The sequence below is a fragment of the Vibrio sp. D417a genome, assembly GCF_030248595.1.
GTDB lineage: Bacteria > Pseudomonadota > Gammaproteobacteria > Enterobacterales > Vibrionaceae > Vibrio > Vibrio alginolyticus.
Window position 1 is genome coordinate 115,343 of the sequence record NZ_JAHGAM010000010.1, and the last position, 57,671, is coordinate 173,013.

Here is a 57,671-nt window from a genome sequence, read left to right on the forward strand (position 1 = left end):
CCAGTCTAAAACGGGCCATTTTAAACACTCAGGAGCTCGCAATGGCTCGAAGACTCGTACTCAACAAGACCGCCGCCCTAATCGTCCAACAAAAAGCCAAAAGCCAAAAGTGGCCCCTAAAGATCGTAAAGTCATTATTTTCAATAAGCCTTACGATACGCTCAGTCAATTTACCGATGGCGATGGTCGCAAAACGTTAGCGGACTATATCCCAATCAAAAATGTCTATGCGGCTGGCCGATTGGACCGAGACAGCGAAGGTTTAATGGTACTCACTAACGATGGCATCTTGCAGGCGAAGCTAACGCAGCCAAAGTCAAAATCACCGAAGACTTATTGGGTTCAAGTCGATGGCGCTCCTCAAGAGCAAGATCTTGAAAAATTGAGAAAGGGAGTAGAGCTAAAAGATGGTATGACTCTACCAGCCGAAGTTGAAGTTATTCCAGAACCACAAGTCTGGGACAGAACTCCTCCGGTTCGTTTTCGCGCAAATATCCCTACCACTTGGTTAGCCATTACCATTATCGAAGGAAGAAATCGTCAGGTGCGTCGCATGACTGCGCACATTGGCTTCCCTACTTTGCGCCTCATTCGTCATTCGATGGGTGATATCGTCCTTAACGACCTAATGCCTGGTGAATGGAGAGAAATCTCTCTCTAATAAGCAGAAAAGATAAAAGCAGGCTTAAAGCCTGCTTTTTAGATTCGTACTTTTTCAGTTAAGCCCTATCTAATGAACTAAGGGATTACTGCTCAGCAAGCCAGTTTTTAAATGCCTCTTTTTCCGCCGGAGACGCTTTCTGGTACATCGTCTTTAATACATCAACCATTGGGCTGTCGTTCGATGCGGCTGTTGAACGGGTATCACTAGTCTCAACTCGAGGCTCGATATCACTTACTGATTGTTGATGCTGATTCACAGTTACATAACTAACGGCAACACTCGCGATACCGCCAGCAATATTGTAGTTGCGAGATTCTTGAGGGTAATTACGACCAATTTGAACACCATCTGACTCTAATACATCTTCGACCAAAGCAATAGGTTGGCCTTTGGTATCCAGTAATTGCCAATCTAGAGGCGAGATGTTGTTTTGCGCTTGACGAAGAGTTTTAAACTCTGGCAGTTCAAACGTTAGCTTTTCGTTTTCAGCATCAAATTTAGCAACGATTACATCACTGTAAACCGTCTTAAGGTTTTCGTTAATTTCGAATGTAGGTTGATATTTGAAGACAATTTGATTCGTTCCGTCAGGTAGTTCGATTGTCTTCTCACTAGAAAAAAGACCACCTTCTAGATCTGGCTTCTCCATGTTGACGGCCAATAACTTCACGTCTTCTGGAACCACTAAAGTCGTTGCAGCGTAGAGGTTTGTACTGGCAAAAATAGACAGTGCCATTGCCACTTTTAATGATAACTGCATAGAATTTTTCATCCTTATCTTCATAGTAAAAGACCCAGCATATAGCTGGGTCTTACAATATCAAACTGGGTATTGATTACCAGTAGAAACGAGCACCAACACCGAAGTTAGTTGCGTCGTCTGTGTCTTTGTTATCGAAGTCAGTACCTTCGAAAGTGTAACCCGCTTCTGCGAATACACGTGCCCATTTAGAGAACTTGTATTCAACACCAGCGTAGAACCAAGAAGAGTCTGCGTCTACTTTACCTGCTTCGTCAGTAGACTGAGCTAGGTACTCGTAACCAGAGTATAGAGTTGTTTTAGGAGCAACAGCGAACATACCAGCTACAACGATGTAGTGTGAATCAACTGTTGATTTACCTAGCTTATCTTCGTTTTCGTTGTAGTAGTACGTAGCACCTAGAGTGTGCTCGTTTAGTGCGTACTCAGCAGTTACTTCAAAAGATAGGTTTTCGTTATCAGTACGCTCTATGTGAGAAACTGTTTGCTCTACACCATTAAGAACTAGTTTTTTCTCTTTAGTTACGTTGATGTCGTTGTTCGCAGTAAGTACACCAGCGTGTAGAGATAGGTCGTTGAAAGATTTACCAACGAATACTTCTAGTACTTCTTCGTTAGAATCTTTTTCGCCTAGCGCGTAACCAGCTTTTAGCCAGAACGCGTCATTTTCGTAAGCGTATTTGATTTGAGAATCGTTGTTCCAAGCGTGACCGTATGCAGTTTCCGCTGCGTTACCACCGAAGAAGTAAGAGTAATCTGCGAAGTATACGTCATCAGCCCAAGTACCTTCTTTACCGAAGCGAAGAGTACCCATATCACCCATATCAAAACCGATGATGTGGCGACGTACGTATACAGAGTCATCTGTACGCTCGCTTGAATCAGCACCTGCGTCGTAGTTGTCACCTAGAGCAACACCGATTTCAACTTCACCCAGAACTTTTAGGCTTTCGTCAACAACGTAAACCGCGTTCACACCAGTACGAGAAGAGCTAGTGTTTAGCTCTGCTGTGTGATCAGTTTTTTCTGTGAATAGAAGAGTTGGACGTAGCTGACCGTAGAAATCTACAGAACCTTCTTCAGATTTGAATACTTCAGCTGCGTTCACTGAAGTTGCAGACGCAACTACAGCTAGTGCTAATAGAGTTTTTTTCATAATTAATCCACTGCCTTTTCTTAGTTCGGGATATCCTTGTCCGGTTCCCTTTTTTTATATGTTTGAGGTAGAGCGTTAACAAAACGTTATACAGCACCTCCTCAAAATCTGGAGCTAAGAGTGCAAAAGATTATTCTGGCTGTCAAATTTTCTAAATACCAATGTAAAAAAAACAAAATAGCATTATAAAACAATAACTTGACAAGTTTACCTTTATTTATTCGACGAACATCTAACCAATCTCCATTATTATATGTAATTTACAAAATTATTAACAAATGGTTTTTTAATCCAATAAGTAAATTTTAAAAAAACAAAAAAAGAATAAAAACCTACAAATCAGACTAAGTTGGAGTTTTATATTTTTCATATAATGAAATTAATTTCATTAAGATAAGGTTCAATATTTTTTTGTGAAGGAGATCTACATTCCTTATAAAAGCATTCCGTTTTGTGAACTACTGTACAACTAGTGATGTGTGCTACTATTCGCCTCCAACGCATTTGAGGCCCGTATGCTGACCAGTAACATTCAAAAATCGATTCGTAATAGCTATCAAAACCTTCAAGATCAACTTGATAACTTTGTGCCTAGAAGAGCACAAAACTACCTTGTTGCAGAGATTGCAAAAACGCTGTGCGGTCAGTATCACAAATCTAACCGAATACTCGTTGCAGAAGCAGGGACTGGAATTGGTAAATCGCTCTCCTATCTAATGGCGACCATTCCCGTGGCTGTACATAACAATAGAAAAGTGGTTATCTCAACGGCGACCGTCGCTCTGCAAGAGCAGCTAATCAATAAAGACCTTCCTCTTTTTCGTCGGATTACCGACCGAGAGTTTTCTTTTATTTTGGCAAAAGGCCGTCAACGCTATTGTTGTGCAGAAAAGCTCGCGACTGCTAGCGGTGCTGATGGTGGCCAGTTAGCCATGTTTGAAACCAAACCTAAGCAAAAAGATATAGAGCTGTTAGAAACAATGCATCGCTCTCTTGCGCAAGGTAAATGGGACGGTGACCGTGATTCTTGGCCTAAACCCATCGACGATAAGCTTTGGCAACTGATTGTCAGTGATAAACACAGTTGCAATAACAGTTTACCAGGCCACCGCGGCTGCCCATTCCAAAAAGCGCGCTCAGAGTTGGATAAAAACGATGTCATCATTGCTAACCACTCTCTCGTCATGGCAGACGTAGATTTAGGTGGCGGCGTGATTTTACCTGAGCCAGAAAATACAATATACGTCTTCGACGAGGCACATCACTTACCTCACGTCGCTCGTGACCATGCTTCAGCATCTGCGAGTTTAAAAGGCGCGGCAGCATGGCTTGAGAAGTTAAATCAGTCGATTAGTAAGTTTTCATCACTCGCAGACGAGAAACGCGTAGCTCGATTTCGCAACGACCTTCAAGACGCGGTTCAGAACTTGATACCGGCACTGACTCAATTGCCCAAACAGTTCGACCCTGCCCAATTTGAAGAGGGTATCTACCGCTTCGAACACGGTGAACTACCTGAGTGGCTAGAGAACCAATCCAAAGAACTAAAACAGTCCAGTAAAAAAGCAAATCAGAGTGTGGCAAAAATTGCCGACCTTATTGCGGAAAGAGTAAAAGACGGGGAGCTTGCGACAAGGTTGGCTGAACCAGCGCTTGCAGAGCTCGGTTTCTACATTCAAAGGTTAGAAAACCTAGCGCAAGTATGGCATTTAATGGCTGAACCAACTCGTGAAAAAGGTGCGCCTTTAGCTCGCTGGTTAGAAACCCACCCCGATCGCGAGGGTGATTTCATTGTGAGTGTTTCGCCACTTGAAATTGGATGGCAACTCGACCAACAGATTTGGAGCAGATGTATTGGCGCCATTTTGGTTTCCGCAACGATGCGTGCATTAAACTCTTTCCATTACTTTTGCCATCAGGTTGGTATTGATGGAAAACCAGAATCAGGCACTCAGTTTTTAGCGCTTGCGTCACCATTCGATTACCAAAACCAGGCAGAATTGCTCATCCCTGCGATGAAATATGAACCACCAGCGCCTCAATTTACTGAATATCTTATCGAGATATTGCCTAAGTACTTGGAAGACAAGAAAGCCAACTTAGTATTATTCTCATCCTATTGGCAGATGAACCAAGTCGCGAAGGCACTCTCTTCGGAGTTCATAAAAAAAGGCTGGGCGTTGCAAGTTCAAGGTGAAAGCTCACGTCAAGAAATTCTAAAAAAACATAAAAAGCTAATAGAATCAAATAAAACCAGCGTCTTATTTGGTACTGGCAGTTTCTCTGAGGGGCTAGACTTACCTGGCGAATTACTTGAAAACTTGGTGATTACAAAAATTCCATTTGGCGTTCCAACCTCCCCTGTTGAGCAGGCTCATTCCGAATACATTGAGAAAAAAGGAGGAAACCCGTTTATGCAAATAACTGTACCAGACGCAAGCAAAAAGCTGATCCAGAGCGTAGGTCGCTTACTGCGTAAAGAGAGAGATTCTGGTAGAGTAACGATTCTTGATCGACGCCTAGTCACTAAGCGATACGGACAAGCCTTAATCGACTCACTACCTCCATTTAAACGTAAAATAGAATATTAGAAGAATCACCATTTATGGAAATGATTGAGCCAACCATGCTGTTGGTGTTGGCGCTTGTCGCTTTTGTCGCTGGATTTATTGATGCAGTTGCCGGTGGTGGTGGCATGCTTACCGTACCTGCTTTACTGTCGCTAGGCTTGCCGCCTCATATTGCACTAGGCACCAATAAACTTGCCGCTACCTTTGCTTCTTCTACTGCGGCATTTACGTACTACAAAAAACGTCTATTCAAGCCTCAATGCTGGAGGCGTGCATTCGTGGCGACACTCGTCGGAGCGACATTAGGTACGCTATTTGTAGATGCGATTAGTACGGATTGGCTGGAAAAAGGATTGCCGCTTGTTATTTTGGCGGCAGCGTTGTATACCGTTTTTCATAAAACGCCCCACTCTGCTCATCAAAGTCCAATACCCGAGCCTTGCCCAAAACTTCATAAAAAACAGTACATACAAGGCTTATCAATCGGATTCTACGACGGACTCGCTGGGCCTGGAACTGGGGCTTTTTGGACAGTAAGTTCAATGGCGCTGTACCGGCTGAATATCTTGCTCGCCTCTGGCTTAGCAAAAGCAATGAACTTTACCAGTAACTTTACCTCTTTGATCACTTTTGCATTCCTCGGACACATCAACTGGGTGCTAGGCTTAACAATGGGAGTATGTTTAATGGCTGGTGCTTTTGTTGGCGCGCACTCCGCTATTAGATTTGGTTCTAAATTCATTCGTCCTGTATTTGTTACTGTCGTCAGCATACTAGCAATTAAATTGGCTTATGACGCATGGTTTGTAGGTTTGTCATGAACATTTCTCAACTCCAGGAAAACCTAGAACAAATGGCGAAGCAAGCCGCTGTTCTTGACCGTCAAAGAGGCGAACATCATGTTCCGCTTTTTGATGAGCGTTTATTTGGTTGCCGCTCTCGCTTACTTACTCCTTGCGTAAAAGAAGCAAAAGCCACGCTGGATGCGATTGTGCGTGAGCAAAATGAAGGTAAGCTCACCGCTTTGCGTGCTGAGTACCTCACTGAACGGTTAGTGGCGCAAATCGGTGCGATTCAACGCGAGATTTCTACCACTAAAATTCGTAAGAATGAAATCAAACATAGCAGCCATTTCCGTAAGCCTATCAACGTGCTTTATCAGGAGCTCGCTCAACACCAAGAGTGGGCAAGACGCTTGCGCGAGATGGTGTTAGAAAAAGAACGTGCTGTCGAAAGCGCTCCTAGTTTTATGCGTGCCGACGCTCAAAAAGTATTACTAGCAACCGAGCAACGTTTAGCGCGTTGTGAAGCAGCACTTCTTAAGCTAGAGAACCAAATTACACATAGGGAAAAACATCAATAATGGCTGATCAACCAACCTCGCCTTTAGATGACGCACCTGAAGAGATCAAACTGGCTGTCGATTTAATCTATTTGCTTGAGAGCAATGAGATAGATCCAGAAGTTGCGCTTAACGCTTTAAAGATCGTGCAAAACGACTTAGAAAACAAATTAAAAGCAAAGTAGCTCAGAGCGTTTCACTCCTTTCACCGAGACTCGTTTTCAGTGCTCTTACACAATGATACTATTCATACAAAAGTACGCCCCAAAAAGGATAAATAATGAAAGTAATCAGCTTTAACATCAATGGACTACGTGCGCGACTGCACCAACTCCAAGCGCTAATCGACAAACACCAACCTGATGTGATTGGTCTTCAGGAAATTAAAGTTCACGATGAAGCATTCCCGATTGAAGCTGTCGAAGCCATGGGCTACAAAGTGTATTTTCATGGTCAAAAAGCACATTACGGCGTAGCAATGCTTTGTAAGCAAGAGCCTCTACACGTACAAAAAGGGTTCCCGACGGATAACGAGGAACATCAAAAGCGCATGATCATGGCAACGTTTTTAAATGAAAACGGCGAAAAGGTCACTGTGCTAAACGGCTATTTCCCTCAAGGGGATAACATCAGCCACGAAACCAAATTCCCATACAAGCGCCAATTCTATAAAGATCTGATGACCTACCTAAACGATCATCACAATAACGACGAGCAATTGATTGTTATGGGTGACATCAACATCAGCCCTATTGATGCAGATATCGGTATCGGCGAGCCAAACCGTAAACGTTGGCTAAAAACAGGTAAATGTTCATTCCAACCTGAAGAGCGCGAATGGTTGAAAACCTTACTAGACTGGGGCTTTGTGGACACCTTCCGTAAGCTATACCCAGAGGTGAACGATCAATTTTCGTGGTTTGACTACCGTTCTCGCGGTTTTGATGATAACCGTGGCCTACGAATTGATGTCATTTTGGCAACCCCTTCTCTAGCGGAAAAGTGTATTGAATCTGGTATCGACTATGAGCTTCGTGGTATCGAGAAGCCTTCAGATCACGCACCAATCTGGTCAACATTTAAGTAATATATTGCAAAGCTATAAGCGAGACTCAACGCTAAGCTTAGTCCAATAAAAAGGGAGACTCAGTCTCCCTTTTCATACAAATTACCAGTTAATCACTGATTCAGCGGCCAAACCGTTTGACCATCAATAGTTATCGGTGTTTGAGCAAATTCGTTCAGACAGTAGCCTGTATTACTACTTGCAAAGTAAGTGAGCGGCATCGGCGGTAGATTCAGCGCCACAACCTGCTGTTTCGCTTTTTCTGTGAACGAGAACCCCCACATATCGAGATAGTTAGTCATATCTCGCTGAGAGATGTAGCTCAGAGCAATAAGCAACCAGTCGTTGTTCGAGATGCTATTTGCTTCTTCCCGAGAGTAGTTGGCAAAACCAATACTCAATCGTCTCTCATCCCAAAGCGCGTCGTCCGATTTTAAGCGGTTAAACTCACGTTCAATCAGGTGCAAGCGCGCCAATAAATGCCAACCATTTTTAAGCACACCTTCATGCTGCGCCGCCATCATCATTTGAATGTAAACACGAGCGCCCCAACTCCAACTGGTTTGATTTTGCGCAGCCATGTATGCGTTTGGATCCGCTTGAGTTCGGCTAGCTTGCAATAATTCAAACTGGCCTTTGAAATCCAAGCTTTGGCAGGTTGAAACTTTTCCCGTATTCTGGAAGAAACGAGACTTACTGTAATACGAGTAGTAATTGGTCGTTGAATGCCCTTCCCAGCCTGAAAATCGGAATCGACCTTTTTCTAAACCATGGCCAAGCTCATGTAAATCACCGTGACCGAGTGGGCTGAATGACCAATAAGCATCGTAAGGGTTACCCGAACAACCATAACCACACGTCGCTTGGTCAGCGTTCATGTGCTTCACTATATCAATATTGGCGATTTCCCAACCTTGGTTTTGGGCGTATTGAATAATTTCAGGCACTTCATCTATGCCCGGCCCTTGGAAACCTGCCAGCACATGCGGGTAGTTGTGAACATATTCTTCTGTTGCAAGCGCCATTTCCGAAGGGGTAGACCACATTTCATCGTTGACCGACTCCAACATTTTGTCGCGCTTTGAGTGTACTTCAAACCCAGGAGTGATCAGCTCAGCCCAATCGAATAAATTGGCTTCTAACTGTTGAATAAAAGCGTCGTTGTCCTTCTCACTTCTCCAAACTGGATGCTGTGCCACATGATTAAATTTCAGTTCAACCGGAACATCATTTTTGTCAAAGTGAACCTGTACTGGACCACCATAAGGAGAAGTCAGCGTGATGGTTTCACCCGGCTTCACTTCATAGCCGAATGAAGTCAGCAGTTTTGGTCGTGTGTATCCATCTTTGCTGAACTCATGAGTTGCACCACTTCTTAAAGTGTTGATGACAATCTTAGTCGCCACATCATTGCTGTCATTACGTTTAACCGTAAAGGTTTCCCCAGGAAGCGCATACACACCAGCCGAACGGAAGTTATGCTTTGATTCCATATTAATCGTTGCACTGATTCTCTTTATTTCAGGGCTAAACTCACTACGGCTGAAGTTCCCCATATTTGGTTGTTTTGGGTTTACGCTTCGGCTGTTGTATTGCACATAATCGGCAAAGTACGACTTTAGGAATTCGGTCGTTTGGGTTGACTGTTTGTCCATCGGGAAGACAACCGTTTGACGATAATGATCAGCCAGCAATACCATGAGTTTTTCGTATTGGTAGCCGTTTTGATTAAACAAATCTACTTTTTGTTCATCAAGCTTTTGCAACCAATGGCGAATGCTGTTTGCCCCTGCATAAAATTGACTGTCCATATTCGCAGTGTCAGGGCAGGATTTGTCATCACACTTTGACAAGTCTACGTTGAAATTTTGAGATTCAAAACGAGACAACAGCGCTTGTTGTGTAATGACAGAGTCCGGCACAACGTTCATCAACGATGAAGGATCCCAGTCGACCAAGCCTAACTTACGCCAATAGTTATCTCCCACATAATCAACATGGAATCTTCCCAAAATGTCTTGGCCAAGATCAGTTAGTCCTCCATCCCAATGCAGGTATAGAACAGGAATTTGGGCTTGTTCAGCGTATTCCAGAGCCTCGAGTACTTGTTTATTGGTATCTCCAGATTGCAGATGCTGTGACAAGATCAATAAGTTTGGAGTATTGGTTTGCAAGCAACTAAGTAGCTTCGAACCATCGCATAGGTTGGCCTCGTTAAACGCCAACTCTTGTGAAACATTGTCTTTCAGCCAATTCCGAGTCGCTTGCTCATCCGGAAAGTAATAAGACTGGTCCATTTGCGCGATGACGACGTTTGAAGTAACTCCGCCCGACAACCAAGTGACCAGATTACTTAACCATTGCGTCATCGCTGCGTTGGAAGAGTCGGGAAAACGTTGTGCCGTTCTAAATGGGTTACTACCTAATAGTGCGTAACGTTGACCATTAGACTTTTCCCCGGCAACGCCAATTGACAGAGCTTGATCTTTGTAACCGCTTGCCATGGCCTTATTGGTCATCAAGATGGTATCGTTGAAGCCATACTGAGGTGCCAAGATCGCAGCATCATGGGTTGGATCCCAATAAAGACCTGAAAGGTTTTTCGCAATTGCAGATTTGATCGTATTCGACTGCATCTTGTGGTCTTCTACAACCTGACGACTTTCTCGAATGAAATCGCTCGGGTCAGAAACGAGCAGTGCATTACCAGTTTCAAGAGCTTGTTGAACTGGAGCTGGCGTTGGTTTTACTTGAGCATTAGGTTGTGATTCTCCCTCTCCCCCACCACATCCTGTGGCTAAGGCGGCAATGCCCAACGATAGAATTGTTTTTTTCATTTTTACTTACTAAACAATGAGTTTATCGAATGTTAATGTAAGTTAATGAATAATAAGAAAGAGTCTTTTACATCGGCTGGAAAAATAGGAATGAAGATAACAAAATTATCAAAAGCAATAGCACCCACTCCGGTGCTATTGCCTCTATTGATAATTAGCTTAAAGGACGTAGATAAGCTAAGAAACGCTTCTCTGCCACTTTGAAACACCACAAAATCATAAACGTCAGTGCCATGTAGAACAGCCCCGCCGTCAGGAAAGACTCAAATGGTGCATAGTAGCGCGAGTTAACTAGACGCGCAGCACCAGTTAAATCCATGATGGTAACGATGCCCGCGACTGCACTTCCGTGCAGCATAAATATGACCTCGTTGGAATAAGCTGGTAATGCTCGACGCAATGCACTCGGCAAGATAATACGTCTGTATGTCATAAACTTACTCATGCCATAGGCTTTAGCAGCTTCCACCTCACCTTTCGGCAAACCATTAATCGCACCACGAATAATTTCTGCGGTGTAAGCCGATGTATTAAGAATAAAAGCGACCAAAGCACAGAACCAAGCGTTCTCCCACAAGGTATCTTTAACAGGGAAAAACTGATCCATACCGTAGTAAATCAAATACAGCTGAACCAATAGCGGCGTTCCACGGAAAAAGTAAATGAATCCCCAAGAAGGTAAGCTTAGAGCGTAATTGGTACTATTGCGTGCCACGGCTAATGGGATAGAGACACACAAGCCAATAACCAACGCTAATCCCACTAACCAAACTGTTGTCCAAAGTCCCTGAAGATAAGTTGGAAAGCTTTCAATAATCAAAGAAAAGTCCATAACTTACCTCGCATGAATACTGAACTTACGCTCAACAAGCTTGAGTAGCCCGGTCGAAACGCTGGTAAAAAATAGAAAGATGAGCGCGACAGCCATGTAAAAGGTGAACGGCATTTTGGTCGTACCTGCTGCCAATGAGCTCATTCTCACCATGTCATCCAGACCAATAATGGAAACTAACGCTGTGGTCTTAAGTAACACTAACCAGTTATTACCAAATCCAGGTAATGCATGACGAATCATCTGAGGAAGTAAGATTCTTCTAAACGATAAAGCAGAGCTCATCCCATAAGCTTTCGCCGCTTCTAATTCACCCTTGTCCACCGCCATGATCGCTCCACGAAAAGTCTCCGCCATGTAGGCGCCAAAGATAAAACCAATCGTGAGTACACCAGCTATAAATGGGCTGACATCAATATAATCAGGTAAGTAAGACGTCCATTCATGGTTTGGATCACTCGAGGCAAACCACTCGTTGAGCGTTTCGTTGATGGAGTAAAGGCTGTTATTTAAAAGTATTTGTCCACCAAAGAAAATTAGCATCATCAGAACCAAATCTGGAATGCCGCGAATGACGGTGGTGTAAAGAGTGGCAATCGCCCTTGCCCATTTGTAAGGTGCTAACTTAGCTAATGCGCCAAGCATGCCTAAGACCATGGCGAGAATGAGTGAAAGCACTGCAACTTCTATTGTTACTAAAGCTCCTTTCAAAATCGAAGCTTCGTATCCTTGTAAATCTAGCATAGGTGAGTTCCTAATCCCTAAACTCAAAAAATCGACCGTTGACTACTTCTAGGAACAAGCCAACGGTCGCTTAATTACGGTTTATTCACCGTACACATCGTAGTTAAAGTATTTACCAGCAATTTCTTGGTAAACACCTTTCTCACGTAGTGAAATAATTGCTGCGTCTAGTTTCTTCGTCAGATCTTTGTCTTGTTTACGAACAGCGATACCCATACCTTCGCCAAACCATTTTGGATCGGTTAACGATGGTCCAACAAACTCATAAGCTTCGCCACCGGCTTTGTTGATCACACCCTCTTCTAGAGCAGACGCATCACCTAAAACGGCAGCAATTCGACCATTTTCTAGATCAAGATACGCTTCATCAAAAGAGCCATAACGCACAATTTCAACATCATCGCCGTAGTTGTCAGTTAAGTACTTGTCATGTGTCGTCGCACGTTGCACGCCAATTTTGACATCTTTAAGATTATCAAAATCTAGACCCGCACCTTTCTTAGCGATAAATTTATTTGGGATTTGTGCGTACTTGCCAGTGAAATCGACTTTTTTCTTGCGCTCTTCAGTGATAGACATTGCTGCGATGATGGCATCGTACTTACGTGCAAGCAGAGAAGGAATAATACCATCCCAATCTTGAGCGACGATTTTGCACTTCACTTGCATCTCTTCACAGAGTGCATTTGCCATGTCTACGTCAAAGCCTTTTATTGAGCCATCAGTTTCCGTCCAGCTAAACGGAGGGTAAGCACCTTCGATACCAAAGCGAACTGTTTTCCATTCTTTCGCTTGGGCAACACCTGATACTGCCGTTGCAGCAATCGTTGCTGCTAATAGCCACTTTTTCATTTCCATACTCCTGTGATTGCTATTTTATTTCGTTTTGTTTGTTGTGTTGGCTTAGGAGGCAATAGTCTGCCGCCTAACAAATATTAGTAAATGGATGAGATAAACTGCTGTAATCGTTCTGAATCCGGGTTTGTAAATAGCTTAGCTGGATTTCCCTGTTCTTCCACTAAGCCTTGATGTAAAAACATCACATGGTTTGATACGTCACGCGCAAACGCCATTTCGTGCGTGACCACCAGCATAGTTCGCCCTTCATCTGCCAAATCTCTCATTACCCCCAGAACTTCTCCTACAAGTTCTGGGTCAAGCGCAGAAGTTGGCTCGTCAAACAACATCACCTCTGGGTCAACTGCTAGCGCACGGGCAATAGCTGCACGTTGCTGCTGGCCGCCAGATAAGTGCCCAGGGTAATAATCCTTACGCTCATACAAGCCTACCTTCTTAAGCAAGACTTCTGCGTTTTCAATCGCTTGAGCTTTTGGCACGCCTAAGACATGAACAGGCGCCTCAATCACGTTTTCTAGTACGGTTAGGTGAGACCAGAGGTTGAAACCTTGGAAAACCATTGCCAGGCGTGAGCGAATACGTTGGACTTGCTTTTCATTAGCAGGAACAGATTCACCTGCTCTGTTGTTCTTCATTTGGATTAATTCACCATTTACCCAAATTTCGCCCGCGGTAGGCGTTTCTAGCAAGTTGATACATCTGAGAAAGGTACTCTTACCTGAGCCGGAAGAGCCAATGATGGAGATAACATCTCCTTTGTGCGCGGCAAGTGAAATGCCTTTTAAAACTTCATTTTGTCCAAATGTTTTGTGCAGGTCTTTTATATCTAGCGCTGGTACATCATTCATGCGCCCTACTCCCTGTGTTTTTGTCACTGCAATTAAGGGACTCCGCCCTCTCTAATTCGGAACAAATTAGCACCGCCCCTTGAAACTTGCAACAAATTATTAACCTAAATAATTCGAATAGAAAGATACGATAGACAAATTAATATGCAATATATAGCAACATATTCTTCAAAAGTTGAATATTAAATATAAAAAAGCCCCTTTCAAAGGGGCTTAATAAATTTACAAAAGTGTTAATTGAAACCTATTCGAGGTCGCAATGAATTAATTAAAACGACTGACTACCAACGAGTTTGAAGTACGTAATGTCACTTCATTTTCTAAGCCTTCTTTTTCAGAAGTAATGATGCCATCTAGGTCTTCATCTAGTTCAGGCTCTGACGCTTCACCATTGGAAAAGAAGCTCATGAAAACTTTAGAATCAATATTACTATCTTCATTCACTACCAAAGCAGTGCGATTAAAATCGTCCGAAGCTGAAACTTTCAAACCGTTAACGGCCGATGTTGGGAAGTTGTAGTAATGCAATTCTGGAACAACAACAGAATCACTATCACTTGTTGTGAAAATGCGATGTGTGACTCTGTAGTCGCCTGAAGTTGCAAAGTAAGCGACACGAGTAAAGCCTTCAGTAGACGATGTTAAGCCCATGTCCAGATCAATCACGGACTCTGCACTTCCTTGCGTTGATACACTTGGTTTTGTGTTCGGCAGGTTATCAATATTTAAGTAAGCACTCGGATCAACGTCAATATCCCATCCGTCAGAGATCGTTTCGTTAAGTAGAGACTCCCAACCATTAACTTGATTCTCTGAGAACGCCATGTAGACCCAAGTTTCTTTATTCGTTGCACTAGGGCGATTATATTCAACGGCCGTTTTATCTAGCTTCAGCGCATCATACGCAAAGCCGTTAGTAATAAAACCAATGTGGAGAGTGTCGTAAGTATAATCAGAAGACGAATAAATGTTTGACGTATTATCCGCTCTGACTAAGGCGATCTCACCAGTCCCCCACGAACCAATACCATACTGGTAAAGCGCTTTGTCGCTTGAACCAGATTCATACTGGAACAACGCCGTAGGCTCACCTTTAAGCCCCATAAGCTCATCGGTAGGCAACATATCAGGGTTAGGTGACGTGAAAACATCGGTTTGCGAGACAAAGTTGTAGTCTCCACCACCTGATTCAGCATTTCGGTAATCTAGGTTAGTAAACTTATTGCTTGCTAAGTTACCGCCAGTAAAGCACTTGTTCAAAGAGTCTCGGTTAAGGGCAAACGTGGCATTACGTAGTTTCTTATCTTGTAAGAATTCTTTTGAAAACGTATTTACGCGAGCTTCTCTACCGTTAAATTCTATTGCTTGAAACGTTACAAAGCCGCCGTCAGGAATATCTTCAAGATAAAACTTAAAGTTATCAGTGGTTGGTTTGATGATGTCTCCGGCTCTTTTGCCATCTGCATCAGAGTAGTAACCGATAACATAGTTAGTCACTTGCTCTTTTGACGCTGCGCTATAGGTTAAAACCGTTTTATCACCGTTTAGCTCAGTTTTGTGGTCATACACCGTACAACCTTTCGCAGTAGCTTCACTTTCAGTCATTGTTGCTGGTATAGCAAAATCAAAAGTAAACGCTGTTTTCGGCGCAGCACCACCGCCGCCACCGCCACCGCCGCCACAACCGACCATTAACCCTGAGATGATTGCCACTAGTGGCAGTACTTTAAGCTGTTTCATGTCTTTTTCCTAAACTGAGCGGCAATGATTAGCCAAAAAATCGTCTTTGCCCTGTAGAAAGCAAGAATAAAGCCAGCTTTATATAATCATCATGAATATTGATATTTACCCTGCATCCCAGAACGATAAGAGCAACAAATTCTAATTTTATGCAACTTGTGTAATGAAATTACACAAGATTTCACCATCTCATTCGCATGCCAGAAACTTTCTGTAGTTTTATTTCACAACCATTCTTAAAGTGATCTAAATCAATCACCCTAAATGGCTATCTTGCTAGACTCCTGCCAAAAGATGAGGATTTTTTTGTGCCTCAACACAATAAGTTATTAGCTATGCTTAGGCACAATGTCGACGTGTAACAAATCTAATAATAGCTAGCATAAGCGTGCCGCAGGATGCGGATTAACACAATTGAATGAAGAATTCATAACTTTTAAATATATGAGGAATCTATGTCAGACGCAGTTAACAAAACGCACTCTGATTCAGATATCGAGACCAAGAGCTACCGTGAGCTTCATCGTCCAGCATCTGAGTTCGCAAGCCGTTCAGACTACCTAGACCACGAACTACAAATTATGAAGCCGCGTCGTTTCGGCTTAAACTTGCCAGGTCGTGACTTCCGTTTTGAACTTGAAGATCTTGTTCCAGCACTTGCCGGTACGATTGGTATTATCGCGATGTACTCTGCGGTAATGATGTCTTGGGCTGAAGGCCTAACTGCCGCATGGGACCATGTTAATCTGGGCAAAGATTTCGCCATCGAAGTTGCCCGTGTAGAAATGCTCATTCCTGCACTTCTTTTCTGTGTACTTGCTTCTGGCTTTATTAACCCTAAAGCCAACCTAGCAGGTAACCACGGCCCAATGATCCCTCTTATTGGTACCATCGCGCTTGCTGGTGCTCACCCTCTTGCATTGGCAATTCTCATTGGTGTGTTTGGTTTAATTCTGAGCCTGTTAAAAGGTGGTTCAAAACTGGTTAACCTCACCTCTGAAGGTACGGCTGGTGGCCTTCTCATCTTCTTGGGTTTAACCGGAACGATGAGCCAAATTAATTCCATTCAAGCTTGGGCTGTTGGTTTGCAATCCGACACAGTTGCCGCAGGTAGTATGGGTTACATCGGTCTAATCGTTCTTGCGGTTACCATTGGCCTGTACGCGTTTCTTGCTAAAGTGAACAAACGCTGGCTAGCAATCCCTGTTTGTGCCTTCACTGGCCTTGCAATCGCACTTGTTCTTGGCGCAGGCTTCGATATTAAATTCGTAACCGAGACGGGTCTTCCAAACCTAAACCCAATCTACTGGTGGGGTTCAACAGAAGAAGGTTGGATGCTTGGTCTTCCTAATATGGAACACTTCATCGCTTCTCTACCATTCGCAATTCTTGCTGTAGCAATGTGGTCTCCTGACTTCTTGGGTCACCGCATCTTCCAAGAAATGAACTACCCACGTAAGAGTGAAAAAGTACTGATGGACGTTGATGACACAATGACAATGTGTTCTGTGCGCCAAATGGTCGGTACCGCTGTCGGTGGTGGTAACATCACATCATCTTGGGGGACTTACATGATCCCTGCAGCAATCGCGAAGCGCCCTATTCCTGGCGGTGCAATCTTACTAGGTTCTCTATGTATTATTGTTGCAATCCTTGGTTTCCCTATGGATGTTGCTGTATGGCCACCAGTTATGCGCGTTGCTCTTCTCGTTGGTGTCTCTCTACCATTGCTTGAAGCAGGCATGCAGATGGTGAAAGACTCAAAAGATTCACAAGCAGCAGGCATCTGTATCTTTGGTTCAGCAGTCGTTAACCCTGTTCTAGCTTGGGCACTAACTATGCTTTTAGATAACAACGGCTTAATTGGTGATAAAGAGCGCGCGTCTCGCTTGTCATTTGTAGACAAGATTGTGATCCCAGTAAGCGTACTTATTATCTGTTTAGTTGCTATGCTTGCAGTTGGTATGCTTGAAGGCCAATATGGCATCCAAGCTTGGCTGTAAAGCTGACAGTTCAGAAAATGTGTGGGTAGCGCTAGTCGCTACCCCATTTTTATCGAGATTTTTGAGGATTTATTGATTTAGTTTAAGGTTTGCAAAAAAATTTTAGTTTAACCTCTAACTGTTGCTTAAAAAGAGAAACGTTAAAACTAGTGACAATATTTATAGTTTTGTAACTCGAACATTTAAATTTAAGACTATAAATATTGTTATTCATAAGAGTGTACTGTTCCCCTCTTTAACTTGGGGATAGCTGGCTCAACGGCGAAGCAGTACGTATTTTTTTCTACTAAAAAGGTAGGTATGTCATGGCAGAGCAATTTGCTAAAGCTTGGGAAGGTTTTGCTGCAGGCGACTGGCAAAACGAAGTAAACGTTCGTGATTTCATTCAGAAGAACTACACTCCGTACGAAGGCGACGAATCTTTCCTAGTTTCTGAAGGTACTGAAGCGACTAACAAGCTTTGGGCTAAGGTAATGGAAGGCATCAAACAAGAGAACGCGACTCACGCTCCTGTTGATTTTGATACTTCAGTTATCTCTACCATCACTGCTCACGATGCAGGCTACATCGAAAAAGACCTAGAAACTATCGTAGGTCTTCAAACTGACGCTCCTCTAAAACGTGCGATCATCCCTAACGGTGGTATCCGTATGGTTGAAGGTTCATGCAAAGCCTACAACCGCGAGCTTGACCCACAAGTTAAGAAAATCTACACAGAATACCGTAAAACTCACAACCAAGGCGTTTTCGACATCTACACTCCACAAATCATGGCGTGTCGTAAGTCTGGCGTATTGACTGGTCTTCCTGATGCATACGGTCGTGGTCGTATCATCGGTGACTACCGTCGTGTTGCTCTATACGGTATTGATTTCCTAATGAAGGATAAATTCGCACAGTTCTCTTCTCTACAAGAGCGTTTCGAGAACGGCGAAGACCTACAAATGACAATGCAGCTTCGTGAAGAGATCGCAGAGCAACACCGTGCTCTAGGTCAAATCAAAGAAATGGCTGCAAAATACGGTTGTGACATTTCTCGTCCTGCTGAAACTGCACAAGAAGCTATCCAGTGGACTTACTTCGGTTACCTAGCTGCTGTTAAATCTCAAAACGGCGCGGCAATGTCTCTAGGCCGTACTTCTACATTCCTAGACATCTTCATCGAGCGCGATATCGCTGCTGGCCGCATCACAGAAGAACAAGCGCAGGAAATGATCGACCACTTCGTAATGAAACTACGTATGGTTCGCTTCCTACGTACTCCTGAGTACGATGATCTATTCTCTGGCGACCCTATCTGGGCAACTGAGTCTATGGGTGGTATGGGTCTTGACGGTCGTACGCTAGTTACTCGTACAAACTTCCGTTTCCTAAACTCACTATACACAATGGGTCCTTCTCCAGAGCCAAACATCACTGTTCTTTGGTCTGAGCAACTACCTGAAGGCTTCAAGAAGTTCTGTGCGAAAGTATCTATCGATACTTCTTCAATCCAGTACGAAAACGACGACCTAATGCGTCCAGACATGAACTCTGACGACTACGCAATCGCATGTTGTGTATCTCCAATGGTTGTTGGTAAGCAAATGCAGTTCTTTGGTGCTCGTGCTAACCTTGCGAAAACTATGCTTTACACCATCAACGGTGGTGTGGATGAGAAGCTAAAAATCCAAGTTGGTCCACAAATGCCGAAGATCGAAGGCGATGTACTGAACTACGATGAGTTGTGGGAGAAAATGGACCACTTCATGGATTGGCTAGCGAAGCAGTACGTGACTGCACTAAACGCTATCCACTTCATGCACGACAAGTACAGCTACGAAGCGGCACTAATGGCTCTACATGACCGTGACGTTAAACGTACTATGGCTTGTGGTATTGCTGGTCTATCTGTTGCGGCTGACTCTCTTTCTGCAATCAAATACGCAAAAGTTAAGCCAATCCGTGACGAAGACGGTCTAGCAATCGACTTCGAAATCGAAGGTGATTACCCTAAATTTGGTAACAACGACCCACGCGTTGATGATATCGCATGTGAACTTGTTTCTGTATTTATGGGCAAAATCCGTAAGCTTAAGACTTACCGTGATGCAATCCCTACTCAGTCAATTCTTACTATCACTTCAAACGTGGTTTACGGTAAGAAAACTGGTAACACACCTGACGGTCGCCGTGCTGGCGCTCCATTTGCTCCAGGTGCTAACCCAATGCACGGTCGCGATGAAAAAGGTGCTGTAGCATCACTAACTTCAGTTGCAAAACTGCCGTTTGCTGACGCACAAGATGGTATCTCTTACACATTCTCTATCGTACCTAATGCACTAGGTAAAGATGAGGGTTCACAACGCGCTAACCTAGCTGGCCTGATGGATGGTTACTTCCACCACGAAGCGGGTATCGAAGGTGGTCAACACCTAAACGTGAACGTTCTTAACCGTGAAACTCTAGAAGACGCAGTTAAGCACCCAGAGAAATACCCTCAGCTAACAATCCGTGTATCTGGTTACGCTGTTCGCTTCAACTCTCTAACTGCAGAGCAACAAGCTGACGTAATCGCGCGTACATTCACTGAGTCTCTATAAGACTATAGCGAAATAACGTTCTAGTAATACAACAAAGGCTGATGCTAAGTAGCATCAGCCTTTTTTTATTTCTTGAATGAAAGTTGTGATATCGCGAAAGACTTTTGCCCGCATTCTTACGTATGATGCGAAAAAAGTTAGCAAATAAAGTCTATGAGATTTAGTAAATTAATTATTCTTACCCTTCTTTCTCCAGTTGCAATAGCATCCACTAAGTCTACGGTTTCTTTTACCATCGACAACGATGGTATTTTTGGCGTCGATCAAGACTATACGAATGGTGTTTTCCTTTCTTACGCGACAGACCAACTGACACAAGAAAGCCAATGGAAATGGCTGAGTCTAGCTAACTCAGAGCACGCCAATATCGATAAAATAGAGTTGGTTCTTGGCCACAAAATGTGGACTCCAAGCGACATTGAAGCCGATTATCCACTAATCAATGATCGCCCATATGCCGGTTACCTACACACCGAAATCAACTACCTTTCCCTAACGAGTGACAAAGCTGTACGGTACAATTTCACCATAGGAGCTACGGGTGAAAGTTCGCTATCAGAAAAGGCGCAAGAAATCGTTCACGGCATAACAGGATCGACGGACCCTCAAGGTTGGGATTACCAGATTGAAGATAAAGTTGCGTTCAGCCTTGGTTACCGCGTATTTAACAAATTGATGCGCAGCGAAGAACAAAAAACACAATGGGAGATTACCAACATTAACGACATCAATGCGGGTAACTTCCGTAGTGATGTCTCTCAAGGCGTCATGTTTCGTTGGGGTACAAACCTAGCGAATAGCATCGGAGCCGCCAATATCAGTGTCGAAAGCCCTTTCTCAGCAAGTATGATCGCTCAGAACACGTCGAGTTGGTTCTTGTTCACCGGGTTTGAAGGTCGTTACCGCTTTAATGACATGACTATCGAAGGAGATCGTCCTGGCATTCCTGAACCGTCAGCGCCATACGACGTCACACTGCAAAATTGGCAAGCAAGTGCCGTCGCGGGGGTATCTTGGTACAACCAAAATTACGGTGCAAGCATCACCTTTACAATTAAAACACCGGATTATGAAGAAGCCCAAACCGATGTTTATGGGACAGGCTCGTTCTCCGTGTTCGCCTTTTTCTAAAAACTGGATTATCCCAGCATCGAAGCCAATCTAGATACTCGGCAAGTTCTCGGGGGAGGTATTAACCACCTCGTGTTCAAGCGTTTATGTAGATTGGCTCCATCTATTTTCTTTCTTCAAATAACCTTGCCTTTAGTACCGACAAAGCTGTTTTAACCCTGCTTTTTGTAATAAAATAACAGCTAGAATTTACTAGTAATGAGAGCAAAAGATGTCAACAGCTGGTCGTATTCACTCATTTGAGTCATGTGGTACCGTAGACGGACCTGGTATTCGATTTATCGTCTTCTTGCAAGGTTGTTTAATGCGCTGTAAGTATTGCCATAACCGCGATACTTGGGACACTCATGATGGCAAAGAAGTCACGGTTGAAGAAATCATTTCCGAAGCGAAAAGTTACCGCCACTTCATGAATGCATCAGGTGGTGGCGTTACTTGTTCTGGCGGCGAAGCGATGCTTCAACCGGAATTCGTACGTGATTTTTTCCGCGCAGCTAAAACCGAAGGCATTCATACATGTCTAGATACTAACGGTTATGTTCGTAAGCACACTGATGTTATCGATGAAGTACTGGATGCAACAGACTTAGTCATGCTTGACATCAAACACATGAAAGACGAAGTGCACCAAGATCTCATCGGTGTATCCAACCGACGCACATTGGACTTTGCTCGTTACTTGCAAAAAATCGGAAAGAAAACATGGATTCGCTATGTCGTCGTGCCTGGTTACACAGATGACCCAGAAGCAGCACACATGCTTGGTGAATTTATTAAAGACATGGATAACATCGAAAAGGTCGAGTTACTTCCTTACCACAAATTAGGGGCTCATAAGTGGGAAGCGTTAGGCTTAGAATACCCACTCGAAGGCGTAAACCCGCCACCGAAAGAAACCATGGATGAAATTCAATCCATTCTTGCTCAATACAACGATAACGTAAAATACTAAGTGAACCGCAAGACTAACCTCTTTAAAATACCAGCTTATTGCTGGTATTTTTTTGATTATATCTAAGCCTTATCAGTGAGTTTCTCTGCGGTCATTTAGGTATAAAAAGAACGATAGAAATGATTGCGTCATGTTCGCATAGGAAGGAAGTAACATGGATTTGTTTAACTTAGGCTCTCTTGTTGTCTCAATTTGGATAGTAGTAGTCTACTGCCTACCAGATTGGAAAAAAGTCGTTTGGCCCAAACTGGAAAAAGAAAAAGGATTTCAGCACCTCGTTTTTGCAACGCTCTTCTTTTTCAGTATTTTATGGACAGCTCAAGCAGGTGTAAAAGAAGGATTACAGATTCATTTTCTTGCACTAACAACGCTGACGATGATGTATGGTTGGCGTATGGCATTTCTAATCAGTATCCCTGCAATGCTGGTCAACCACCTACTACATGATGTGTCATTGTTACTCTTACCCACATCGTTAGTTCTATCTGCCCTAATTCCGATTTTCATTAGTTACTTAGTGTTTCTTCTGAGTTACCACTACTTGCCAAGAAACATTTTTGTTTTCATCTTCGTTGCTGGATTTTTCAATGGCGCGATAACAGGAAGTCTGCACCTCATCATTAACTCTTTTTATCACCTATCAGTTGGTCACTACGATTGGGAAACCATTCAACATAACTACTTTGTTTTTGTGCCGTTGCTCGCCTTTCCAGAAGGTCTATTAAATGGTATGGCACTGGCGGTTTTAACCGTATTCAAGCCAGAGTGGCTGAGAGTATTTTCAGACCGAGACTACATATACAATCATTACCATAAATAAGTGTTTTCAAACTGGTCAAAAGTGACAGTTCTTGCCATTTTTTAGTATTAAATATGTGTTGAGATCATGTTTCACTCATGTCTTAAGCGTTAACCTAAGCACATTAAAAATGTATTAGATATCTAGTGAGGTCACCATGGAAATGTCAAACGCTCAACGTTTGATTCTATCAAACCAATACAACCTTATGTCTCAACTTGATCCAAGTAATGCGGCCAAATACAAACGCTTACAAACGATCGTTGAACGTGGTTATGAACTACAAATGCGAGAGTTGAACAAAGATTTCGGCTGCCTCTCAGAAGCAGAGTGTCGTGAGATCATCGACGTTATGGAGATGTATCATGCGATGCAAGAGTCTTACAACATGCTAGACGATGAAGATCGTAGCAACGTGGATCAACGTCGCTTGAAGTTCTTGGGATTTGATATCGCTTCAGAAGCGCAACAAGTACATTACGTACGTTTTCTCATCGATTCTGAAGGTTTGTACCCTCAGTTTGACAAGGCAGATCATCACTTTAACAGCCAAATGCCGATGCTAGATAAATACCGCCGTATGCTGCAAACTTGGCGTAACTGCCCTCGTCAGTATCATTTATGTGAAAACGAACTAGCGCAAATCTTCAGCGCATAAAATGGTCGTCTAAGAATGAGGAGAGCGCCCGCTCTCCTTGTTATTTACCCTGTCACAAACTTATCTAAGACTTTGCTCTCTTCCTACCTCTTTCACTTACCTTGCTCAATGTAGAACAACGAATCACTGAGACTCTTCTGTCTTTGCCAAATATTTGATTTCTATTGCACCTATTCACGACATAAATTCGTCCTTAATAAAAGAGTGATTCAAATGTCACTTTTACAATAAATTCATAATTGTTAAGCAAAATTGCAAATCCCCGACTAGGCTTAAGTAGAGAAAGGCTGTGATTGAAAAATTCATATCCACCGCTCACCGTTGTAACGAAAAAACCGTCCATAAAGCAAAGTCTTTGGTGTCGCCAATCTTACATTCTGTACGAACCAAATGTGATAACAGGACGTATATTCAAACAACAACGAGCATAACTGTTGGTGGAAAGCCTGAATCAACGTTCGTCGGTAGACTGACTATTAAAGGGGAAAGCGACATGAGTATTTTCGACCACTATCAATCAAGATATGAAGCTGCAAAAGATGAAGAGATGTCGTTACAGGAGTTTTTAGCCCTGTGTAAAGATGACAAAAGCGCTTATGCTAATGCAGCAGAACGCCTACTGATGGCGATTGGTGAACCAGAGATAATCGATACGGCAAAGGATCCGAGACTAAGCCGAATCTTCTCGAATCGTGTTATCTCTCGTTATGAAACCTTTAAAGACTTTTATGGCATGGAAGATGCCATAGAACAAATTGTGTCTTACCTAAAACATGCGGCGCAAGGCCTAGAAGAGCGTAAGCAGATTCTTTACTTACTCGGCCCTGTAGGTGGCGGTAAGTCTTCGCTTGCAGAAAAGCTTAAGGCTCTGATGGAACAGATGCCTATTTATGTTCTTACTGCTAACGGCGAACGCAGCCCAGTGAATGACCATCCGTTCTGCCTATTCAAAGCCACAGAAGATGGCGATATTTTGAAAAAAGAATATGGCATCGAGCACCGTTATCTTCGCTCGATCATGTCTCCTTGGGCCGCTAAACGTCTTCACGAGTTTGGTGGTGATATCACCAAATTTAAAGTAGTGAAAGTACGCCCTTCTATCCTTGACCAAATCGGTATTGCCAAAACTGAACCAGGCGATGAAAACAACCAAGATATCTCATCATTGGTTGGTAAAGTCGATATTCGTAAGCTTGAACACTATTCGCAAGACGATCCAGACGCTTACAGCTACTCCGGTGCGCTGTGTAAAGCAAACCAAGGTTTAATGGAATTCGTTGAGATGTTCAAAGCACCAATCAAAGTGCTTCACCCGCTGTTAACAGCAACGCAAGAAGGCAACTTCAACGGTACAGAAGGCCTTTCTGCGATTCCATTCGACGGTATGATTCTGGCTCACTCAAACGAATCTGAGTGGCAGACCTTCCGTAACAACAAGAACAATGAAGCGTTCTTGGACCGTGTTTATATTGTGAAAGTACCTTACTGTCTACGTGTTTCAGAAGAAGTCAAAATCTACCAAAAACTTCTTGAAAACAGTGAGTTGTCTCAAGCCCCTTGTTCACCAAGCACGCTCGAGACTCTGGCACAATTCAGTATTCTTTCTCGACTTAAAGAGCCTGAAAACTCGTCCATCTTCTCTAAGATGCGCGTATACGACGGTGAAACGCTGAAAGATACGGATCCAAAGGCAAAAAGCTATCAAGAGTATCGTGATTATGCTGGTGTCGATGAAGGCATGAACGGTCTCTCAACACGTTTTGCCTTTAAGATTTTGTCACGCGTATTTAACTTCGACCAAACCGAAGTGGCAGCCAACCCTGTACATCTATTCTATGTGATTGAACAACAGGTTGAGCGCGAACAGTTCCCTGCTGAAACAGCAGAGAAATATCTCGAGTTCTTGAAAGGCTACCTAGTACCTCGATACGTTGAATTTATCGGTAAAGAGATTCAGACCGCTTATCTTGAGTCTTACTCTGAGTACGGCCAAAACATCTTCGACCGATATGTCACCTATGCAGACTTCTGGATTCAAGACCAAGAGTACCGAGATCCAGAAACTGGTCAGCTATTTGATCGCTCTTCACTGAATGCTGAGCTAGAGAAGATCGAAAAAACAGCTGGTATTTCTAACCCGAAAGATTTCCGAAACGAAATCGTTAACTTTGTGCTTCGTGCGAAAGCGAATAACAATGGTCAAAACCCGGTTTGGACCAGCTACGAAAAACTGCGCACAGTAATCGAGAAGAAAATGTTCTCCAATACCGAAGAGCTACTTCCGGTTATCTCATTTAATGCGAAAACCTCTTCTGAAGATCAGAAGAAGCACGACGACTTTGTCGCTCGCATGATGGAAAAAGGCTATACCGAGAAACAGGTTCGCCTACTTTCTGAGTGGTACCTACGAGTACGTAAGTCATCCTAACCCAGTATTGAGTTAGGTCGCTTGTGAAACATGAAGAGGGCTATTTCATGGCGCAATTTATAGACCGAAGGCTCAATGGCAAGAACAAGAGCGCTGTTAATCGACAGCGCTTCTTGAAGCGCCACAAAGAGCAAATAAAAGAGTCGGTAGCAGACGCAGTGAATCGACGCTCGATTACGAATACGGAAACGGGCGAAGACGTCTCTATCCCTCACAAAGACATCAATGAGCCTATATTTCATCAGGGCAAAGGTGGTGTTCGCGAACGAGTTCATCCCGGTAACGACCAATTCATTACTGGTGATAAAATTGAGCGTCCCAAAGGTGGCGGTCAGGGTAGCGGCTCAGGAGAAGGGAACGCCAGTCCAGATGGAGAAGGCCAAGACGAATTTGTATTCCAAATATCAAAAGATGAGTACCTCGATATTTTGTTCGAAGATCTCGAGCTGCCTAATCTAGAAAAAAACCAAATTGCCAAAATCACTGAATGGAAAACACACCGTGCAGGCTTTCAAACTGCCGGTATCCCTTCCAATATCGCCGTAGTACGTTCTCTGCAACAATCTCTTGCGCGCCGTACTGCAATGACTGCTGGTAAGAAACGACTTCTTAAAGAGTTAGAAGACGAACTTGCTCGCATCAAAAATATTGAACCTGCTCAGCAGTTTGAAGAGAACCGCTTGAAGGCTGAAATTGAAGAACTGCGCAAGAAAATCGAAAGCGTGCCGTTCATCGATACCTTCGACTTACGCTTCAAGAACTATGAGAAACGCCCGGTACCATCGAGCCAAGCGGTCATGTTCTGTCTAATGGACGTATCCGGTTCGATGGACCAGGCAACGAAAGACATCGCAAAACGCTTCTATGTTCTTTTGTACTTGTTCTTAACTCGTACCTACGAGAATGTCGAAGTCGTCTTTATCCGCCACCATACCCAAGCGAAGGAAGTGGACGAGCACGAATTTTTCTACTCACAAGAAACCGGGGGTACCATTGTATCTAGCGCACTCAAGTTAATGGATGAAATAGTAAAAGAGCGATACCCGATTGGTCAGTGGAACATATATGCAGCTCAAGCATCCGACGGTGACAACTGGGCAGATGATTCGCCAAGGTGCCGGGATCTATTAGTGAACAAATTACTTCCAAACTGTCAGTACTACTCTTACATAGAGATCACACGGCGCTCGCACCAAACTCTATGGCATGAGTACGAAAAACTCACTGAAGAGTTTCCTAATTTCGCAATGAAAAACATTCGCTCTGTGGAGGATATTTTCCCAGTCTTTCGTGAACTATTCCAAAAAGAAACGGCGTAAGGAGGCTAGCGATGAATACCGCAACGAGAAACCTCTCAGGAGAGGCGCCTAAGAAGCGTAACAGTAAAGTGTTGCCAGATGGACCAGATTGGACATTTGAGCTGTTAGAGCGATACCACAAAGAAATTAAGCGTGTCGCGGAGCATTATCGCCTAGACACTTACCCTAACCAAATAGAAGTGATTACTTCAGAACAGATGATGGATGCCTACTCAAGTATCGGCATGCCAATCAATTACAACCACTGGTCATTTGGTAAAAAATTCATTCAAACAGAGCAGAACTATAAACATGGTCAAATGGGGTTAGCCTACGAGATTGTGATTAACTCCGACCCTTGTATTGCTTATTTGATGGAAGAAAATACGGTAACAATGCAAGCACTCGTTATAGCGCACGCGTGTTACGGCCATAACTCTTTTTTCAAAGGTAATTACCTATTCCAAACGTGGACTGACGCCAGCTCTATTATCGACTATCTGCTGTTCGCCAAAAAGTATTTAGCCGAGTGTGAAGAACGATATGGCGTAAAAGAAGTGGAAAAACTGCTCGACTCTTGTCACGCGTTAATGAACTTTGGTGTAGACCGCTACAAGCGTCCAGAGAAAATCTCAATTACAGAGGAAAAAGCAAGACAAGAAGAACGCGAAGCATACCTACAATCTCAAGTTAATGAGCTTTGGCGCACGGTACCGACAGCCAAGACGAAAGAGGAAGACATTAAAGAGCGATTCCCAAGCGAGCCTCAGGAAAACTTGCTCTACTTCTTCGAAAAACATGCGCCGTTGCTAGAGCCGTGGCAACGTGAAGTTGTTCGGATCGTCCGTAAGATCAGTCAGTATTTTTATCCGCAAAAACAAACGCAAGTTATGAATGAGGGCTGGGCAACGTTCTGGCACTACACCATACTCAACCATCTTTATGATGAGGGCTTGGTGTCTGAAAAATTCATTCTAGAGTTCTTACATAGCCACACCAGTGTCGTGGCTCAGCCGCCTTATAACAGTCCTTACTTTAATGGCATTAACCCCTACGCGTTAGGCTTTGCCATGTTCCGAGATATTAAGCGTATCTGTGAAGAACCAACTGATGAGGACAAAGAGTGGTTTCCAGACCTAGCAGGAACCGACTGGTTAGATGCAGTGCATTTCGCGATGCATAATTTCAAAGATGAAAGCTTTATTAGCCAATACCTTTCTCCGAAATTAATGCGTGATTTCAAGCTGTTTGCGATCAACGATGATGATCATAAGAACTTTATTGAAGTCGCTGCGATACACGATGAGATGGGTTATAAACGCATTAGAGAAACCTTAGCTGCTCAGTATAACTTATCTAATCTTGAGCCAAACATTCAGGTGTTTAATGTCGATGTCCGTGGTGATAGATCGCTTACGTTGCAGTACGTTCCTCACAACCGCATCCCACTTGATGATAGTTACGAAGAAGTTCTAAAGCACGTGTACCGATTATGGGGCTTTGATGTCATTCTCCAAGAAGTGAAAGACACCGGTCACCGAGAAGTGTTAGCAACCTGCCCTAAACGGAACCAATACGACACTAACATTTAACTAATACCGCGATACAAGTAAAACAAAAAGGCTCCTAATTCAGGAGCCTTGTTTATTCTTAAATCTATATGAGCATTTGTTACGCTTGCTTTGCAACAATCGCGCGCACGGCTTCTAGGTCTTCGGGCGTATCAACCCCTGCCGCTGGTGCTTCTTTCGCTACCGCCACATGAATTTTTTCACCGTACCAAAGCACTCGCAGTTGCTCAAGACACTCAATCTGCTCTAATGCACTTGGTGCCCAGTTGACATACGTATTAATGAAACCAGCTCGATAAGCATAAATACCAATATGACGCATTAATGGGTTGGCAATAATTTTGTCTTGTTTAGCAAAGTTATCGCGATCCCAAGGGATGGTTGCTCGACTAAAGTACAACGCATAGCCTTGCTCATCTGCGACAACTTTAACAGCGTTCGGGTTGAACACTTCCTCTTCCGAGTCTATTTCTACAGCTAACGTCGCCATCGGGGCTTCACACCCAGATAAGTTATCAGCAACCTGACGAATGATGGACGGCGGAATCAAAGGCTCATCCCCTTGCACATTAACAATAATGTGGTCTGACGGAATAGCCATCTTTTCAACAACTTCGGCAAGACGCTCCGTACCTGATTCGTGGTGGGGAGAGGTCATACAAACTTTACCACCAAATGACGAAACCGCTTTCGCAACACGCTCGTCATCAGTTGCAACGATGACATCTTCCGCACCCGCTTGTAGCGCTTGTTCATAAACCCACTGAACCATAGGCTTACCACCAATATCCGCTAGCGGTTTACCAGGCAAACGGCTCGATGCGTAGCGCGAAGGGATGACAACCGTAAAAGACATTAGCGTCCCTCATCCATGCTCATAGTGCGAGCTTCAGGCTCTAGCAGAACTGGAATACCCTCTTTGATCGGGTAAGCAAGGCGATCCAATTTGCAGATCAACTCTTGATTATCTTTATCGTACGTCAGCTTACCTTTGCAAACAGGGCAAGCTACAATCTCAAGTAGACGGTGATCCATAAGCCGCTTTAACCTCTTTTATTCTATTTAAAATTTGCTCTGCATCGTTTGATTCAAACTGGGCAGATACAGGCAGATACCACCAATTATCTTGCGCATAATGGCTGCACTTGACGGCATCTTTCTCGGTCATAATCACATTGGTCCCTTGTTGAGCCAATGCTTCTAATTCTTGTTGATCAAAGTCTTGATGGTCAGCAAAACCTTTTGTGACTTTAACATCTGCGTTCATCGAGTTTAGTGTATGAAAAAAACGCGGAGGATGCCCAATGCCCGCAAATGCGACGAGATCTTTCAACTCCGAGACATCCACATGTTGCTTAGTCTTAAGATTAATAGCTTTAGAGGGTGCTAAAGCCATTGCGATTTCGCCCGTATGCGCTTGACCGCCATTGGTGATGATAAAGTCGACTTCTTTAAGTCGCTCAATACCTTCACGTAAAGGACCTAATGGAATCAGGCTTTCATTCCCAAACCGGCGATTCCCATCCACAATCACTAACTCTATATCACGGCCTAACGCATAATGTTGTAATCCATCATCCGTAATTATGATATCCACATCCAAATCTAGCAGTGCTTTCACTGCATTTGAACGCACAGGATCTACCGCAACAGGTGCTCCTGTACGGCGATGAATCAACTTAGGTTCATCGCCACAATGCTTCGCTGGCGTATCTTCTTTTAGCACTAACGGATAGGCAGGAGCCTTTGCCCCATAACCACGAGAAACAACCCCCGGCTTAAAGCCCATTTGCTGTAGTTGCTCAACAAGCCACACAACAACTGGTGTTTTACCATTGCCACCAGCAGTGATATTGCCAACCACAACAACAGGTATAGGCGCATTATAAGCTTGCTTGCGGCCAGTTTGGTATTGCTTTCGCTTTGACTTGCTTATCGCTCCAAATAATAAACTCAGTGGCCACAAAAGCGGCCACAAGAGGTATTTTATTGGATGGTTTTCAAACCAGATTTTTTCAATCACCGCGCTTATTCACCAAACTGAATACGGTGCAATTGTGCATACGCACCATTTTTCTCAATAAGCTCAGCGTGGTTGCCACGTTCAATGATGGCACCATCATCAACCACAAGAATTTCATCGGCTTTCTCGATTGTGGATAAGCGGTGCGCTATTACAAGTACCGTTTTGTCTTTTTGCAGCTCATCAAGTGCAGCTTGAATAGCTCGCTCGGATTCGGTATCCAAAGCCGAAGTTGCCTCATCAAGAATCAGCACTGGAGCATCACGCAATAGAGCTCGCGCAATCGCAACACGTTGGCGTTGACCACCAGACAAGCTAGCACCATTTTCACCAATCATTGTATCAAGTCCATCATCCATTTTGCCGATGAACTCCATCGCATGCGCGAGTGTTGCCGCTTTCTCGATATCACTGCGCTCATATTGGCCATCCGTTGCGTACGCAATATTGTTTGCTATCGTGTCATTAAACAAATGAACATTTTGCGATACTAGTGCAAATTGCTGACGTAAATTCTTTAGCTCGTAATCACGAATATCATGCCCATCTAATGTGATAGAACCACTGTCAACATCATAGAAGCGGTTGAACAAGTTCGCGATGGTACTTTTACCTGAGCCAGAACGGCCAACTAGCGCCACCGTTTTTCCTCTTGGAATATCGAAGCTGACATTTTCCAATGCTGGTTTTTCTGCACCAGTGTAAGTAAAGCTTACGTTTTTAACTGAAACATCGCCATTTGCGCGTTCAACTGTCAACTTACCTTCGTTTTTCTCAGGCTCGAGGTCAATTAACGCGAAGAGCGTTTGGCTCGCGGCCATACCACGTTGGAACTGAGAAGTAACGTTAGTCAGCGCTTTAAGTGGGCGCATCAGACCAAACATTGCAGAGAACACAACAGTAAATGTACCTGGAGTCAGTTGCTCTTTAATCGAATCAATACTTGCTAAATAAAGAACGGCAACAATTGCAAGTGATGCAATCATTTGGATGATAGGGTTAGCCGCCGCTTGAGCCGTCACCAACTTCATGCTTTGTTGACGCATTTGGTTGCTGACTTTTTCAAATCGTTTACGTTCGATGTCTTGGCCGCCATAGCTCAACACAACTTTATGGCCTTTCAGCATCTGCTCTGCTGATGCAGTTACGTTACCCATCATGGTCTGCATATTTTTGGATATTTTTCTAAAACGTTTAGAAACAACACCAATACCCCATGCCACAACGGGAGCAACAGCAAACAGCACTAGCGACAATTGCCAGCTGTTGTAAAACATCAAGACTAACAGACCAATGATACTTGCGCCTTCACGGACAATGCTCACCAACGCTTGGCTAGTTGCCGCTGACACTTGCTCTGAGTCGTAGGTTATACGCGACAATAAATTGCCCGTCTTTTCCTTATCAAAGTAAGACACTGGCATATGCATAAAGTGATTGAACACCATGCGACGGACTTGCATAACTACGTTGCCAGATACCCAGCTCAAACAGTAGGTGGAGACAAATCCACTTATGCCACGGATGAACATCATGGCAAAAATAATCAATGGAAGCGTGCGTAAAAAATCAGATTCAGCGTTCCCAAAACCTTCATCGAGTAGTGGTTTTAGCAGGGAAATCATATAGGTATCTGATATGGCATTAATAACTAATGCAATGACTGCAACGACAAGACCTGACTTATAAAGGCGAATAAATTGCCATAGACGCTTAAACGTCTGCCAAGTCGTTTCATCAGTATTTATCGACATAGAAGTGCTTTATTTTCTTACATTAAGACTCTCATTCTACTCCCTTACGCAGCATCTGCCTATACCAAGGCTCAAATGTATCGCTACGTTTGGTTTCTGAGCGCCAATTATCACGGTGAATAAAGAAGCTTACCTGACCACCCTCACCAGTATCAAGCCAAGTGACGCCAAGTTTTCGGTATGAAGCAACGACACTTTCCGCTGGCATTCCCCATCGATTGTTTTTTGCTAAAGAAGCAACCGCCACACTCGGGCTCACCGCCTCGATAAATCGAGGATTCGATGAACTTTTACTCCCGTGGTGAGGGACTAGCATCACATCGCTTTGTAACTTTCCGGGTTCTCTAAGCAAAATCCACTCGCTAATGGCCTCAATATCACCAGTAAAAAGCATACTAAAGTTAGAAATAGGGTCAGTAAGTCGTAATACACAGGAGTGCGGATTATACGCACGTTGAACAAGTGCAGGAGGCCAGAGCACTTCCATGTTTAATCCTTGCCATTTCCATTGGTCGCCTCTAGTGCAAGGCTCATATTCGATAAAGAATTGACTACTAAGTTTACGCTGTGGAGAAAAGGCATCTTCAATGAAAAAGCGGCCGCCTGCGTGATCATTATCGGAATGGCTTAGAATCAGTGTATCTATGCTTTCATAACCTCGTTGATGCAAAACCGGAGTGACGACCTGCTCTGCGATACTGCCGCTTTGCCATGCTTTACCAGTGTCATACAGCAACACCTTGTCGTCTTTTTCTACAACCACTGCAAGGCCATGACCTACATCTAATACATCGATACGCCAATGCGGTTCATACTCCGCTGCAAACTTGATACTAATAACGATGCCGAGTAACAAATACCACGCGTACTGAGACATGAACCGTTGAAATATTAAGCAAACCACTATCACCATAACCAGCATTGTCATTTCCATGCTAATGGGTTGCCAAGAACCTACTGCGTACTGTATTGACGTGCTCAATGGCTGTAATGACCAGTCCACCAAATGCCACAGAGGCTTCGCTATCATTTCAAGAAACAAAGATGAGAACAGGGCTAGAAACATCAAAGGTACAACGATAAATCCGAACCAAGGAATAAATACCAAGTTGTAGGCTATTGAGGACAAACTAAAACCGGAGAAGAAATGGCCACTAACAGGTACAATTAAAGCGCTCAACATCAATTGAGTAAGCAATAACGCTTTTAATCGCGCTTTCCAACCTCCCCTTTGATGTCGAATCAAATTAATTGCGAACAATACCGCACAAACGGAGAGGTACGATAACCAAAAGCTCATACTGTAGGATGCAAAAGGTTGGACAAGCAGTTGTAGAGATACTGCAAGCAAAAGAACTCGCCAAGAAGTCCAGTGCACCAGAGTATACTTCAGGAGAACGTAAACAACGCATACCGACACTGCTCGCGTAGTAGGCAGAGAGAAATCCGCTAACCAAGCGTAGGCAACAGCGAAGATCAGCCCATATAAGCTAGGTAGCAACTGGTATTGGGGTAATAGATAACGAACGGTACCGCCCACGACTAGCCCAAAAGTAAACGCCATACCAATATGTAAACCAGAAATGGAGACCAAATGCAGTAAACCACTGTCCCTGAGCGCTTGCCAATCTTCCTTAGACAACCAAGAACGATCAGCAAAAACTAACGCACTTATTAACGAGAAATGATGAAGGGAAGACACATCATCAGCGACATCGGCAATAATGGATTGACGCAGAGATACATTAGAACGAACAATCCACTGAGCGTCTTTGTTAACAACCGCTCGGGCGATAATATTTTTACCCATCGCGTGCTTTTCAGCATCAAAGCCAGCTTCGTTGCGTAGACCTGTAATCGGCTTTAACGAGATGGATGTCGTAAACTCACTGTTAACATCGAGTGGAAAAGGCGTAATAAGACGGATTTTAGGTTTAAGAAAAGGTAACAGAGTTTGAGAATTTACCGCTTCTATAGCGACAATACCTTCATAACCGTGACTTATTTGCGTAAAAGGGCTGTCAACTTTACCAATTATGGTAATATTCTCCCCTGCTTGAAAAAGGGCTTGTCTCTGAGACTCCAATACATTGCCGTGGACGATGACAACCATAAAGCCCGCAATTGCGCCTATGCTAATTAAGCCACGACGTAATTTGATTATTGAGCCAGTGGTTATTATTCCCAGCAGCAACCAACGCCAATCTGGTATTGTCGGCCACCAAGCTGACGAGATTACGCTCGCTACAAATAACGCCAAGGTCCAACTTTTTTCTGAGAGAGTCATGCTGTCCTATGCCTAGAAAGCTGATAAAACGCTTCATGCCAGATCATGAATTGATCAAACGCCAAAAAGCATTGAAGGTCTTCGGCAATGTGTTGTACAACCCAAACTTGTGGTGCTTAAACCGCCGCTCGGCATCAGGGGCTTTTGCTGTCGGGTTATTTATGGCTTTTGTTCCGCTGCCGAGCCAAATGATCATGGCCGCTGGTTTGGCCATTATGTTGGGTGTCAATCTGCCCCTCTCCGTCGCTTTGGTATGGATCAGCAATCCTATCACTATGCCTGTGCTATTTTACTTTGCGTACAAGCTAGGTGCTCTAGTGATGCGTCTTCCCCCGCAACCTTTTCACTTTGAACTATCGTGGGAATTCATCATGCAGCAAATGAGCACCATTGGACCTCCATTTCTATTGGGCTGCGCAATTTGTGGGGTTGTATCCGCGATTATTGGCTACTTCGGAATTCGAGGGCTTTGGCGCTACTCCGTGGTACGGAGCTGGCAAAAACGCAAAATAAGATAAGACCTTACTGCGTAAAAATCAGCATTTGAGCTATCAGTTGAGGGGCATCTAACAGTTAGAATGAAACGCGATGTTACTCAAGTCGGATAAATACAAAAAAGGACCGAATTCGGTCCTTTTTGTTTTTCGCATATTGTAAAACAATCAGCTATTTAGAACTCAGTACAGCCGCCGGATTCAACCTTGCGGCACGAGAAGCAGGATACCACGTCGCAAGTAAACTAAGCACTATCGCCGTCACTGACACCAATGCCACATCTGGCCAGTGTAGTTGTGATGGTAAGAAGTCAACAAAGTAAATATCACCCGATAAAAACTGATGACCAATTAAGCTCTCTAACCCTTTAATTAACGGAGTCAGGTTTAACGCCACTAAGACACCGATAACACTGCCGACGAGACTGCCAAATACACCAGAGAATACACCTTGCCAAACAAAGATCCGTTTGATTAGGCTATCTTTTGCTCCCATTGTTCGCAAAATTGCAATTTCCGCCGCTCGGTCTTTCACTGCCATCATCAACGTAGACACAATATTAAAACATGCCACGCCAATCACCAGTACCATCACCAAGTACATAATGGTGCGCACGAGCTGAATATCGCGATACAAAAAACCAAACTTTTGCTGCCAGCTTTTCAAATACACATAAACATCAACCATGCTACCAACCTCGCGAACAATAGAAGGCGCATTGAGAACATCGTCAGTTTTTAGTGAAATGCCAGTGACCCCTTCCCCTAATCTCGCGTATTGCTTAGCATCCGCTAATGGTACTAACGCTAGAGAGTGGTCGATTTGGCCATTCAACGTTAAGAACCCTGACACCTTCACGCGCACACGCTTAGGAGCCTGCACTTTATTTGCGCCGCCTGTTTGCGGAATCATCAACGTAACGTAATCCCCCACGGCGACATTTAGCTCGTTTGCTACACCTCGGCCTAAGATCACTTGCTGCTGACCGGCATAAAAGTTTTGCCAAGCTTCTTGGTCAATAAAATTCGATAAGCTCGACACCGCTTGCTCGAAAGTAGGCTCTACGCCACGAACTTCTATCGCTTTTAGCTTACTGCCTTTTTCTGCCAAGCCCGTAAAACGAACGTACGGTGCTGCCGCAACAACATGTTCATGTTTTAGAGCTTGATTCATCGTTTTGGTGTAGTCATGAAGTGGTCCATTAACACCTTCTAACTCGCCGTGTGGGATCACAGACAACACACGCGATTGCAGCTCGCGCTCAAAGCCATTCATTGCAGACAAACCGATAATGATCACAGCAACGCCAACCGCAATACCAATGGTCGAAGAAAGCGATATGAAAGACACCATCTTGTTGCGCTTTTTCGCTCGACTGAAGCGACCACCAATCATCAAAGCTAAAGAGGTAAACAAAACTAGCCCTCCGCAGATGCTGTATCAGTCACAAAACGATCTACGAGCAAACCATCTTGCATGTGCATTTGACGATCCATTTTTGCTGCCAGCTCTTTGTCATGCGTGACAACCAAAAATGCAATGTTTGACTCTTTATTGAGCTCGCGCATCAAATCATAGATAGACAGTGCCGTATTGTGATCTAAGTTCCCCGTAGGTTCATCAGCCAAGACCAGATCAGGTTTATTCACCAATGCACGCGCAATCGCAACACGCTGACGCTCACCGCCCGATAACTCGGAGGGTCTATGTTGCATCCGATGACTCAAACCAACTTTATCTAACAGCGCTTTAGCCGCCTGTTTTGCATCCGCTACTTTAGCACCGCCAATCATCAGTGGCATCGCCACATTTTCAAGCGCAGTAAAGTCAGCCAACAAGTGATGAAACTGGTATACAAAACCAAGGTGCTTGTTGCGTAATGCCGCCTGTTTGTTCGAGCTCAAAGCTGATAGGTTTTGCCCTAGAAAATCAACTTCACCATGAGTTGCGTCATCTAACGCACCTAAAATATGCAATAAGGTACTTTTTCCCGAACCAGAAGAGCCAACAATAGAAACCAACTCCCCTTTGTCGATATCGAAACTTACGCCTTTCAACACTTCCGTATCTAACGAACCCTCTCGGTAGACTTTACGAATATCACGACATTCTAATAGCTTATTCATAGCGAAGTGCCTCAGCAGGTTTAACAGAAGATGCTCGATAAGAAGGATAAAGCGTAGCAGCAAGGCTAAGAGCAATCGCCAATACCACCACTAAAAGAATTTGCAGTGAATCAATCAAGATGGGTAGATGACCACCAAAGCTGAATAGCGCCACACCAGCAGATTCAAGAATCGCATTTAGATTAAGTGACAAGATCACGCCCGCAGCGCCACCAACAATCGCGCCAATTACACCACTGCTTGCACCTTGCACCATGAAAATGGTCATCACTTGAGATTGAGTCATGCCTTGAGTTTTCAATATTGCGACTTCTGATTGCTTCTCCATTACCACCATGATTAAAGCGGAGATAATATTGAATGCAGCGACACCCACAATTAGACCTAGCATAAGTCCCATCATGTTCTTTTCCATTTTCACCGCTTGGAAAAGCTCACCACGCTGTTCGCGCCAATCACTCCATTCCCATCCATCAGGCATGGGTTGTTCAGCAAAATCCGTCACCATAAATGGGTCAGAGAAAAAGACACGCCAACCAGAAACCGTGTCTTTAGGGAAACGCATCAGCTTAGATGCATCCGTCATGTTCACAATCATTAATTGACCATCAACGTCCGATCCCGTATTGAAAATGCCTGAGACAGTGAAGTTTCGCTGGCTAGGAATACGACCAAGTGGGGTAAACTGCGTCGCGTTGGTCACCATCAAGCGTACTTTATCCCCGATTGAGACCTTTAGTGAACGCGCCAAACTGTGACCCAAAAATACATTGTAGTCACCTGCTTGAAGTGACGATAATCGTCCGGCAATCAAATGGTTGCTAATCGGATCGCCTTTCTTAGGTTCAATACCGATGAGGTAACCAGCCGTCAGCTGTGCAGAACTCTGAATAACAGCCTCTCCTCTAACGATAGGCTCCGGCTGGGATTCACTCGACATCGCTTGAACAAATGGAGGAGCAGACTCGGTCATAGGCGTTTTTCCATCGTGTTGCGAAACAACGGCATGAGGTAGCACACCTAAAATGCGTTCTTTTAACTGCGATTCAAACCCGTTCATCACAGAAAGAACCGTCACCAACGCCATTACACCGATCGTAATACCCGCCGTCGACATATAAGAAACAAATCGGCTGAACCTATCTCCAGAGCGTCCCCGAAGATACCTTAAGCCAATAAACAATGAGATAGGATGATACATATAAGACAAACCAACTGGTTGTTTTGATATAAAGCTTTAGCGGATTATCTTACCTTACTCTTCTCATTAAGAAGACAAGAGAATCGCTAAATTTGTCAACGACATGCAATAAGTCTGTATTTAAGGCAAAAAGTTCAAGGACAAATCGGCTAAACTTGATAACTTCATTCAGTTAGCGATAATCAGTGCCCTATTTCTCTTTGTTTGTTGAGTGAACAGGGAGCGCTCACTGGCAAAAGGATCGACTATATGACAGAGCAAGAATACTTTACCGTCCATCATAACCTCACCATCAACGTCGAAACGTTGAGTGCGGACTTTGCTTTGCCAGATGAAGAAACATTTGTCTCCGAAATTCCAGCACCATTTATTGTCGCCAGTGAATTTAGTCACTTAGATATGTTGGCAGACAACGCGCGTCTAGAGCTGAAAAACAAAGAGTTAAAGCATGTGATCAACTTGCTTGATACGCAAAACGCGAAACTTAACCTCTTGTTGAGCTTTATGCTTTCACAACAAGATGACGCCTCCATTCGCTATCAAACGACGCAGTTTGGTGCTAGTCAACTCAGTTTCCGCTCAGGTACAGCGTTAACTACTCAACAACTCGTTCGTGTTAAACTGTTCCTCGATCACCCTGCTGCGGCGATTTACTGTTACGCTCAAGTAGAAGAATGTGATGCTTCAGAGCAAGATTTCATTATCACGCTTAGATACAAGATGCTCCGAGAATCTGATCAAGATTTACTGATAAAGGCGGCACTGTATCAACAACAAAAACTTTTACGTCAGCGCTCGATGGAGCGAGATAAAAAATAATTCCTATGACAAAAGCAACGATTCTTTCCGTCACCAACCCTTCAGAGCGTGGCGACAAAAAACAGCTAGGTAATTTGCCGGGCGCAGCTCTACCTCTAGCCATTGCAGAGCTAGCCAAGCAGCATTCGAGTCACTCTCTACTCGTTGTGCCTGACCCGCAAATTGCTTTAAAGCTTCAGGCAGAGATTGAGCAATTCACCGACCAAACGGTAAGCCTGTTCCCCGACTGGGAAACGCTGCCTTACGATAACTTTTCTCCGCATCAAGAAATCATCTCTGAACGTATCGCACGCCTATACCAACTACCAAGTCAACGTGATGGCATAACCATCGTCCCGGTCAGTACAGTATTGCAACGCCAATCGCCACGTAATTTTCTGTTGCAACACACTTTAATGGTGAAAACTGGTGATCGAATCTCGCTAGAGAAGTTACGTGTACAACTTGAAAATTCAGGCTACCGCCATGTAGATCAAGTATTTGGGCCAGGTGAATATGCAAGTCGTGGGTCTATTCTGGATCTCTTTCCTATGGGCAGCAATGACCCGTACCGCATCGACTTCTTTGATGATGAAATAGATACCATTCGCACGTTTGATCCAGAGAACCAACGCTCTATCGACGATATTCAGCAAATCCAATTGCTGCCTGCACATGAGTTCCCAACCACTAAAGAAGCGATTGAAGATTTCCGTACACGTTGGCGCACCCAGTTCGACGCACGCCGCGAGCCTGAATCAATCTACATGCAAGTGACCAAAGGCACGTGGCCCGCTGGTATTGAGTATTGGCAGCCGCTGTTTTTTGACCATACCGAGACTTTATTTGAATATTTGCCAGAAGACTCTCAAGTCATCACATATGGTGATATCGAATCTGCGGTCGATACTTTCTTAACCGATGTCGAATATCGATACGACCAGAAAAAAGTTGATCCGCTGCGTCCTCTTTTGACTCCTGAACAGCTTTGGTTGAAAAAAGACGAACTTTTCAGTCAACTAAAACAGCTCCCTATCGCTCAATTGAGCCTAGATAAAGTGGTTAAGCGTGCCGGTCGTCAAAACCTACCAGTACAATCGTTAGCCGAGCTTGGCGTTCAACAACAAAATAAAGAGCCGCTCTCGCGCCTTCGTCAGTTTAGTGAGCAATTCAGCGGCAAAATCGTTTTCTCGGTAGAGTCAGAAGGTCGTCGTGAAGCACTAACGGAGCTGTTGCAAGGCATCAAAGTTCGTCCAGTTGTACATGGCTCACTTTACCAAGCTCTAGACTCGGGTGATCGATTCAGCTTGGTCTTAGGCGCAGCAGAGCATGGTTTCATTCACGAAGAGCTGAACTTCGCTCTGATCTGTGAAAGTGATCTACTCGGTGACCGTGTTATCCAGCGACGCCGCAAAGATAAAAAAGCCGTCAACAGTGACACCGTTATTCGCCACCTTGCCGAACTAAAACCCGGCCAACCTGTGGTTCATATTGATCACGGTATTGGCCGCTACATCGGTTTACAAACACTTGAAGCCGGTGGTATGAAAACGGAATACGTCACCCTTGAGTATCAAAACGATGCCAAGCTCTACGTGCCAGTTTCATCACTGAATCTTATCAGCCGTTATTCTGGCGGCGCTGAAGAGAGTGCGCCACTGCATAAATTAGGTGGTGAAGCGTGGGCAAAAGCACGTCGTAAAGCGGCAGAAAAAGTGCGTGACGTCGCGGCAGAATTGCTGGATGTGTATGCAAAACGAGAATTAAAACCGGGCTTCAAATTTGAGCTAGATCGTGGGCAATACGCAACATTTAAAGCAACATTCCCGTTTGAAGAAACAGATGACCAAGCGATGGCCATCAATGCCGTATTGTCAGACATGTGCCAGGCAAAAGCAATGGATCGCTTAGTATGTGGTGACGTGGGCTTTGGTAAAACGGAAGTCGCTATGCGCGCAGCATTTGTCGCAACGGATAACAGTAAACAGGTCGCTGTACTCGTACCAACAACCTTGCTTGCTCAGCAGCATTTCGAAAACTTCCGTGACCGTTTTGCCAACTTACCAATCCGAGTTGAAGTACTGTCTCGTTTTAAATCTGCCAAAGAACAAAAAGTCATTCTGCAAGACGTTGCCGATGGTAAAGTAGACATTGTCGTTGGTACGCATAAGCTGCTTTCGAGCGACATTAAATTCAAAGATTTAGGTTTGTTGATCGTTGATGAGGAACACCGCTTCGGGGTTCGTCAAAAAGAAAAAGTCAAAGCAATGCGTGCGGATGTGGACATTCTTACCCTCACCGCAACACCAATTCCACGCACACTGAATATGGCAATGAGTGGCATGCGAGACCTGTCGATCATCGCGACACCTCCTGCACGCCGTTTAGCCATTAAAACCTTTGTTCGACAAAAAGAAGAGCCAGTGGTCCGTGAAGCGGTACTGCGTGAAATTATGCGTGGTGGTCAGGTTTACTTCCTGCACAATCAGGTTGAAACCATTGAAAAAACGGCAGAAGACTTACAGAAACTCATCCCAGAGGCACGCATTACCGTGGCTCATGGTCAAATGCGCGAGCGCGAACTTGAGCGAATCATGAATGACTTCTACCATCAGCGCTTTAATGTGTTGGTGTGTACAACCATCATCGAAACCGGTATCGACGTACCAACGGCGAATACCATAATCATGGATCGTGCGGACAATCTTGGCTTGGCGCAGTTGCATCAATTGCGTGGCCGTGTTGGACGTTCGCACCATCAAGCCTATGCTTACTTATTAACGCCACATCCAAAAACCATGACCAAAGATGCCATCAAGCGTCTTGATGCGATTGCTTCACTGGAAGACTTAGGTGCTGGCTTTACGTTAGCAACCCACGATTTAGAAATCCGTGGTGCTGGTGAGCTGCTTGGTGATGAGCAAAGTGGGCAAATTCAATCCGTTGGTTTTACACTTTATATGGAAATGCTGGAACAAGCAGTGCAAGCATTAAAAGAAGGCAAGGAGCCATCTTTGGATGAGCTGCTTCGTGAGCAAACTGAAGTGGAAATGCGAATCCCAGCGCTCTTACCAGATGATTACATTCCGGATGTAAACACACGACTGTCGATGTACAAACGCATTGCGAGTGTCACAAGCAGTGATGAGCTATCAGAGCTAAAAGTGGAACTGATTGATCGCTTTGGTTTGCTTCCAGACGCAACAAAGAACTTACTTGCCGTCTCAGAATTGAAAATTTCGGCTGGTAGTTTAAAAGCGAAAAAGATAGAAGCCCATGATAAAGGTGGATTTATCGAGTTTTACCCTGATGCTGACATAAATCCAGCGTATTTAGTTAAACTGCTGCAATCACAGCCGCAAAAATTTGCAATGGAAGGTCCAACTAAGTTCAAGTTTAGCGTACCATTGGTGGACCGACGTAAACGCATTCAGTTTGTTCAAGACTTACTGAATGATTTTAAACAGAATTTATTACCAACGAGCTAATAGTCGAATGAGAATACTGATCCCGTTATTGCTTCTATGTGTCTCAATGCCCTCTTGGGCACAGCGCCAATTTGATATTGAAGTGATCATTTTCAAGCGAGCAGTCGACGCTGAAAGCACAACAGAATCTTGGCCGAATCAACTGCCAAAAATCGATATGGAAAATGTCGGTAGCCTAGAGAGTGAATCCTACCGCCGCTCTAAAGGCGTGACACTTTTGCCAAGTTCTTCTTTCCGTCTCAACGCACAAGAAGCGGCACTAAATAATCATGCCGGCTTTAAAGTGCTGAAACACGTAGCCTGGCGTCAAGGTGACCGAGGTAAATCTAGCGCCCCAATTTTCCGCATCGTTGGCGGGCGAGATTTCTCTGATTCTTATCAAGCAGATGGCCGCCCAATCAATGGCAATCAAACATTTTCCAGCGACGGTTACAGTGAAGAGACGGTCAATGGTCCTTTATATGAACTAGATGGTCGATTCCAAATATACGTACAGCATTACCTCTTCGCCGAAACAACACTAGATCTGCGCGAACCAAGTGTTAGAGAGGTGCGTTTTGAACCAACCTCAACTGAGCAATTGGCGGATGACTTAGGTGAAGTAGATGGTAACGTCCAAGTCGGTAACTTGGCAGAAATATCGCCGACAGTAACCGAAGAGAAATTCCTGAAGAGTTATCGAATGGATCAAAAACGTCGTATGCGTAGCAGCGAGACTCATTACCTAGATAACCCGTTGATGGGTATGATCATTCAAGTTCGTCGGGTTCGATAAGCACGAGCGGTTCGACAAAGCGCAGCAAAGCTGCGCTTTGTTTTTATCTGCTGTACCTCAGTTATTCCTAACCAACGCAGAGCAAGGAAAATAGCTGCGTTCAAGTATAAATAGACAGCTTTCAATTTACTTACACTCAACATGGAAGTCGTATTAGTTCATGAGTCCAGACTTTGAAATCATTGCGCCCCGCTTAGCGCTCAAGCTCATCCCTGCTGAAGAAGCACATTCACTACAACGATTACTTGCAGAATCCCCTTCGCTGCACCAATGGCTTGACTGGTGTGATAAAAGCGTCACATTGAAAACCGCGCAGGACTTTCTGTTGGCAACCCGTCTTAACTGGGTCAAAACTGAGGCTTTTGGTTTCGGTATCTATGAGCGGCAAAGTAACACTTTGGTTGGAATGGCAGCGGTTAATGAGTTATATCATACGTTTAATATGGCGAGTATTGGTTACTGGGTTGCCGACCGCTATCAACGGCAAGGCTATGCCCAAGAAGCCGTTAAAGCCTTAGCAGAATTCTGCTTCGCAAAGCTAAGTTTAACTCGACTAGAGATTGTTTGTGACCCCGACAACGAAGCTAGCCAAGCCTTAATTGAGTCCGTCGGTGCACAAAAAGAAGCCATCGCCAGAAACCGGTTTATTTTTCAGGGTAAGCCTAAAGATGGCGTTGTGTTCTCACTTTTACCGACAGACCTAACATAAACAAAAAGCCACCGACTTGCGGTGGCTTCTGCATTTTTTAAGATACAACACATCCACACAGAGTGGATTTAAAACCTTAGTGCAGCTTAAGGTTTGGACGCAGCACGCGATTAATGCGGCCAACGAGCATCATCAGACCGGTTTTGAATACACCGTGCAACGCCATTAGGTGCATGCGATACAATGAGATGTAAACGACACGAGCAATACGGCCTTCTACCATCATCGACCCTTTAGTTAGGTTCCCCATCAGACTACCAACGGTTGAGAAGCGACTTAGAGACACTAATGAACCGTGATCTTTATATACATAGTCTTTCAACTCGCGCCCGTTGATCTTCGCGACGATGTTACTAAATGCCTGGCTTGCCATTTGGTGTGCAGCTTGAGCGCGTGGCGGCACGAACGAACCGTCAGACTGGGTGCATTGTGCTAAGTCACCAATAACAAAGATGTCATCATCTCGTGTTGTCTGTAGTGTGTTTTTCACTACAAGCTGATTGATACGGTTCGTTTCTAAGCCAGCGATATCTTTAATAAAGTCTGGAGCTTTGATACCCGCAGCCCAAACCATGATTTGAGCTGGGATCTTCTCACCATCTTTTGTAGTAAGGCCATCTTTTTCAGCTTTAGTCACCATAGTGGCGGTGCGCACGTTTACGCCCAACTTCACCAACTCTTGATGAGCAGCAGAAGAAATACGTGGAGGTAACGCTGGTAAAATACGCTCACCTGCTTCAATCAGATTGACGTTCAACTTGCTAGAATCAAGATCACCGAAGCCATAAGTGCGCAGCTCTTTAACAGCATTATGTAACTCAGCTGATAGTTCAACGCCAGTTGCACCAGCACCAACAATCGCAATATCGACCGTACCGTTACCGTTTTTCGCATGCAGCTTTAGGAACTCGTTGTTCATTTCTGTACGGAAACGGTGTGCTTGCTCAGGGCTGTCTAGGAAAATACAGTTTTCACGAACGCCAGGCGTGTTGAAGTCGTTTGATGTCGAGCCAATCGCCATCACTAGAATGTCGTATTCTAGCTCACGGCTTGGCATAAGAAGTTCACCGTGTTCGTCTTTAAGCTCACTTAAGATGATCACTTTACGTTCACGGTCGATGTCTTGAAGGCTACCCATTTGGAAGTCGAAGCTGTGGTTTTTTGCATGAGCTCGATAGCTCAGTGCATCTACTCCTTCGTCCAAAGAACCTGTAGCAACCTCATGCAATAATGGCTTCCACAAGTGGCTCGCTTTTCGATCGACTAGCGTAATTTGCGCACGGTTTTTGCGACCTAGAGTTCGACCAAGCTTAGTTGCCAACTCAAGACCACCTGCACCGCCGCCTACAACGATAATGCGTGTCACAATGATTTTCCTCTACAAAAATGAATATATGGGGTTCAGCTCGATGCATGACTCACAAATATTTGTGGCATCCATCCAACCGATGAATTCTTGGTTCTTAGAGGTGTCTCAATTACTTGGATTAAAAAACTGCCACTCACCTTGATGCTTTATCTATCAATGACTTGTCAGGGTTTGGCATGTTTATCTGGTACGCATACGACGCCAGAATTTTTTGGGCAAGTTTATTACTCGCTCTCAATTTTTTTTGATATTTATCAAATTATTTTAGTCCGGTTCATTATATAGAGACCAACTTTGAAGGCAACCAAAATCCGTGTAACGAGTACGGATTGACTACTTTTCGACTACTCTACAACAAGGTGTTCGTGCTACATAGGAGGGAAGTAAGAAAACGGTAAGGAGAACACAATATTCAAAGCGTTAAACCAAGAAAATGTGCCTTTCAAAGAGACAGTGGCTCGGCATACTCAAGAGAAGGAATCGCAGCAAAGCAGCCGATAAAAACGCCGCTTTACTGTCTACACTCAACATTAGTAAGTATTTTTAAATGCATTTATCGCTTGTAAATGATGAGAGATTTTTTTGAACTTATGAGACTGAGTTTCATCCCAAATGATTTGATAGTGTTTTTCTAACTCAGCTGCCGTTTTCGAATTGTCATGCACTTCATCATCTTTAGAGAGAATCACTAAGCAGTGCGCTTGATTTTTCGCCCGGAACTGATCAACACATTTTGTTGCGATATCTTCATACTCTTCTGGGCGATCGATTCGACCAGCCATCGTTTTTTCTGGGTGCAAGTTCGGGTTGAACATCACTTGCTTGATACCGCATAGAAAACCAATTCGCTCAGACCAGTAACCACCTAAACCAACCCCACAGATTAACGGGTTTGGGTCATCAGATTGATCGATAACTTTAGACACTTCTTTTAACAAGTGTTGCATGTCGTGCTTTGGGTGAAGGGTGCTGTAATTGATAAAACGAACGTCGTCGTCGATAAATTGCAGTTGAAGAACTTTTTCGTGGTTGCCCGGGCTTGTACTGTCAAAGCCGTGTAAGTAAATAATCATGTGTACCTCTCCCTGTGTGTATCTGGTACTTTTATTAAAACTACCACTATTTCCTTACTGTTAAAGGGGAAAATATTACGAGTTCTCAAAACAGTGATCTTCCATACACAATGAGCCTTTCAACTCATACGCACTGTTTAAGTATTGTTCAGTTCCCCACAATTTATAGGCAAGTAGATACCAGAGCATCGCCATCACCAAGGTTCTTGGTTGCCAAGCGTGTACACCTCTCAGCCAAAGAGACACATCTTCGATACCTCGAATTTGGCAATACTGCTTTACCGCTTCTTCCACAGGCGCATTCGCGACCTGAATAGTTAAGGTCAAATCTAGCCTAGGGTCAGAAATCCCGGCATACTCCCAATCAATGACTTTCACCCCACTCTCCCCTCGCACTAGGTTGTAACACCCCAGATCGAAGTGACATAGGGCAAGCGGAACAGGTGCAACGTTCGGTTCCGTACGCCACTTCATGTACAAAGCCTCAAACTCCGTACCCACATACTGACCATCAAGCTCAAGCCAATAATGATCGATGCGAGAAATATATGAAAATGGAACCAAAGGAATTGCGCTTATCGGATATTGATGAATCTTCGCCGCAATGGATAATAAATTGCTTAGTGCTAAGCCTGACTCCGTCAGAGCCTCTCCTTCTATCCATTCCACCAGCAACCCTTGCTCATGAATAAAAACTGGCTTGGGGCCAATTTCCAATGAAGAGACTGCATTCAGCACTTGATATTCACTGTGACGAGAAATTGAAAAAGCCTTGCAGACATGACTGGTCGGTCGCCAGATGTATGCAAGGCCTTGAGAAGATTCCAACCGCCAACAACGGTTGGTGAGCCCCCCGGTAACAGTTTGTACTTTTACCGGAGGCTCCGTAAAGAAGCCATCGAGAGCGTTAAGACTCGGATCTAACTGTTTTGCTTGTTGCCAAGAAAACCATGCCATTGATGACTTCTCCACCCTGTTCGATTAAAGACCGAATAGGCTCTTAGATTGCGCTTTACGAATTTCAGTTTCATCCGCCCACTCAATCAAACCTGTTTCTAGGTCCATTAGGCGCATGGTCATCTTGTAGTATACATCTTTATCGCTACCTGCATTTTTCACAATGCTAGATAGGTTGCCGTAAAGCATGTATTGAGCACCAACCATTTTACCAAATTGGATCGCTGTGCTTTGGTTAACAAGCTCATCCGTGTTTTGGAAGTTAAGTTGTTCACGCACAGACTCAACACGATCCATATCAACAAAGCGGAACTTACCTGAGTTCAACATCTTAGTAGAGATCGTGTCAGTAATGGATTCAGTGTCAATATGTTCACTGGTTTTGTTCTTAATTCGCTCAACAAAAACGATAGGACGTTGGTCACGAGTAATTGCTGCTACAGAGCCCGACATCATCATGCTATCCACCATTTCAGCCGCGATTTTTTGTAAATCTGTTGAGCCAAAATCGATAGTCGTGGTTTCTGTTGCTTGCGCATCGCCGTAAGAGACTTTGTTAGAACAGCCACCTAAAATAACGGCAAGACCTAAAAGAGCAATAATACTTTTTTTCATGAGAGTTCCTTAGTTTTTCAATACCAGCGCATCGTTAGCGCGGCAGCTTCGGCAGAGCCGTTAAGATTAATCGTCTTGTGCTTCTCTAATTTGCACACGGAATTTTGTGCCATTTGGATTCACAGTAACTTCAGATAACGTGACTTGCTCAAATCCTCGCACAATCATTTTTCGCCACGGACCAGGTTTGGTATTCACTTCTAAACCATTGTTGTCATACCAATAAAATCGGTAAAGAATGTGCTGATCACCTTTGTAATTGCTACTCAGCTGCACGACTCCTCGTGGGCGATCATCAACGTAAGTGGTGGTGATGTTGTCAACTAATAAGCGACTACCTAAAACGTTATCATTAAAAAATACTTTTTGCGTTTGGCCATCAATTCGAATACCAGCCGTGTTTTCGGCGCATCCAACTAAACCAATAGCCATTGCTAAACAAACAAGCCATGCTTTCATTACAGTCTCCCTAGCTGTTTATGCCACACGGTTGAGTGTGCTCCCTGACGAGATACCCATACCAATGTAGTCTGCTGTGCAGGCACTTCAAACTGATAGGTTTGATCACCCAAGTTTAAACTTTGTGTTCCCGGTTTCACGATTTTTGAAGCCGTTTTCACTTGCGCTGGCAATGTTTGCCAACTTCTCGTATCTGGCTGTTCGGTCAATGTGTTCCATACATTGAAAAGTATGTTGCCCACATCATCGCCTTTTTTCGCCGCCTCTTTTCGGATTCGATCCTTTGCCCAAACACGAAGAGCTTGACGGATCACTATTGTAGTAAGACGTTCATTAAGATCGTTTTGCGCCATCGCATTAACATCAGTCAGCGTACTGGAAGGCAATACCTGACCATTTAAAACAACATCGCTAAAACGTTGAGCACCTCGGTTCTGATAATAAGGAAGCGCCAACGAATAAATCGCGCCATTATCGCGACTGTCGTAAATTGGTAAATCAATACGCCACCCTTTCATCGCCTCAACAACACCCTGCTCATCAATAACGATGACTCGCCCTTGTGACTGAGTTAATCCAGAAGGTGCTTTACCATACCGCTTCTCTAGCATACGCAAGTCTTCACGCATGCCCAGCTTCTTAGCAGCGTATAAGGTGCTTTCCACAACTTGCTTGTTGTCTGGCATTACAGCGAGTGCTCGTCGGTAATCAACATAAGCACTGTTTAAGTCTCGCGACGCTTCATATAACAAGCCAGAAAGATAGAACAGATAACCATTTTGTACCGCGCTTAGTTTTTTACCAGCATCAGGGTAGTTCGCTAACACACTGCCTAAATTGGCAGACATGCCTTGCTTGTTAAGGTCTTTCTCTGCTGCTTTTAGCTCTTTTTCACGCGCCTTTCTTGCTGCTTCCTGAACTTGATTAGCTCGACGCACTTCAACTAGTGCCCCTTCTAAATCGTTTTTCTGTAAGTAATTTAGTCCTAGATACAGGTGCAAAAAGCCAAGTTCGTAATCGGCGGGATGATAATCTTGGAGATTGTCGTTCACTGCGAGAGAGCCGACGCTCGTTGCCGTGTCTGACACAGATATCGTCGCTCGATCTTGTTGAACACGTACGGCACGATCGCTGCTTTCTAGCGCATTCAAACTTGTTGGGTAATCTTCAGCAAGAAAAGAGATGCGACCTTTTTCAAAATTGCCAAGTATCTCGCCACCCACTTCACTTGATTGAAGTTGTTTTGCTTTGGCATATTCCCCTGCAACAACGGCTTGATAAACTTCTTGATTCTGGTTGCTGTAATGACTAAACAGATTGCCCGCAGATAAATTCGCGCAGCCAGAGGCCATTAAAGCCCAGCTCATCAGCCCTAACAGCTTTACACCTAGTTTCACATTTATCTCCACAAATGTGTCATTCGACAGGAAAAAGAAGTGGGTGAATCGCCACCCACTTTTAAAAGCTTAGCTCAATACCATTGGACCTAGAGGGCGGCCGCCTAGTAGGTGCATGTGAATATGGTAAACCTCTTGGCCACCATGTGGATTACAATTAACGATCAGGCGATAGCCGTCTTCAGCAATACCTTCTTCTTTCGCCAACTTTCTAGCAACAGTGAACAAACGCCCCATCATTGCTTCATCTTCAGCTTCTACATCATTCGTTGTTGGGATCAGTTTATTCGGAATAATGAGAATATGGCTTGGTGTGCGAGGGTTAATGTCGCGAAACGCAGTCACCAAATCATCTTGATAAAGGATATCGGCAGGGATTTCCTTGCGAATAATTTTACTAAAGATCGTTTCTTCCGCCATGAGGACTCCATTTTATAAACGTAATTAGACCCCAATTAGTATGCGCCAACCAAAAGCGGAGCTCAATAAAAACAGTGTTCACTTAACATTATTAATCAAATGCTAATTAACGAAGCTTTTTTTGTCGTGTGCGTCATAAAATGCGCATCACAAACTGAATACAATCCAATGAATTTTGTTACTTTTTTAAGACAATTATTATTTTTATACCCAAGTAAATTCAAAAATACTTGGGTAGCTTGTCTATTTTTGGGAGAGGAAGCTCACTTATGCGAGGTTCAGTTATTAAAAGGATGTATGCCGGCTTTGCACTGATCATCATCCTATTTGCCGTCACAATTGCCATTATGATGGGAGGAATGAGTGATATTCACGGAAAATTTGGCACGGTTTCTAAATCATCCCTACCGTTGGTATCGTTATCTAATCAAACCAGTGTTGAGCTGCTTTCTGCCGACAAATCATTTAAAGACTTCCTGACGACAGAGAATAAACAACGCATGGATGAAATGCGTCAGGAATTTGCTAGATCTCAACAACGCTTCGAATCCACATTGGCTCAACTGAAAATCGCAAGCCAAATCTACCCTTCTCTTGCCGAACCGTTTTCACAGTTAAAAACGTTAGAGCAGAGCTATTTTACAGAAGCTCTAGAGGCCATGGACAACTACGAAGCAATGTTCGCGGCTCAAGAAGAAGTGCAAAAATCCTCACGCCGCTTCCAAAAACTGAATACCGAACTTTCGGTTGGTCTTAAAGAATATGTGGCAGATCAAACCAGCATTTCTGTCAAAGTCATGGCAAAGAGCTACTTTATCAAGTTAAAAGATGCCGAAGTAATTACCTCTGATGCCCTCGCCAGTTCCAACCCTGAGTTTGTTACGCAAGCCGTAGCTAAAAACCGCAAAGCAGTAACGCACTTGAATTACGCATTCCGCGGGTTGGTGACTCAACTTCCTGAGCTAGAAAAAGCTTTTGGCGAATCTGTAGAGCAATTTACTCGTGACGTTGGTATGCGTGGCGGTGTGCTAGACCAACATAATAATTACCTCAATGCCCGCGCCGCTTTGTATAACAATATCGCCAACCTAGCAAATAAAGTGGATTCAACCATGGCGATTCTTGAGCAATTCACGACAACCGCAACAGATAAGCTCAATGAATCATTGGCAGACGCAGGTGACATATATTCGGCGGGTGTAACGAAAGCCATCATCATTGGCGTTATTGTCGTTTTACTCGCGACAGCTATTGGCTACCACATCGCACAAAGCGTTCGCGAACCGTTGACTCGTATTCTAAAAGTGTTAGAAAGCCTGACTGAAGGTGATATGACACAGCGTATCGACATTCGCTATAACAACGAATTCAGCCGTGTGAGTGGACACATTAACTCACTCGCCGACAACCTTCACGAGATCTTGGTGAAACTCAACGAAGCGTCAGAAAACCTATCGTCAACCGCGACAACCAACGAACGCACCTCTTCGCAAGCACAAATTAAATTGAGCTCTCAACGCGAACAAACGGCAAACGTCGCTACTGCGATGACTGAAATGTCTCATTCAGTGCAAGAAGTCGCGCAAAGTGCGCAAGGCTCGCTAGAAATGGTGCAACGCGTCGAATCTGCCTCTGAAGAAGGCAGAAATGTTATGAGCAGTAACATCTCAACCATTAATCAACTAGAAACACGTTTGAACGAATCGGTTTCCGCAGTTTCTGAGCTACAAAAGATGAGTGGTCAAATTGGATCTATCCTTGATGTGATCCGCAACATTGCGGAGCAAACCAACCTACTGGCATTGAACGCGGCAATTGAAGCGGCTCGCGCTGGTGAACAAGGTCGCGGCTTCGCGGTAGTGGCAGATGAAGTACGAGTACTCGCATCAAGAACGACTCAATCAACCACTGAAATTGAATCTATGATCAGTAATCTGCAATCTAGCTCACAATCGGCAAACCAAGTAATACAAAGCTGTATGAGCGATATGGAGATGTCGGTTGAGCAAGCGTCAAAAGCGAACAGCTCAATGGAAGAGATCCAGGCGCTAATCATCGAAATCAGCCAAATGAGTACGCACATTTCACAAGCAGCAGCAGAGCAAAGTGAAACATCAACAGACATTGCTCGCAGCATCGAAGATATCAACAGCATCGCCGATGAAAGTTTCCAAGCCATGTCGAATATCGCACAAACCAGTGAATCACTGACCCACTTGGCTCATCAGCAAAATGAATTGGTCCACCGATTTAAGTTATAAATACTTTATAATTAAGAGCATTAATTAGTGCAATCAACTGTATAAGGGCGACTTTTTGTTAAGTCGCCCTTGTTTTTTGTCGGCCATGTCTACATATGATTAATAAGGCCAGCTCATCCCCTTGCACAACTCTTTTCGAGCGGCCTCATAAAAAGGAAAATCTATGGCTGTTCATGTTGGTATTATCGACCAAGACCCAGTGAGATTGGTCACTCCTCTATTAGATAATCGTACGCTAAGCACACATATCGTCTTCATCGGAGACAAGAGCCAGTTAGATATATTTGACCGACTGAGTGCCGTTTTAGATCAACGAGAAATTACTTCTGAATTTTTTGAAATTCCATCCGCTGTTAATACATCTCTGATCAAACAAGCAATTCAAAAACTGGCAAAAGACCTCCATGAACGCGGCGAAGATGTAAAATTGAACGCGAGCTGTGGTCTTCGTCATCGCTTGTTGTCGGTGTACGAAGTTTTCCGTACCTATCGCTGGCCAATTTTTGTGGTAGAGCCTAGTAGCGATAAGCTTTGTTGGTTATACCCTGATGGCAAAGAAGATACCCAAGTCGAAGATCACATTACGATTGCAGATTACCTCACTATCTTTGGTGCACGCGGCGAGTTTCACCACGTTGATTTACCACCTCTTCTTGATAAAAAATTGTATGAACTTGGTGAACGATGGGCCTCAAATGCGCTTGAACTTGGGCCAGGTCTAGCAACACTTAACTACCTTGCAACCACATGCCGCAAAGAACAAAAGCTTGATGTCGAGCTCTCCGAAAAACAGCAGGGCTACCGTGAGCTCAACATGTTGCTTTCAGATTTAGTAGAAGCAGAAATCGCCACCTATGAGAATGGCGTTTTAACGTTTGCAGATGAAGATGCTCGACGCTTTTCAAACGGTGAGTGGTTAGAAACTTTGGTTCACAGCACCGTGAAGCAAATCCAAGACACCATGCCAACGATCCAAGATCGATCGTTAAATGTTCAGGTTTATCGCAAACTTGGTGAAAGTGAAGTACGCAATGAGTTAGATGTCGCAACAGTTGTAAACAACAAGCTGCACATCATCGAGTGCAAAACCAAAGGCATGAGAGATGACGGCGACGATACTTTATATAAGTTAGAATCGCTTCGCGATCTATTAGGTGGCTTACAAGCGCGCGCAATGTTGGTGAGCTTCCGTCCTCTTCGTCACAATGACATTACTCGTGCTGAAGACTTAGGGCTAGCCCTGATTGGCCCTGATGAGCTTAAAGATTTAAGAACGCACTTAACTGCTTGGTTTAAAGACGCGGGCGGTTCAGACGAGATATAGTGCCATTAAGAAAAGCTAAAATTCACAACGATAAAAAGCAGCATTAATGCTGCTTTTTTTATACCTAAATTTTAGCTGTACGCATTTCTATAACTAGAAAAAAACCAGAGGTTAGCCTCTGGTTTTTTCTGTTTGTTTAAATGCCAACTATAGGGGCTTAAAGCATTTTACGCGCTGCTTCTACAACCACTTTGATTGAACGCGCTTCCGTTTCTTTCAGAGTTGAATGATCTGGAATCTCTTTTTGTGTACGGTTGATGATAACACCTGCCACACAACCCGCTTTTAAACCAGAGCTCGCACACATTGTTAGCAGTGTTGCAGACTCCATCTCGAAGTTAAGTACGCCCATGTCTTGCCATTCTTGCATAGAGCCTTGGAAACGCTTAACAACACGACCAGAGAACGTATCGTAACGTTCTTGACCAGGGTAGAACGTGTCGCTTGATGCAGTCACACCCATGTGAACTGTAGCGCCAGACTCTTCTACCGCTGCTTTCATTGCGGTTGCTACTTCAAAGTCAGCAACTGCTGGGAATTCCATAGGAGCAAAGTGTAGGCTCGCTCCGTCAAGACGAACTGACCCCGTCGTTACGATCATGTCACCCACGTTTACATGCGGTTGAATTGCACCCGTTGTACCAACACGTAGGAAAGTACGAACACCAAGCTGTGCCAATTCCTCAACTGCGATAGAGGTAGAAGGACCACCAATACCTGTAGAACAAACCACAACAGGTTTACCGTCTAGCTCTGCACGGTATAGCGTGTATTCACGATGGCTTGCTAGAAATACTGGATTTTCCATTTGTTCTGCGATTTTTTGAACACGCGCTGGGTCACCAGGAATGATCGCTAGAGTCGCACCATTAAGATCAGCTTCAGTAACACCTAAATGGAATACAGCTTGAGACATAAGTCGCTCCTTATTGTGGCTTATTTTATGAACAATAAGCTCATTAATCAGTTATTGGGTACAGATGCACTGTAGCGAACCTTTCACCAACATAGAGTGATCACAATCACAATGATAAAATGTAATGAAAATGAAATTTCAAACAAAACTGGTATTGATCACACTTTAAGGGGCGTTAGATCATTTTGTTGCATAGCAATGCGTGATTTCAAGGACGAGAAAAACGTCTGATCGCATCAGGTTAATACGGTTAAAAAAAGCCCGATACACGAATGCCTCGGGCTATTAATGAGTGGGATCAATGGTTAGGTCAGTTATTTGATCTGCCTGGACTCAAAACGAAGTAATCTCAACGCATTCAATGTCACCAGTGCTGTTGCACCACTGTCGGCTAATACAGCAACCCACAACCCAGTAACACCAAGTAAACTTGTCACTAAGAATAAACCTTTCAAACCTAGCGCTAACGCGACATTCTGACGAATGTTACTTAGCGTCGCACGCGACAGTTCTATCATGGCAGGTAGCTCAATCAACCGGTTGTGTGTTAACGCCGCATCAGCAGTCTCGAGCGCAACATCCGTACCGCCTCCCATCGCAATGCCGATACTCGAAGCTTTCATGGCTGGAGCATCATTGATACCGTCTCCCACCATCGCAACGGTATGTTGTTGTGATAGCTTCTCGACGTAATGCACCTTGTCTGCAGGTAACAAACTCGCTTTATAATCCAAGCCTATTCTATTTGCCATTGCTTCTGCACTTCTCGGGTTGTCACCCGTTAGCATCACCGACGTGACCCCAAGTTCCTTCAACATTGCGATGGCTTGCTGGGCATCTGAGCGCAATGTATCTTGCCATGCGATCACGCCAATGACCTCGTCATCGTAACGCACAATGACAACCGTTTTACCTTGTTGTTCCAACGTAACCACTTGCTCTTTGGCTTCTTGAGAAAGTGGAAAGTCTGCCTTTGAAGGCGTGACCACTTGGACCATTTTTCCATCGACGTAACCAGTGACACCAGAGCCTACTTGCGCGGTTTTATCCAACGCTTCAGGAATAGTAAGCCCCTGCTCTTGCACTTTGGTAACTAAAGAAACCGCTAGAGGATGACTTGAACCAACCTCGATTGACGCAGTTAGGCTAAGTAACTTGTCTTCATCCATATCAAAAGCAAAGACGTCAGTCACTTCTGGTTTACCTTGCGTCAGTGTCCCAGTTTTATCAAATGCGACAGACTCAACCTTGCCAAGCAACTCAAGCGCCGCACCACCTTTGATCAATGCGCCCCGCTTAGCAGCTGCCGCCAAGCCAGAAGTGATCGCCGCCGGCGTTGAAATTACTAATGCACATGGACAAGCAATCAACAGAAGGGCGAGTCCTCGATAGATCCACGTTTCCCACGGTTGGGCAAATAGTAATGGCGGCGTAACGATAACCATCAGAGACACCAGCATCATTAGCGGCGTATACCAACGGCTAAATTTATCAAGAAAGCGTTCTAATGGTGCCTTACGAGATTCGGCTTCTTCAATCAAATGAAGAATTCGGTCTATCGCATTCTCGCCCTGACGGGAAGTCACCTGTAAGCGAACCACTTTATCGACAACCACAGCCCCGGCCATCACTTTGCCACCGGTTTGATGTTCAACGGGAACAGATTCTCCCGTTAACGCACTTTCGTCAAAACTCGCAAGCGCATCTTGCAAAACACCGTCGGCAGGCAAACGACCTCCGGGTGCGACTTCTATGATATCCCCTGGTTTAAGCTGAGCAGCTGGTACTTCTTTACGCTCTCCATCAATAATTAAAATTGAATTTTCTGGGACTAAGTCCATTAACGCCTGGACACCGCTTCGCGCGCGAGATGATGCATATGCTTCTAACTTTTCACCAATAAGGAAAAGCAATAACACCATTGCGGCTTCGGCGGTTTCACCTAAATATAAAGCGCCGAGCGCCGCTACACTCATTAACGTTTCAATCGCAAAAGGCGTACCGCTACGCGCCAACTTAAATGCTTTGAGCGCGATTGGGTATAAACCAAGTAAACACGTCAAAGTGAATAACCAAGCGCTTATTTGAGGGTCGATCTTAGAAATTACTGCCGCAGTAGCCATTGCACCAGCAATCGAGAGAATTTGGATGTTGTCTCTTATGACGCCAAGCCAGCCTTTCTTTGTAGTGCTTGGTTTTGGAGCATCCAGTGAAGAGAGCGGGAAACCCGTTTTTTGGGCTGTCTGCTCTATCGTAGCTATCAGCTCTCGACCATCAAAATCGACGACCAGTTTTTCTGTTGCAAACAAAACCTTGGCTTGGCTGACGCCTTGTAAAGACGTAATGGCTTTCTCAAGCTTTTGCGCACAAGATGGGCAATCCATA

General features: G+C 44.2%; 47 protein-coding genes (2 of these 47 running past the window's edge). 22 read left to right on the plus strand and 25 right to left on the minus strand.

Annotated elements, in window-relative coordinates:
- A protein-coding gene (locus tag KI742_RS11465; RefSeq protein ID WP_005387874.1) for a pseudouridine synthase crosses the window boundary here: on the plus strand, positions 1-661 show its 3' portion. It extends 41 nt beyond the left edge of the window; the window shows 661 of its 702 coding nt (coding positions 42-702); its start codon lies beyond the left edge, outside the window; the stop codon is at positions 659-661.
- Between the two features lie 85 nt (positions 662-746).
- Here the strand turns inward: KI742_RS11465 and KI742_RS11470 are convergent, their stop codons facing one another.
- Together KI742_RS11470 and KI742_RS11475 are read right to left on the minus strand one after the other, a co-directional pair.
- A complete protein-coding gene (locus KI742_RS11470; protein WP_017634732.1) occupies positions 747-1,424 on the minus strand; it encodes a DUF2057 family protein in 678 nt (225 codons plus the stop codon).
- A 76-nt stretch (positions 1,425-1,500) separates the two neighbouring features.
- Positions 1,501-2,580 carry a porin gene (locus KI742_RS11475; RefSeq protein ID WP_285386165.1) on the minus strand — a complete coding sequence of 360 codons (1,080 nt, stop codon included), beginning with the start codon at positions 2,578-2,580 and terminating at the stop codon, positions 1,501-1,503.
- A 515-nt stretch (positions 2,581-3,095) separates the two neighbouring features.
- Between KI742_RS11475 and dinG the strand changes: the two genes are divergently transcribed.
- The 5 genes from dinG (at position 3,096) to xthA (ending at position 7,579) form a co-directional block, all read left to right on the plus strand.
- Positions 3,096-5,171: an ATP-dependent DNA helicase DinG gene (gene dinG, locus KI742_RS11480; protein ID WP_285386164.1), complete on the plus strand. Its 2,076-nt coding sequence runs from the start codon at positions 3,096-3,098 to the stop codon at positions 5,169-5,171.
- 14 nt (positions 5,172-5,185) lie between these two features.
- Complete coding sequence (locus KI742_RS11485; RefSeq protein WP_138940022.1) at positions 5,186-5,971, plus strand: TSUP family transporter; 786 nt, start codon at positions 5,186-5,188, stop codon at positions 5,969-5,971.
- A complete protein-coding gene (locus KI742_RS11490; protein ID WP_005378431.1) occupies positions 5,968-6,513 on the plus strand; it encodes a primosomal replication protein in 546 nt (181 codons plus the stop codon). Before KI742_RS11485 ends, KI742_RS11490 begins: the two co-directional genes overlap by 4 nt.
- Positions 6,513-6,677: a pleiotropic regulatory protein RsmS gene (rsmS, locus tag KI742_RS11495; protein ID WP_005378432.1), complete on the plus strand. Its 165-nt coding sequence runs from the start codon at positions 6,513-6,515 to the stop codon at positions 6,675-6,677. Before KI742_RS11490 ends, rsmS begins: the two co-directional genes overlap by 1 nt.
- 95 nt (positions 6,678-6,772) lie before the next feature.
- Positions 6,773-7,579, plus strand: coding sequence for an exodeoxyribonuclease III (gene xthA, locus KI742_RS11500; RefSeq protein ID WP_005378433.1), 807 nt, complete (start codon positions 6,773-6,775; stop codon positions 7,577-7,579).
- 92 nt (positions 7,580-7,671) lie between these two features.
- On the opposite strand, the gene KI742_RS11505 is transcribed toward xthA, so the two are convergent.
- The 6 genes from KI742_RS11505 to KI742_RS11530 all read right to left on the minus strand — a co-directional run bounded on the left by KI742_RS11505 (position 7,672) and on the right by KI742_RS11530 (position 15,417).
- A complete protein-coding gene (locus KI742_RS11505) occupies positions 7,672-10,395 on the minus strand; it encodes an ImpA family metalloprotease (protein ID WP_285386162.1) in 2,724 nt (907 codons plus the stop codon).
- A 154-nt stretch (positions 10,396-10,549) separates the two neighbouring features.
- A complete protein-coding gene (locus KI742_RS11510) occupies positions 10,550-11,227 on the minus strand; it encodes an ABC transporter permease (protein WP_005378435.1) in 678 nt (225 codons plus the stop codon).
- A 3-nt stretch (positions 11,228-11,230) separates the two neighbouring features.
- Complete coding sequence (locus KI742_RS11515) at positions 11,231-11,971, minus strand: ABC transporter permease (RefSeq protein WP_005378436.1); 741 nt, start codon at positions 11,969-11,971, stop codon at positions 11,231-11,233.
- Between the two features lie 81 nt (positions 11,972-12,052).
- Complete coding sequence (locus tag KI742_RS11520) at positions 12,053-12,823, minus strand: ABC transporter substrate-binding protein (protein WP_005378437.1); 771 nt, start codon at positions 12,821-12,823, stop codon at positions 12,053-12,055.
- Between the two features lie 83 nt (positions 12,824-12,906).
- Positions 12,907-13,677 (minus strand): ABC transporter ATP-binding protein, encoded by a 771-nt coding sequence (locus KI742_RS11525; RefSeq protein ID WP_005378438.1) that lies wholly within the window; start codon positions 13,675-13,677, stop codon positions 12,907-12,909.
- A gap of 264 nt (positions 13,678-13,941) precedes the next feature.
- Complete coding sequence (locus KI742_RS11530) at positions 13,942-15,417, minus strand: 54K polar flagellar sheath protein A (RefSeq protein WP_285386160.1); 1,476 nt, start codon at positions 15,415-15,417, stop codon at positions 13,942-13,944.
- 455 nt (positions 15,418-15,872) lie between these two features.
- On the opposite strand from KI742_RS11530, the gene KI742_RS11535 reads away from it, so the two are divergent.
- The 9 genes from KI742_RS11535 to KI742_RS11575 all read left to right on the plus strand — a co-directional run bounded on the left by KI742_RS11535 (position 15,873) and on the right by KI742_RS11575 (position 28,860).
- Positions 15,873-17,420, plus strand: a complete 1,548-nt coding sequence (locus KI742_RS11535; protein WP_005390668.1) for a DUF3360 family protein — start codon at positions 15,873-15,875, stop codon at positions 17,418-17,420.
- A gap of 305 nt (positions 17,421-17,725) precedes the next feature.
- Entirely contained in the window at positions 17,726-20,002 is a 2,277-nt protein-coding gene (gene pflB / locus KI742_RS11540; protein ID WP_005390666.1) for a formate C-acetyltransferase, read from the plus strand.
- Positions 20,003-20,155: 153 nt separating this feature from the next.
- Positions 20,156-21,133, plus strand: coding sequence for a lipid A deacylase LpxR family protein (locus KI742_RS11545; protein WP_005387855.1), 978 nt, complete (start codon positions 20,156-20,158; stop codon positions 21,131-21,133).
- Between the two features lie 211 nt (positions 21,134-21,344).
- Positions 21,345-22,085 (plus strand): pyruvate formate lyase 1-activating protein, encoded by a 741-nt coding sequence (pflA, locus tag KI742_RS11550; RefSeq protein WP_005387854.1) that lies wholly within the window; start codon positions 21,345-21,347, stop codon positions 22,083-22,085.
- A 154-nt stretch (positions 22,086-22,239) separates the two neighbouring features.
- Complete coding sequence (locus KI742_RS11555; protein ID WP_054575461.1) at positions 22,240-22,905, plus strand: energy-coupling factor ABC transporter permease; 666 nt, start codon at positions 22,240-22,242, stop codon at positions 22,903-22,905.
- A gap of 136 nt (positions 22,906-23,041) precedes the next feature.
- Complete coding sequence (locus KI742_RS11560; RefSeq protein ID WP_005378446.1) at positions 23,042-23,542, plus strand: YfbU family protein; 501 nt, start codon at positions 23,042-23,044, stop codon at positions 23,540-23,542.
- Between the two features lie 493 nt (positions 23,543-24,035).
- Positions 24,036-25,970 carry a PrkA family serine protein kinase gene (locus tag KI742_RS11565; protein WP_005378447.1) on the plus strand — a complete coding sequence of 645 codons (1,935 nt, stop codon included), beginning with the start codon at positions 24,036-24,038 and terminating at the stop codon, positions 25,968-25,970.
- Positions 25,971-26,017: 47 nt separating this feature from the next.
- Positions 26,018-27,289, plus strand: a complete 1,272-nt coding sequence (locus KI742_RS11570) for a YeaH/YhbH family protein (RefSeq protein WP_005378448.1) — start codon at positions 26,018-26,020, stop codon at positions 27,287-27,289.
- 11 nt (positions 27,290-27,300) lie between these two features.
- Positions 27,301-28,860, plus strand: a complete 1,560-nt coding sequence (locus KI742_RS11575) for a SpoVR family protein (protein ID WP_005378449.1) — start codon at positions 27,301-27,303, stop codon at positions 28,858-28,860.
- A gap of 79 nt (positions 28,861-28,939) precedes the next feature.
- On the opposite strand, the gene kdsB is transcribed toward KI742_RS11575, so the two are convergent.
- Genes kdsB through KI742_RS11600 form a run of 5 tightly spaced genes read right to left on the minus strand, consistent with a single transcriptional unit; the run spans position 28,940 to position 34,903 of the window.
- Complete coding sequence (kdsB, locus tag KI742_RS11580) at positions 28,940-29,695, minus strand: 3-deoxy-manno-octulosonate cytidylyltransferase (RefSeq protein ID WP_171344554.1); 756 nt, start codon at positions 29,693-29,695, stop codon at positions 28,940-28,942.
- Complete coding sequence (locus tag KI742_RS11585) at positions 29,695-29,874, minus strand: Trm112 family protein (protein WP_005378451.1); 180 nt, start codon at positions 29,872-29,874, stop codon at positions 29,695-29,697. Before KI742_RS11585 ends, kdsB begins: the two co-directional genes overlap by 1 nt.
- Positions 29,855-30,862, minus strand: a complete 1,008-nt coding sequence (lpxK, locus tag KI742_RS11590; protein ID WP_053303249.1) for a tetraacyldisaccharide 4'-kinase — start codon at positions 30,860-30,862, stop codon at positions 29,855-29,857. The genes KI742_RS11585 and lpxK overlap by 20 nt, the downstream gene beginning before the upstream one ends.
- Before the next feature lie 5 nt (positions 30,863-30,867).
- Complete coding sequence (gene msbA, locus KI742_RS11595; RefSeq protein WP_042522131.1) at positions 30,868-32,616, minus strand: lipid A ABC transporter ATP-binding protein/permease MsbA; 1,749 nt, start codon at positions 32,614-32,616, stop codon at positions 30,868-30,870.
- A 31-nt stretch (positions 32,617-32,647) separates the two neighbouring features.
- Positions 32,648-34,903, minus strand: coding sequence for a DNA internalization-related competence protein ComEC/Rec2 (locus KI742_RS11600; protein WP_115385843.1), 2,256 nt, complete (start codon positions 34,901-34,903; stop codon positions 32,648-32,650).
- 8 nt (positions 34,904-34,911) lie between these two features.
- On the opposite strand from KI742_RS11600, the gene KI742_RS11605 reads away from it, so the two are divergent.
- A complete protein-coding gene (locus tag KI742_RS11605) occupies positions 34,912-35,421 on the plus strand; it encodes a DUF2062 domain-containing protein (RefSeq protein ID WP_005387834.1) in 510 nt (169 codons plus the stop codon).
- 148 nt (positions 35,422-35,569) lie between these two features.
- On the opposite strand, the gene lolE is transcribed toward KI742_RS11605, so the two are convergent.
- The 3 genes from lolE to lolC are packed head-to-tail and all read right to left on the minus strand — an operon-like array spanning position 35,570 to position 38,725.
- Complete coding sequence (gene lolE, locus KI742_RS11610) at positions 35,570-36,814, minus strand: lipoprotein-releasing ABC transporter permease subunit LolE (RefSeq protein ID WP_031781151.1); 1,245 nt, start codon at positions 36,812-36,814, stop codon at positions 35,570-35,572.
- Between the two features lie 2 nt (positions 36,815-36,816).
- On the minus strand, positions 36,817-37,524 hold the full coding sequence (gene lolD, locus KI742_RS11615; RefSeq protein ID WP_005378457.1) for a lipoprotein-releasing ABC transporter ATP-binding protein LolD: 708 nt from the start codon (positions 37,522-37,524) through the stop codon (positions 36,817-36,819).
- Entirely contained in the window at positions 37,517-38,725 is a 1,209-nt protein-coding gene (lolC, locus tag KI742_RS11620) for a lipoprotein-releasing ABC transporter permease subunit LolC (RefSeq protein WP_005387832.1), read from the minus strand. The genes lolD and lolC overlap by 8 nt, the downstream gene beginning before the upstream one ends.
- 249 nt (positions 38,726-38,974) lie before the next feature.
- Here lolC and KI742_RS11625 point away from each other — a divergent pair, with 249 nt between their 5' ends.
- From KI742_RS11625 to KI742_RS11640, 4 genes are all read left to right on the plus strand, one after another.
- Complete coding sequence (locus KI742_RS11625; RefSeq protein WP_005387829.1) at positions 38,975-39,544, plus strand: hypothetical protein; 570 nt, start codon at positions 38,975-38,977, stop codon at positions 39,542-39,544.
- Between the two features lie 5 nt (positions 39,545-39,549).
- The gene (mfd, locus tag KI742_RS11630) at positions 39,550-43,011 is read left to right on the plus strand and encodes a transcription-repair coupling factor (protein WP_285386156.1); all 3,462 of its coding nucleotides are present in this window, start codon (positions 39,550-39,552) and stop codon (positions 43,009-43,011) included.
- Between the two features lie 7 nt (positions 43,012-43,018).
- Positions 43,019-43,786, plus strand: coding sequence for a peptidoglycan binding protein CsiV (locus KI742_RS11635; RefSeq protein ID WP_021707672.1), 768 nt, complete (start codon positions 43,019-43,021; stop codon positions 43,784-43,786).
- A 160-nt stretch (positions 43,787-43,946) separates the two neighbouring features.
- Entirely contained in the window at positions 43,947-44,495 is a 549-nt protein-coding gene (locus tag KI742_RS11640; RefSeq protein WP_258664181.1) for a GNAT family N-acetyltransferase, read from the plus strand.
- 76 nt (positions 44,496-44,571) lie between these two features.
- On the opposite strand, the gene KI742_RS11645 is transcribed toward KI742_RS11640, so the two are convergent.
- The 7 genes from KI742_RS11645 to hinT form a co-directional block, all read right to left on the minus strand.
- Complete coding sequence (locus KI742_RS11645) at positions 44,572-45,861, minus strand: NAD(P)/FAD-dependent oxidoreductase (protein WP_005378463.1); 1,290 nt, start codon at positions 45,859-45,861, stop codon at positions 44,572-44,574.
- Positions 45,862-46,394: 533 nt separating this feature from the next.
- Positions 46,395-46,937, minus strand: coding sequence for an alpha/beta hydrolase YcfP (gene ycfP / locus KI742_RS11650; RefSeq protein ID WP_285386155.1), 543 nt, complete (start codon positions 46,935-46,937; stop codon positions 46,395-46,397).
- A 75-nt stretch (positions 46,938-47,012) separates the two neighbouring features.
- Positions 47,013-47,894 carry a thiamine kinase gene (thiK, locus tag KI742_RS11655; RefSeq protein ID WP_285386153.1) on the minus strand — a complete coding sequence of 294 codons (882 nt, stop codon included), beginning with the start codon at positions 47,892-47,894 and terminating at the stop codon, positions 47,013-47,015.
- A 24-nt stretch (positions 47,895-47,918) separates the two neighbouring features.
- The gene (lpoB, locus tag KI742_RS11660; RefSeq protein ID WP_005378467.1) at positions 47,919-48,509 is read right to left on the minus strand and encodes a penicillin-binding protein activator LpoB; all 591 of its coding nucleotides are present in this window, start codon (positions 48,507-48,509) and stop codon (positions 47,919-47,921) included.
- 66 nt (positions 48,510-48,575) lie between these two features.
- Positions 48,576-48,968 (minus strand): YcfL family protein, encoded by a 393-nt coding sequence (locus KI742_RS11665; protein WP_005378469.1) that lies wholly within the window; start codon positions 48,966-48,968, stop codon positions 48,576-48,578.
- Positions 48,968-50,365, minus strand: a complete 1,398-nt coding sequence (locus tag KI742_RS11670; RefSeq protein ID WP_025766940.1) for a COG3014 family protein — start codon at positions 50,363-50,365, stop codon at positions 48,968-48,970. Before KI742_RS11670 ends, KI742_RS11665 begins: the two co-directional genes overlap by 1 nt.
- 69 nt (positions 50,366-50,434) lie before the next feature.
- Complete coding sequence (gene hinT / locus KI742_RS11675; RefSeq protein ID WP_005378473.1) at positions 50,435-50,785, minus strand: purine nucleoside phosphoramidase; 351 nt, start codon at positions 50,783-50,785, stop codon at positions 50,435-50,437.
- A 269-nt stretch (positions 50,786-51,054) separates the two neighbouring features.
- Between hinT and KI742_RS11680 the strand changes: the two genes are divergently transcribed.
- Both KI742_RS11680 and KI742_RS11685 read left to right on the plus strand, forming a co-directional pair.
- Positions 51,055-53,046: a methyl-accepting chemotaxis protein gene (locus tag KI742_RS11680; protein ID WP_285386152.1), complete on the plus strand. Its 1,992-nt coding sequence runs from the start codon at positions 51,055-51,057 to the stop codon at positions 53,044-53,046.
- Positions 53,047-53,209: 163 nt separating this feature from the next.
- A complete protein-coding gene (locus tag KI742_RS11685; protein ID WP_005378476.1) occupies positions 53,210-54,370 on the plus strand; it encodes a DUF1887 family protein in 1,161 nt (386 codons plus the stop codon).
- Between the two features lie 157 nt (positions 54,371-54,527).
- Here KI742_RS11685 and udp read toward each other — a convergent pair whose 3' ends face one another.
- Together udp and KI742_RS11695 are read right to left on the minus strand one after the other, a co-directional pair.
- Positions 54,528-55,286 carry a uridine phosphorylase gene (udp, locus tag KI742_RS11690; protein ID WP_005378479.1) on the minus strand — a complete coding sequence of 253 codons (759 nt, stop codon included), beginning with the start codon at positions 55,284-55,286 and terminating at the stop codon, positions 54,528-54,530.
- Between the two features lie 314 nt (positions 55,287-55,600).
- On the minus strand, positions 55,601-57,671 hold the 3' portion of the coding sequence (locus KI742_RS11695) for a zinc/cadmium/mercury/lead-transporting ATPase (RefSeq protein WP_005389935.1). It continues 236 nt past the right edge of the window; the window shows 2,071 of its 2,307 coding nt (coding positions 237-2,307); its start codon lies beyond the right edge, outside the window; the stop codon is at positions 55,601-55,603.

Coding starts and splice junctions, on each gene's coding strand:
- KI742_RS11555 (WP_054575461.1), top strand. CDS start 22,240: ATGGATTTGTTTAACTTAGGCTCTCTTGTTGTCTCAATTTGGATAGTA.
- KI742_RS11490 (WP_005378431.1), top strand. CDS start 5,968: ATGAACATTTCTCAACTCCAGGAAAACCTAGAACAAATGGCGAAGCAA.
- KI742_RS11600 (WP_115385843.1), bottom strand. CDS start 34,903: ATGACTCTCTCAGAAAAAAGTTGGACCTTGGCGTTATTTGTAGCGAGC.
- dinG (WP_285386164.1), top strand. CDS start 3,096: ATGCTGACCAGTAACATTCAAAAATCGATTCGTAATAGCTATCAAAAC.
- mfd (WP_285386156.1), top strand. CDS start 39,550: ATGACAAAAGCAACGATTCTTTCCGTCACCAACCCTTCAGAGCGTGGC.
- pflB (WP_005390666.1), top strand. CDS start 17,726: ATGGCAGAGCAATTTGCTAAAGCTTGGGAAGGTTTTGCTGCAGGCGAC.
- pflA (WP_005387854.1), top strand. CDS start 21,345: ATGTCAACAGCTGGTCGTATTCACTCATTTGAGTCATGTGGTACCGTA.
- KI742_RS11530 (WP_285386160.1), bottom strand. CDS start 15,417: ATGAAACAGCTTAAAGTACTGCCACTAGTGGCAATCATCTCAGGGTTA.
- kdsB (WP_171344554.1), bottom strand. CDS start 29,695: ATGTCTTTTACGGTTGTCATCCCTTCGCGCTACGCATCGAGCCGTTTG.
- ycfP (WP_285386155.1), bottom strand. CDS start 46,937: ATGATTATTTACTTACACGGCTTTGACAGTACAAGCCCGGGCAACCAC.
- KI742_RS11635 (WP_021707672.1), top strand. CDS start 43,019: ATGAGAATACTGATCCCGTTATTGCTTCTATGTGTCTCAATGCCCTCT.
- KI742_RS11515 (WP_005378436.1), bottom strand. CDS start 11,971: ATGCTAGATTTACAAGGATACGAAGCTTCGATTTTGAAAGGAGCTTTA.
- KI742_RS11585 (WP_005378451.1), bottom strand. CDS start 29,874: ATGGATCACCGTCTACTTGAGATTGTAGCTTGCCCTGTTTGCAAAGGT.
- msbA (WP_042522131.1), bottom strand. CDS start 32,616: ATGTCGATAAATACTGATGAAACGACTTGGCAGACGTTTAAGCGTCTA.
- KI742_RS11565 (WP_005378447.1), top strand. CDS start 24,036: ATGAGTATTTTCGACCACTATCAATCAAGATATGAAGCTGCAAAAGAT.
- rsmS (WP_005378432.1), top strand. CDS start 6,513: ATGGCTGATCAACCAACCTCGCCTTTAGATGACGCACCTGAAGAGATC.
- KI742_RS11520 (WP_005378437.1), bottom strand. CDS start 12,823: ATGAAAAAGTGGCTATTAGCAGCAACGATTGCTGCAACGGCAGTATCA.
- udp (WP_005378479.1), bottom strand. CDS start 55,286: ATGTCTCAAGCTGTATTCCATTTAGGTGTTACTGAAGCTGATCTTAAT.
- KI742_RS11535 (WP_005390668.1), top strand. CDS start 15,873: ATGTCAGACGCAGTTAACAAAACGCACTCTGATTCAGATATCGAGACC.
- KI742_RS11475 (WP_285386165.1), bottom strand. CDS start 2,580: ATGAAAAAAACTCTATTAGCACTAGCTGTAGTTGCGTCTGCAACTTCA.
- KI742_RS11545 (WP_005387855.1), top strand. CDS start 20,156: ATGAGATTTAGTAAATTAATTATTCTTACCCTTCTTTCTCCAGTTGCA.
- KI742_RS11625 (WP_005387829.1), top strand. CDS start 38,975: ATGACAGAGCAAGAATACTTTACCGTCCATCATAACCTCACCATCAAC.
- KI742_RS11505 (WP_285386162.1), bottom strand. CDS start 10,395: ATGAAAAAAACAATTCTATCGTTGGGCATTGCCGCCTTAGCCACAGGA.
- KI742_RS11605 (WP_005387834.1), top strand. CDS start 34,912: ATGCCTAGAAAGCTGATAAAACGCTTCATGCCAGATCATGAATTGATC.
- KI742_RS11680 (WP_285386152.1), top strand. CDS start 51,055: ATGCGAGGTTCAGTTATTAAAAGGATGTATGCCGGCTTTGCACTGATC.
- KI742_RS11525 (WP_005378438.1), bottom strand. CDS start 13,677: ATGAATGATGTACCAGCGCTAGATATAAAAGACCTGCACAAAACATTT.
- KI742_RS11570 (WP_005378448.1), top strand. CDS start 26,018: ATGGCGCAATTTATAGACCGAAGGCTCAATGGCAAGAACAAGAGCGCT.
- KI742_RS11470 (WP_017634732.1), bottom strand. CDS start 1,424: ATGCAGTTATCATTAAAAGTGGCAATGGCACTGTCTATTTTTGCCAGT.
- KI742_RS11685 (WP_005378476.1), top strand. CDS start 53,210: ATGGCTGTTCATGTTGGTATTATCGACCAAGACCCAGTGAGATTGGTC.
- KI742_RS11575 (WP_005378449.1), top strand. CDS start 27,301: ATGAATACCGCAACGAGAAACCTCTCAGGAGAGGCGCCTAAGAAGCGT.
- lolD (WP_005378457.1), bottom strand. CDS start 37,524: ATGAATAAGCTATTAGAATGTCGTGATATTCGTAAAGTCTACCGAGAG.
- KI742_RS11665 (WP_005378469.1), bottom strand. CDS start 48,968: ATGAAAGCATGGCTTGTTTGTTTAGCAATGGCTATTGGTTTAGTTGGA.
- KI742_RS11560 (WP_005378446.1), top strand. CDS start 23,042: ATGGAAATGTCAAACGCTCAACGTTTGATTCTATCAAACCAATACAAC.
- KI742_RS11640 (WP_258664181.1), top strand. CDS start 43,947: ATGAGTCCAGACTTTGAAATCATTGCGCCCCGCTTAGCGCTCAAGCTC.
- KI742_RS11485 (WP_138940022.1), top strand. CDS start 5,186: ATGGAAATGATTGAGCCAACCATGCTGTTGGTGTTGGCGCTTGTCGCT.
- thiK (WP_285386153.1), bottom strand. CDS start 47,894: ATGGCATGGTTTTCTTGGCAACAAGCAAAACAGTTAGATCCGAGTCTT.
- xthA (WP_005378433.1), top strand. CDS start 6,773: ATGAAAGTAATCAGCTTTAACATCAATGGACTACGTGCGCGACTGCAC.
- hinT (WP_005378473.1), bottom strand. CDS start 50,785: ATGGCGGAAGAAACGATCTTTAGTAAAATTATTCGCAAGGAAATCCCT.
- lolC (WP_005387832.1), bottom strand. CDS start 38,725: ATGTATCATCCTATCTCATTGTTTATTGGCTTAAGGTATCTTCGGGGA.
- lpoB (WP_005378467.1), bottom strand. CDS start 48,509: ATGAAAAAAAGTATTATTGCTCTTTTAGGTCTTGCCGTTATTTTAGGT.
- KI742_RS11510 (WP_005378435.1), bottom strand. CDS start 11,227: ATGGACTTTTCTTTGATTATTGAAAGCTTTCCAACTTATCTTCAGGGA.